Origin of the sequence: Methanospirillum stamsii (genome assembly GCF_003173335.1) — an archaeon.
Taxonomy (GTDB): domain Archaea; phylum Halobacteriota; class Methanomicrobia; order Methanomicrobiales; family Methanospirillaceae; genus Methanospirillum; species Methanospirillum stamsii.
On sequence record NZ_QGMZ01000029.1, the window covers coordinates 1 to 57,671 of the forward strand.

Consider the following 57,671-nt stretch of genomic DNA (forward strand, 5'->3'; position numbering starts at 1 on the left):
AGACTGGAGGTTACAGTTTTTCATGAGTTAAGCATGAGGCGGAGCCTCATGGGTGTTTTTATATTTTTATAAAATTACTCTTTTTTGAAAAAAATCTAAAAAATACCATACAAATCAATAGAAATTATTTTTTAATGAGATGCAGATCTTTGGAAGCATAATTTCTTAGTATTCACAATAGAGGTATGAGATGGAGAACGTTTTTCCAAAATTCCTACATTTTGGCCACGTGTTATCATGGGGGCGACAATTTTGACCTCTCCTGATGAAAAAACCGGATGTATATACGAACACACTTCCGTTGACAATCCGGTTCCTTTCGCAGGACGAGCAAAGTCATTACGACTTCAACGTGGAATTCGTCCATGGATGGCCAGCCTGATAGCAATTGGAGGAATTATTGGCTCCATCTATTACCTGGGTTCAGGATATCTCATTGCAGAAATGGGCCCGAGTGTTATCTTGCTCTATGCAATCGGAGGTCTTGTTATCTGGACTGTTATGCAGTCATTTGCCGAATTATTAGTAAATGTTCCAAGACAAGGAAATTTTATCAGTCATTCGGCGGAATTTATATCTCCTACATGGGCTGTTGGAACCGGGTGGAGTTATTGGTTTAACTGGTGTGCATATATTCCGTCTGAAGCTGTTGCGGGCGGAATCATCATGCATGTATTTGCCCCCCAGCTTTCGGTTGTTGCCTGGGCGGTCATTTTTCTCACGATGATTACCATCCTGAATATCATCCATGTTGGCGGATTTGGTTTTGTTGAAAGTAGTCTCTCCCTGATTAAAATCATTCACAATGTCGTATTTTGTATCGTTGCAGTACTGATTATATTCGGTTTTTTCGGAAATGGCGGCCCGATAGGATTCAGTGTTTTATTCCCACCAAATAGCGATCCCTTTACCGATATTTTTCCCGCTGGTGTCTTTATTCTCATCAGTAACCTGGCTTTGATCCTGGTAAATTTTCAGGGTTCAGAAATTGTCGGACTTGCTGCTTCTGAAACACAAAATCCTGACAAAGTCGTGCCAAAAGCCTGCAGGCAGGTAGTATACCGGATACTACGTGTAGACATTATTCCTATCCTTCTCCTCGTCATGATCTTACCATATTCTGAAGCAGGACTGGAAGACAGTGTTTTCTCACTCGCATTAGCCAAGTACGGTTTTACAGAAATTGCCGGAGTGCTTTCATTTATCGTCCTAACAGCAGCTTTTTCTTGTGCCAACTCCGGATTTTACGGAGCAGTCAGAGCACTCTATGGATTATCCCTGGAAGGAATGGCACCTAAAATGTTCTCAAGACTCAGCAAACAATGCACTCCGATGTATGCTACCCTTTTTACCCTGCTCATATGCTGGGCAGTCCTAAGTTTATGGTGGATTTCGAACGGTGAAGGAGAATTATATCTCTGGCTCTTATCAGTTTCAGCATTCACTGGTGCCATATGCTGGATTTCAATCTGCTATTCACAGGTAATATTTAGAAAAAGAATATACGAAAGAGGATATCAAAAAAGCGATATCAAGGCTCCTGCACCCCTGTCTCCCTATGTTCCCCTGCTCATCGGTGTAGTACTCGAGATATTTGCACTTGTTATCCTGGTGTTCAATGAAGATCTCCGGGGATCTCTATTTCTCTCCATTCCGGCTGTGACCGTTCCCATGATCCTCTATATCATCGGAAGAAAAACAGGAAGAATCAGTGGAATTACCATCAGACATGAAGATGAAAAGACATTTGATGAATTATTCCCCGATAGATCCCAATTATAATTTCTTATTTTATCTTCGAGTTACATAAAAAATTTTTATTTTTGGTGTACAGATAAAATACACCCTTTTTTAAAGTTTCAAATTTTTAGAAAAAAAGATACAAATCTTCATTCTAAATGAAAACCATTTTCAAAAATGAGATGGAGGAGTTATTAATGAAAAGAACTCCTGCTGGAATAACTACCATGAGCAATATTGCCACTCAGTCTTAACACAGGACCTGCGATAACAGCCTGATCTGCAGAACTCATCCCGGCATTTCCATAGATTGTTAATTTTAGCAGATATGATCCTGGTTTGGTGTAGGTATGTGAGGGATTTTTATCTTCCGATACTGCCCCATCCCCAAACTCCCATAAGTATCTCTTGATTGGTCCTGAAGAGTTACTGGTACATTGAATGGTTAAGGGGATATCACCGGTTGTCGGGTTTACGGCAAATCTTGCAACCAGTGGATCAGGTTTCGTGTTAACAACGATGTATCCTCTCTTTGTTACAGAATCTGAACCATCCGGCCATTCAATGTCAAGTGAAATTGTGTAGATACCTGTTGCATTGAAAAGATGAGAGGGATTTTTCTCATACGATTCAGCACCATCTCCAAACTTCCAATGTGTTTTGGAAATATTCCCTATTGACTGATCGGTAAATTGAACCAATAATGGTGCATTGCCTGTTCGCTTATCTGTTCCGAATTCTGCTTTAGGCCGAATATTTGGAGATGAGACTGTGATTAAGTCATTATACGTAATTTCTGAAGTGCCATCCGGTCCGGATACTGACAGACCAACGCAATACCCTCCGGCTTTTTCATACGTATGAGAAACAAACTCTCCAAATCCGGTTTGATTATCACCAAAGTCCCATTTCCAGTCAGTGATGTTTCCGGTTGATGTACTGATAAATGAAACGTTTAGAGGCATAACCCCGGATACAGATTCAGCAGTAAAGGATGCCACCGGAACAGGAGACGGTTTTACTACTTCAATCAGATTATTATCAATGATCTCCCGGGTTCCGTTTCCGGTTTCATAAATCAGACGAATGGTATAGATTCCTGAATCGGTGTACGTATGCTCTGTTTCATTACACTGGTCTGTTGTTCCATCACCAAATTCCCAGAGGAATGAACCGGGTTTATCTGACCATGAGGATTTGAATGCAACTGTCATCGGTGCTGTCCCAAATGTTTCAGATGGAATAATCTTTGGATAATCATAACCTGGTGATGAAAAATTATCGGCACTGTCCAGAGGAACTATGACAGTAACATCTGTTTCTGATGAGGATACCAATTCTGAATTCGTATCATTACCCTCAACAAATCCGGATTCATTTACCCATTCAATTAATTCCGGTGTGATTTCATCAGATTCAAAAATAATGTCGGGTGTAAAATTAAATGGAATAATCAAATCGTTTGAAATTTCTTCAATATTTCCAGATCTTTCAGACTGATTCTCTGATTGAACATTTTCGCTGCCTGGTTTTTCAACAGGTACCAGAGGTGATAAATAAACCATCTGTGAAGTGGTATCAGATCCTCCAGGTCCGGTTACATCAAGTCTGATTGAATAATTACCCGGTGCTGCATAGGTATATACAGGATAACGGGTATTTTGTATCACTCCGGGTTCAAATTCGAACTTCCAGTCTGAGATCTCCCCTTCAGAAAGATCTGTGCACTGAACAGTACAGGGAACAGTACCTTCAGTAACATTCAAAGAGAAATTCGCTTTCGGAGGAGATACCGGTTTTGTTACATTTACAAACTGATTCTTCGTAATTGAACGGTTAAGTCCATTACCATCCTGAATTGTAAGTCGTACATCATAAATTCCCGGATTTTGATATACATGGTCCGGGGATTTTTCCTGTGAAGTGATACCATCTCCAAAATCCCAAATAAGACTTCGAATATCATCAGGAGAATTTTCTTTAAATAATACAGATAATGGTGCTTCACCCTCTAATGGTTCAGCCTGAATTACTAATTCAGGTGAAAGTGAAGATCCCAGCACAGAAATTAAATCGTCCTTTACCGAGATATCATCACCTGTTTCTCCTTTTACCTCCAAAGATACGGAATAGATTCCCGGTTGCTTATAAACATGAGAAGGATCTTTACGATCTGATGACTCTCCATCACCAAACTGCCAAATCCGGGATGTGATATCTCCCGTTGACTTATCTGTAAAAGAGACATTCAGTGGTGCTTCACCTCCGATTGGAAGAGCACTAAAAGCTGCCTGTACCGGCACGATATTCTCTTTAACCACGATGATATTTTCATATAATTTTTCTGATTCACCCAGGTCACCGGAAATAACCAATCTCACGGAATATGTTCCCGGCTCATCATATACATGTTCAGGGTTTTGTTCAGCAGATATTTCACCATCCCCAAACCTCCAAACCCATCCGTTAATCTGACCGGCAGATGCATCATTAAATTTGACTTTTAATGGAACATTACCTTCATAATTATTACAACTAAAATCTGCATTTAATGGAACAGGAGGGGGACTCGCAATGATATCTTTTGTGATACTATTCTTTCCTCCCGGGCCTTTAACCGTCAGAGTTATTGAATATTTTCCGGAATCATAGTATGTATGTGTCGGGTTTTTTCCCCTGTTCACTTTACCATCACCAAAATCCCATTTCCAGTCAGTTATTTCACCGGACGACATATCCGTGCACACAAGTGAGAAAGGTGTGGTTCCTTCTACACTGCTCACCGAAAAATCAGCTAGTGGAACTTCTGATGGAGGATTAACCTGAATTGATTTCTCTTTTGAAACTCCATTTCCTGCATCTGGACCATATACGGTAAGATTAATCAGAAAAGTCCCAGGCTCTTCATATCTGTGTTTAGGATTTTGCTCAGCTGAAGTGGTCCCATCACCAAAATCCCACAACCAGGCAGATATATCACCCTTCGATAAATCTGTACAGGTTACATCAAGAGGAATTTTACCATTTTCAGGTGTAATTGTAAGATCACAATCTATCGGGATTGCAATTACAGATTCAGTTGGAAGAGTTTCGGAAATTATTTCCTGACTTTCCTGCTGAGCAGGTAATACTTCCGGTACTGATTCTGTATCCTGAATGTTTTCTGTGGTTTCTTCAATTTGAACTGATGGCTGATTATCAGATGAGGGTACCGGTGTGGGTAATGGTGTTGAAATTGGAATGTCAGGATTTACAATAATATAAGAAGGTCGGGTAATTGTATCTTCATTATGAGAACCGGAAACTTCAAGAGTTACTTCATACTTACCGGGGTTTTCAAAAACATGTATGGGGTTTTCTTCATTCGAATTTGTTCCGTCACCAAAATTCCATAATCGTTTGAGAATAACCCCTTTGTTTTGTTCATAAAACTGAACTTTGAGTGGAGCTTTTCCTTCAGTAACTTCTGCTGAAAATGATGCAGATACCGGCTCTATAACAGTTATCAGATCTGGTTTTTGAATGGTATCTGTTCCGTCAGTACTGCCAATAGTAAGTGATAGGGTATATATTCCCGGATTCTGGTAGATATGAATTGGTGATTGAGCAGCAGAAGTAGAGCCATCTCCAAAATCCCATCTCCAGGTATCTGGATTTCCGATTGAAGAATCATTGCACATTACTTCCAACGGTGCAAGACCAACAGGATTTGAGACAGAAAACTCTGCTTTTACTGATGTAATATTGGTAAGACCTTCAGTCTGCAAATTGTCCTGGTTTTGAACAGTCGGTAAATCATTCTCAATATTATCAGGAGTCTTTATATCGGGATCTACTACAGTATCAGGTCTGGTTATAACTTCCTGTTCCTGCTTATCAGGACTATCTACCGGCTCGGATATTTTGATATAGCCGATACGGGTTTTTTTATCAGTTCCTCCGGTTCCGGATATCAATAGAGAGATAGTATAAACACCCGGATTTGTGTAAATATGAACCGGATTTTTATCCGATGAACTTTCTCCATCTCCAAAAGACCATTCATAATGGTCAATTATTCCGGTCGATGAATCGGAAAAAGTAATGACACAAGGAGCAGAACCAGACAGTTTATCCGCAAAAAAATCTGCACTGATTGATGTATGCGCATTCTGTACACTGATCGGAGGAATATCTCCCATCACAAACCCGGATAAAAGTATTAGAAAAATACCCGATATCCAGAAAAGACCGAACCAATTACCCATCTTCATGAGCCAGACCCATCCTGATATAGCATATTGATTTTAATATATAAAAATTGTTATCTAAAAGAGAAACGCCGAAGGGGAGATTTGAACTCCCGAGGTGTTACCACCAGTGGTTTTCGAGACCACCGCCTTCCCGGACTAGACTACCTCGGCATAAGTGCTTTACCATGTTATCATTATCTTTTGATAATGGTATCGAAAATCCATAATCGCCTCCTGGTGATATTTGAAAATTATTACCCAATCGATTAACTTTTTTATCGATTACCGAAATAGATGAGTTGTGAATTGTTTGATTGATAGATTAATAATTTTATTTTCGTGAGAACATTTTTCATTCAAAAAAGGAAAACATTACTATAATCCCATTTCAATGAACAATACAAATAACATTGATTATTATGGACATATTTAGAAAAAGGGACGGAAGAAAAGAACTGGGAAAAATCTCCTGGTCGGTCCCATTTCCCCCGGACCTGCTGGCACGACTGAGAGGATTTTCACCGGTTTTAATATCAAAAGCATCGGGAATGTACCTTGAAGATGTTTTTGATATCTTAAAAGGATCTCGACAAAAAACTTCTCCGGATGTTATAGAACTACTGGAAAAGGTTCTAAAAAAACTGGAAGATGAAGATCAAAGACTTGAACGTGAAGCAGCAAAAATTAACTTTTTAATAAAAGGGTTCGACGTCCTTGAACAAAAACAGAAACGACAACTAAACAGATTGCCAAAATCCAATGACGATTTAGAGAACTAAAAAAAATTATTCCATTGGTCCCGGTGCACCACCATGTGCAGACTGGGATACCATCATATCATCAACACGAAGGAGCATTTCAACAGCTTCTTCTGAACTCTGGATTGCCTGTCTCTTGCAACGGAGAGGTTCAATAACTCCTTCCTTCTGCATGTCTACTAGTTTCCCGGTATAAACATTCAGACCAAAGAACTTCTTACCCTCTGCATGAGCCTTTTTAAGTTCTACCAGTTTGTCAATTGGATTATATCCGGAGTTCTCTGCAAGAGTGATTGGAACCGCTGCAAAAGCATCTGCGTATGCTTCAATTGCCATCTGTTCCCGACCTCCGACCTGCACTGCATAGTCACGAAGTTTGACAATTAATTCACTCTCAACTGCAGCTCCTCCTGGAACGAATTTACCATCTTCCATTCCATCCATGACTACACGAGTTGCATCTACGACAGCCCGCTCAAGTTCATCGACAAGATAATAGGTTGAACCTCTCAGAAGGATAGTAACCGTTTTCGGGTTTTTTACACCGGAGATAACAACCATTTCTGCGTCGTCTAATTCTTCTGCTTTCGCAGCAGCACCCAGGTGTTCTTTCCGGAGATCTTCTGCTTTTGTTACAATAGTTGCATTTAATGACCGGGCAGCGAATTTCAGATCGTTTTCCGGAACGTCTTCGATAGCCAGAATTCCTGCTTTTGCAAGGTAAAACTGTGCTGCATCTGCAATTCCCTTCTGACAGAGAAGAACATTTGCGCCGGATTTTGCAACTGCATCTGCCATTTCCTTCAGGGTTTCGCGTTCCTGTTCTGCAAATGCTTCAACCTGGTCAGTGCTTGAGATTTTTATTTTTGACTTGACTTCTGTCTTTTTTATTTCAAGCTCTTTCTGAACAAGGGCCACCTTCGCATTAGTAATACGCTTTGGCATCTCCTGGTTTACCCGTTTCTTATCAATGACACACCCAAGAATAAGTTCGGCATCATCCATTGATGCACCGGTGTGTTTCTTGATCTTAACGTCATCCTCATTAACCAGAATTTTTGTGCCGTTCTTTTCAGCTACTTTCATTACGGCTTCAACAGAAATCTCGCTTATCTTGTCCTTGACATCCTCGATGGATTTTCCGGTAATTGCAGTCTGGACAATTTTTTTCATGACATCCTTGTTATATGGATCGGTTTTTGATGCCATGGCATTTAAAATTTCAAGAGCCTTCTGCATTCCCATACGGTATCCACGACAGATAACTGTGGGGTGAATCTTTTTATTGAGCAGTGATTCTGCCTGCTCCATTAATGCACCAACGAGAATTACCGCAGTAGTGGTTCCGTCTCCGACCTCTTCATCCTGAGTCCGGGAAACTTCAATGACCATTTTTGCTCCCGGGTGCTGGACAGAGATTTCATCAAGAATTGTAATGCCATCATTTGTAATGGTGACATCTCCGGTCCCGTCAATAAGCATCTTATCCATTCCGCGTGGACCTAATGTAGACCGGACAGCCTCAGCAAGTGCCTTTGCTGCTGCAATATTGGAGCGCTGAGCTTCATAGCCCTGAGTTCGCTCGACATTCTGTTTCAGAATGATTATAGGTTGTTGAGCAAGCATGGAATATCCTCCGTTTCAATACAGGTGGATTTAAAGTTCTATATAATAATTGTGAGTTGAAGGTGATTAAACCAATCACTCAGTCAATTCTGGAGACCTTAAACAGACTGTATACCGGAACACCGTCTATGTCACGAATGCCGCGCTTATCAAAGAGAACACAACAAGCAACAGGGACCGCACCATGTCTTTTTATATAATTGATAACTTCCTGCAGGGTTTTTCCGGAGGTGATTACATCATCCACAATCACCACCTGCTCGCCTGGACGAATACCAAAATTACCACTCATGGACCCAACCGGTTCATCACCAATTGCCTGCTTGGCCGGATGATAAATACCAAGCCTGACTCCTTCAGAAACAGCCATCAGAGTTGCAAGAGGAATTCCGGAGATTGCAATTCCCACATATACCTGAGGAACAGGGCCATCCGGTTGTTTAATGTGAAGCCGTGACTGGAGCATCATGGCACTTTCTTCAAGTAACTGCGACTCTCCACTTACAGCAGTCCAGTCTATATGTACATCTTTTGGAGTTGCCGCTCCTTTTTCCTGGGTGAGAAGCCAGGTGACAGTCTCCATGGAAAGTGAGAGTTCATCCGCTATCTGCCCAGGACTATGTCCTTCACTTCGGAGAAGACGGGCTTTTTGGATCAATTCATCGAGAGTAGACATCAGAAAAGCTTTTCGTCAATCTATTTAATTTTTCTTTTGACTGGTGAGCCACAGATACCACAAACTGAATCATCCGGCATACTGGAATAATACTTCCCGCATCCTGAACATCGTAATTTCCATTTTTTTTCGATGGATTTTCTCTGAATTATCGGATGAATATTAACTCCCAGTTTCCGTGCGGTATTTTGAAGAGCAAAATCATCAGTATATACTTCCCCTTTTAATTCTAGTGCCAAAGCAAGGATATCAATATCAGTGGGTGATAATACAGTCCTGTCTCCGGATTTTTCTGCAGCAGCAAGAACTTCAGAAATAGAATCATCATGAGGGTCACGGATAATAAGCCCCTGCTCTATCAGTACCTCAAGTCGTGCCTTACCCCTGAGATCTTTTATCTCGTCTATGACTTTAGAAACAGTCAGAATTTTATCCTGAAAAGAGAGATGGAGAAAAAAAGCTGATGTGTCAAGTATACTGACCAGAGGTTTTTCTTCACTATCCACGGCAGGTCTCCATTTTCGTTACAGGTACCCTGCTAGTGCCTCTGCAGCAGAATACGTACTACAGGCACGCTCAATAGTATCACTACATGAAACTGAATATATCCCGGCGCTTGTAAGACGGGTATATGCCCCGGATGCAAGAACTCCATGAATTCCGACGGTGTGTATCGACCGGGCTCCTTGTTCATAGAGCATTGCTGCTGCCGTTGCCTGAGTCCCTCCGGTTGAGATAATATCATCTAAAATGATGATGTCCCGTCCCATTACAGGGATATTTTTCGGCTCTATTTTCACCAGGTCGCCGGACAATCTTGTCTTTTGAAGATAATCAGATTCCCAATTTCCTAGTGATGCAACATCCTGAGATAAATTCAGCGCCCCTTCATCAGGACTGATTATGAGTGGATTATCGAGAACTAAAGAAGAGATAAATTTGGCGACAGGAGAAGTAAGAGAGATGTCAGTAGCTTCAGTATGGAAGTAATTCAGAACAGATTTTTCATGAATATTTATAGTATATACCCTGGAGACATCTTTACCCAGTATTCCGGCAATAACCCGGGCAGAAAGAGGTTCTCCGGAATTGAACTGTTTATCCTGTCTGGCATACCCCATATAAGGAATTACAAGAGTGATATCAGAAGAAGAAAATGCATCTTTTAAGAGCAGAACCTCCACCAGATCATCACTGGTAAGAATACTACCACAAATTATGATTTTTTCTGCGGACTGCATTGCCCTGAGATATATTTCACCATCCGGAAATCTCTGCCATCTGGCGTCTATTACCGGAATATTGAGCGCAGTCGCAAGCCGTCCTGCTAGGACCTGTGACCTTTCTGTACTGACAACTTTCATGATTCCATATGGATTTGCTGAAAGTACTTAAACAATTGTCCATGAAATTATTACCACGAACGATATTGCAGGTGTCGATATTATAATGAATAAGGTGAACGACCAAACGGAGGAACAAAAAATACAAGATACTCCTGATACAGGCACAATTAAGTCTGATCAGGATATTTCAGCAGCTCTTAATGAAAATGATAAACCTGATGCGCCTGCAGAGAATGTTCAGACTGGAGAAGAAACCGAGCAGCAGGAAGATAAAAACCTGCCCGATGATGGATCATCACGATCGGTTGCGGTCCCTGAAAAACTCATAGACCAGGTTATTGGTCAGGACCATGCAGTTGAGGTCATTCGAAAAGCAGCGATTCAGCGCAGACATGTGATGATGATCGGAACTCCCGGTACCGGCAAATCCATGCTTGCAAAAGCAATGGCTGAACTTCTTCCAAAAGAAGAGATGCAGGATATCCTTGCATATCCAAATTCCGACGATCAGAATGAGCCAATTATCCGAACCGTAAAATCAGGACGAGGAAAGGAGATCGTGACGGCTCATAAAAATGAGGCGAAAAAGAAGATCCAATTCAGAAACACCCTCATTATGATCCTGATGATCGGTATCATCGGTTACGCATTCATCACCTATCAATGGCTTATGGGGATTATTGCAGCCGCTTTCATCTTCATGGCACTCAGATATGCAACTCCCCGCGAAGAACAGATGGTTCCTAAATTACTCGTCACAAATGATAAAACCGCAACTGCACCTTTTGTCGATGCAACCGGTACACATGCCGGAGCACTCCTTGGTGATGTGCGGCATGATCCATTCCAGTCAGGAGGACTTGAAACACCGTCACATGACCGGGTTGAAGCAGGTGCCATTCACCGGGCTCACAAGGGCGTCCTCTTCATTGATGAGATAAATACCCTGGGTCTTCCATCCCAGCAAAGTTTGCTGACTGCTATGCAGGAAGGAGAGTTCTCAATAACCGGTCAAAGTGAACGATCTTCCGGTGCCATGGTACGGACTGAACCGGTCCCCTGTGATTTTGTTATGGTAGCAGCAGGAAACCTTGATGCTGTTGAGGGTATGCACCCGGCTCTCCGGTCACGTATCAGGGGGAACGGATATGAAATCTACATGGAAGATACCATGCCGGATACCGCTGAAAACCGTGAGAAATTTATCCGGTTCATTGCTCAGGAGATAAAAAACGACGGTATGATTCCACACTTTGACAAGAGTGCAATAGATGAGGTCATACACGAGGCAAAACGCAGATCCAACCGGAAGGGATACCTCACGTTAAAACTCCGTGACATAGGCGGTCTTATCAGGGTTGCCGGAGATCTGGCACGACAGGAAAGCGCTGAACTCACTACCCGTCGTCATGTCATCGATGCAAAAAAGACTGCACGATCTATTGAAGACCAGATATCTGCACAGATGATCAAACGGACCAGGGAATACGAACTTGCAGTAATAGATGGAACCGAAATCGGGCGGGTAAATGGTCTTGCAGTTATGGGAAGTGATGCCGGATCAGTCCTTCCAATCATGGCGGCAATCACTCCGGCTCAGGGCGACGGCGGAGAAATTATCGCCACCGGTCTTTTGAAAGAAATTGCACAGGAATCCATTAAAAATGTGGGTGCAATCCTGAAACGTTTCACCGGAAAAGATATTCGCAATATCGATATTCATATCCAGTTCATTGGAACATACCAGGGGGTTGAAGGAGACTCAGCTTCAGTAACTGTTGCAACTGCTGCAATCAGTGCACTTGAATCAATCCCTGTTAGGCAGGATATCGCTATGACCGGCTCTCTTTCAGTCAGAGGAGATGTTCTTCCTGTCGGTGGAGTTACATACAAGATAGAGGCAGCAGCCCGTGCAGGAATCCGGACTGTACTCATACCAAAAGCAAATCTTGGTGATGTATTAATTGAAGATGAATTTCTCTCATCCATTGAAATTATCCCGGTAGAGAAAATTGATGAAGTATTAAAAATTGCCCTGGTTCCGGATAACCGTGAAGTCTTCTTAGACAAATTAAAATCCATTGCTTGGTCAACAACACAAAAAATCCTCAATACTGAATTACCTGCAGCACGGACGGTTGTCTGATGACAGTCCCTTACCGGTATTATGACATCCGCAGGGTTACCGGAGAGGTTACCCAGATTGATGTCGACAATGGCAAAGTGGAACAGGCAGGCTCTTCATTTTTTGATAAAGCAGTCATTCGAGTTCTTGGAGACAAGGGCTGGGGAGTTTTCTCTGTTTCCGGTGAAGAAGCAGATTACGAGAAACTTCCTGAAAAACTCATCAAAGAAGCATTAGACGCATCCAGCATTACGACGGTTAATATTTCCCTTCAGGACAGCCCTTCATCCATTCACAAGGTTCCATCCATGAAAGAAAATCCTGCTGATGTCAGCCTTGATGAAAAAGTATCAGTCCTTCTTGACCTGTATAAACACACAGAGGGACAGGATATCGTTAGCAGGCGTATAAATTACATCGAAAAAGACGAGGAAGTCTCTTTCTCCGACAGTCTCGGACATCAGTATGACTATCATCTTTGCAGATGTGGATTTTCGGTTATGGCTGTTGCATCAAGAGCAGGCATTGTCCAGATGGGTTATGAACGGGACCATACAATCTCCGGTCTGAATATCAGACACAGACAGGAGCTGGCCAGCGAAGCTGCTCACCGGGCCGTGAGACTTCTTGATGCAAAACCATCAAAAGGTGGTATTATGAAGGCAGTCCTGGATCCTGAACTTGCTGGAGTATTTGCACACGAAGCAGTTGGTCATGCCTCTGAAGGAGATCTCATCAAAGAAGGAAGTTCTATTTTAAAAGGGAAAATAAATGAGTTAATTGGATCTCCTTTATTAACCATTGTGGATAACCCCTCTCTTCCGGAATTCGGATTTTGTCCGGTTGATGATGAAGGATCTGAAACAAAAAGAACCGAGATCATTAAAAACGGAGTCCTGATGTCATACCTTCATTCAAAAGAAACACTTGCTTCAATCGGACACGGGGATACCGGTCATTGTCGCGGTATGCCGGGTGTTGAACCAATTGTCCGGATGAGCAACACCTTCATTGAAAATGGTGATGCCAGTTATGATGAGATAATAGAAGAATGTAAAACCGGTATTCTGCTTAAAGGCTCCCGGGGTGGGCAGGTTGATCCAGGCCGTGGAATGTTCCAGTTCAATGCCGAATATGGATACATAATTGAAAACGGTGAACTCTCTACGATGGTCAGGGATGTTTCCTTATCCGGAGAAATATTACAGACTCTGCATACTATCTCCCTTATTGGTAATGACATGGCACTTCATCCGGGATATTGTGGCAAAGGCGGACAGACAGTTCCGGTAACTGACGGTTCACCACATCTTCTTTTACATAACGCAGTAGTAGGAGGATGTGAAATTGATTGATGAAATCTTTCGTGCTGCACAAAAAATTACTGATGAAGCAGAAGTATTACTGGCCCATTCAGAATCTATCAGTGCAGATCTAAAACAGGACAATATCGCCATAGGAAGCCGGACAAGGGGATCTGGACTTATCATCAGGGTTATTAAAGACGGAAAGATTGGTGTTTCATGCACTGATAACCCGCAGTCATGGAAAAAATGCCTTGATGCAGCGGTTGCAAGTGCGAAATTTGCAGATCCGGTAAACTGGAAAGGACTTCCAGACCCACAACAACTTGATAAGAAACCTCTTGCTTTTGATAACCGAATAACTCCAGACCCAGCTCTTGTAATGAACCTGATATCCAGGCTGAAAAGTGGTGCAGAAACCTATAACGCAGATATCACATCAGGATCTGCTTCACTTGCCTGGTCAGAACATACGCTTGCGAACAGTCATGGTCTTTTTTACTCGGAAAAAGGAACACAGGCTCAGGTCGGGCTTGAGATGATCGCCGGCCAGTCAACAGGTTATGAATCGGATTCTTCATGGAACCTTGACAACATAAATCCCGAGAAGACCGGAGAAGAAGCTTCATTTTTTGCAGCAAAAGGACAGAACGGGGAAGAGATCAAAACAGGGACCTATGATGTAATACTCTCCCCGCAGACAATCTCCCAACTCCTTGACGCCGCAATAATTCCTGCTTTATCAGGAAGAAATGTGCATACCGGACGGTCATTCTTTGCGGATAAAATGGGACAGCAGGTTGCCGGAGATAACATTTCGCTTATTGATGATCCCTTTGACAGCAGAGGGCTTGCAAACAGTGCATGGGATGGTGAGGGAATGCCAGTCAGAAAGATCCCCTTTATTGAAAATGGTATCCTCAAATCCTTTGCCTATGATCTTCGAACTGCATACCGGTATGATCAGGAACCTACAGCCAGTGCAGTAAGAACCGGACAATCCGGAGCACCCGCAATAGGAAACCACAATCTCCTGATAACCGGCAAGGAAATGAATGTATATGAAGAACCAGGCATCTATGTTCATGACCTGATTGGTGCCCACACAGCAAACCCAATGTCCGGAGATTTTTCTGTTGAACTCTCTTCTCCATTCAAAGTTCATGATGGGGAAATGAGTGAGCCAATACGAACCGGTATGATATCAGGTAACATTTTTGAAATCCTGCATAAGATTGATGGATGTAGTAAAGAGACAAAGACTCTTGGTTCATTAATCGTCCCGACGGTCAGGATTTCTGGTCTCTCCGTTATAGGGAGAGCATAATATGTTACATGAAGCATTGAAATCAGATTCAAACCGGATTATCCGGATCATTGCTTCACTATCAAGTCCCCTTGAATTTAGATCACCCCTGATTAAAGAAGCCGATGCTCTTGAAGTAAGGCTTGACATGATAACAGAACCTATCAATGATGCCTTACACCAACTCAGGAATTCTTTTGATGGTCCGATTATCCTGACAATGAGAAGTAGTGATGAAGGTGGAGCATATGCAGGGGGTACAGGCAGATTATGGGAGAGAATTTCGCCCTATCTTTCTGATATTGACATGGTTGACCTGGAAATCAGGTTTCAGGACCATGCAGAGAGAATAAAAAGTCATAATAAATCTGTCATTGCTTCATGTCACCGGAATGATATGCCCGGTGAGCAGGAATTACAAAACCTCATGGATACCCTTCATGGATTTGGAGACATCATAAAAATCGCAGTGCAACCACAGAACCAGCAGGATATTCTAACCCTTTTAAAAAGCACATCCACCTGTCCATATCCGGTAATTATGAGCGTAACCGGAACGGTATACCGGTATGCACGCCCGCTTCTCTGCCTGTTTGGATCGCTTTATACCTATTGTTATATTGAAAGTGCCACATCTCCAGGACAATATAGTATCCGGGAGATGCAGCTTTTATCACATCTGCTCACTCCGGGTTTTGTGGACCCGTGGTTTGAGGGAAGACCAGTCAGATCAGGAGATGTATCTGGATTTTTAGAACGATCCCAGGAATATCGGAAAAAACTTGAATATCAGTAACAGATATTTCAGGTATGCGAACCACACACCGGATGCTGCTACGGATTTGGCATGATCCGGACTGTGATTTTTCTTTGGTAAAAATTGGATACCTTAATCGTGGAGCTGTAGATAACTGTTCAATCATCCAGGGCACAGAAGTAACCAGGCTTGAAAACAGGTTCATGATTATTAAAAAGGACGAAACTCTCCTTGATGAAGAGACATATATCCCCTATCACCGGATCAGATGGATTGAATATGACCGGAAGAAGATCTGGGTTAATCCGACCACCAATACTGAGTCTCTGCAGGAAAACCAAACTAAATAGCACTGAAAATTTTTTATGAATAATCTCACTTCGTTCTCTTCATCATCTGAAAAAAGAGGCAGGATACGACTTAATCGTGCAATACGATATTCATTACTTGCTGCAGCAATAATGAATAAAAAAAGGCCCCGATACTTTTCTTTCTATCTCACCCTTTTCCTTTATTATGAATTTTCTGTATTAAAACGAAAGTGGAATGGCCTTAAAGGACTCCTGGTTCCGGCAGCACTCATGATTAGCATTACAAGGCAATGCAATCTTAACTGCATGGGATGTTATATGCATGCTAAAAAACCGGAAATCGAACAGGAACTAACCTTTGAGGAACTTTTAAACCTCACTACTGAAGCAAAAAACCTTGGCATCTTTATCCTGGTTTTTGCCGGAGGAGAACCACTTATCCGGTTTTCTAATATCCGGAGCCTGGCAGTTGCATTTCCAAAAATTCTCATGCCCATATTCACGAATGGAACCATTTATGACAATGAGTTTGTTTCGGACTGTATAAGTCATCCGAATATTCTCCCGATAATAAGTCTTGAAGGAGAAAAAGCACAAACGGATGAAAGAAGGGGTATGGGAGTTTATCAAAAGGCCAAAACCCTTTGCAGCATCCTTCATGATGCTGGTGTGCTCTTTGGCTGTTCTTTTACGACCACCAGTGAAAATGTTTATGAAATTACATCCCTGAATTTTATAAAAGATCTATACTCTAAAGGTTGCAGACTTTTCATCTTCGTAGAATTTGTTCCCATGTATGAAAATGAAACCCTGTGTCTCTCACCAGAAAAACAAACCTATCTGAGTGAAATGATTGAAGAGATAAATTCCACTATTCCGGTAATTGCACTGAAATTTCCCGGTGACCAAGAATGGTTCTCCGGATGTCTTGCAGCAGGGAGAGGGTTTGCCCATATTAGTCCGTCCGGGTCACTTGAAGCATGTCCTGCTTCGGAACAATCTGACAGAAATGTCAGAAACGGTCTTGCCAATGCATTACGATCACCACTATTTCAATCTATCAGACAATCGGGGACTCTTACATCGGAAAAAAAGGGAGGTTGTTCTCTTGTTTATCAGGAAAAACATGGAAAATTAAGATAGAAAAGAACCGGTTTTTCTTCCAATCTCAAATACTTCTTTATCGTTTTTGATCATCATTAAAAATACTAGATATTAAAAATCCTCCTCAAACCTGATAAACACAAAAGATAATATTGTACATATAAGGGATCGTAACGGGACTGATATGTTAAAAAATTTTTCTTTTATTATCCTGATATTAACCGGATTATTCTGTATGCCAATAATCAGTGCATCTAATCAGGATGACTATGATGAAACATTACTAGATATGGTGACACTTTCCGGATTAGATGATGAAGTGATTATCGGAGATAAAATCTCCCTGAATGGAAAGATTGATCCTTCACTATTTGGAACACAACCATCAGATGTTGTGATTCTTATATCGGCCCCGACCGGGTCACATGCTTCATCATTTATGCTTGCGAAACCTGCACTAAACGGAACATTTGGGTATAAGCAGGTTGCGGATGTCGGTGGGGACTGGACTTTTGAAGCGTTATATTCAGGAATATATAGCAATAAAATTGCAATTTCGGCTATTCCAGGTAATGAACCGAAAAAAACTGCCCTTACTCTCAGTGGATGGCCAACTTATCCCAGGGTAGGGGATAGAGTTTCATTTAAAGGCAGGCTCACCGACAGTGAAGGAAAAGGTATCCCATTTAAAGCAGTAAACTATCGGCTGGCATCTAGTCCGGTTGGATGCATAGGTGGATGCGCATTTGGCGGGTATATGGAATGGAGAGATGCAGGAACGGTTAATACAGATTTAAGTGGAGAATACTCGTTCAGTCTTCCGGTTGTGGAAACCGGAGGAGTACAGATTGAAACCGTATTTCCTGGTGATGAAACATATAGTATGACATCCTCACGGACACTAAAAATAGTAGTAAATGAATAAAACCCGATTTATTTTTCTATAAAAGAATCCGGATTCGCATCAAACGCTTCCTTGCATCCCTTATTACAGAAATAATATCTCTTCTCCCCAATATCTGACCAGTATTGTGCAGTCGTTGTATCCACCATCATACCACAAACCAAGTCTTTTTCTTTTTTAACAGACTCATTATTCCGGAGATGTAAAAGAGCAGGAGGAGTATAACTTTTTAGAAGCAGGGAAAGGCTGACAACGGTCACTGACGAGAAGGCCATCGCAAAGGCTCCATATTCAGGCCTGAATACCAAAACCGGATATAAAACACCAGCAGCCAGAGGAATCAGGATGCTGTTGTAAAAAAATGCCCAGAATAAATTCAGTTTAATGCGTCCCATCACCTTTTTAGCCAGTTGAATTGCTGCAACGATGTGAACCAGAGAGTCTCTGACTAGCACAATGTCTGCACTTTCAATGGCTACATCAGTTCCAGAACCAATGGCAATACCCGTATCTGCCCGGGCAAGAGCTGGTGCATCATTGATACCATCACCAATAAAAGCAACTATCTCACCGGATCTTTGAACCTCATCAACCTTTTTCTCTTTTCCTTCGGGCAAAATCCTTGAATAAACCTTGTGAATATCGACCATTGCAGCAACAGATTCAGCAGTTACCTGATTGTCACCAGTTACCATTCCACACTCAATACCCATTTCCCTGAGTAACCGGACACAAAGACCTGCATCTGATTTGATTTCATCAGAGATAGAAATAAGACCAAGAAGAAACCCATCCCGAGATATCAGAACGATAGTTTTACCTTCCTTCTCACGCCGGGTAATAATCGATTCCTGTTCCGGAGTATATGAAACACCCGTTAAACTGACAAAATCCCGGGTCCCAAGATGAACCCTGCTTCCTGCAATAACCCCGGTTAGCCCGCTCCCGGATATATTCTCAAATCCGGTAACTTCAGCCGGTTCAATACCCTTTTCATCAGCGGCCCGAAGCACTGCTCCACTAATCGGGTGTTCTGACAGAAATTCGAGTGATGCAGCCATGGAGAGGAGAAGGTCTGGATTTCCAGTAAAGGAATCAATATTGGTTACTACTGGTTTTCCATTGGTGATAGTGCCGGTTTTATCAAATAATGCCAGGGATATTTTGTTAGCTATCTCAAGGACTGAACCGTTTCGAATAAGAATTCCATGTTCTGCACCTCGCCCGATACCAACAGTTACTGCTGTCGGGGTTGCAAGTCCAAGAGCACACGGACAGGCAACAACCAGAACGGCAATAAATGTCTGTAGGGAAAACCGCAGATCCATCCCTCTGATGCCGTACCAATAAAGAGAGGATATAATCGCTATCGTAAGCACAACAGGAATAAACCAGCTGACAGCCTTGTCTGCAAGACGCTGAACCGGCGGTCGCGACCCCTGTGCCTCTTCCACTAACCGGATAATTCTGGCAAGCATAGTATCGGCACCGACACGGGTTGCTCGATACACAAATGATCCGGTGGTAACAAGAGTTCCTCCAATAACCTCCTGTTCAGGAACCCGGTGAACAGCAAGGGGCTCTCCGGTCACCATAGATTCATCGACATAGCTGGAACCAGATACAACTATCCCGTCTACCGGGATTCTGGAACCCGGCCGTACCCGGATTATATCCCCCACCTTTACTTCCTGAACCGGAATGGTAAATTCATTATCATCCCGGATAATCGTTGCAGTATCAGCTTCAAGACTCATCAGCGCCTTAATAGCCGATGAAGTCTTTCCCTTCGCCTTTGCTTCAAGGAACCGCCCGAGCATTAAAAAAGACGCAAGCATCAGAGTGGTTTCATAAAATAATGCATCATTTTCCAGTATAATAGAAAATGTTCCGAGAACACTTGCAAGATATGCAACTCCGATGCCCATTGCATACATTACATCCATGGTAAGAGACAACGTCCGAAGTGCTCCGATTGCTGCCTTAAATATCGGATAGGCAAGCATAATGAGAACAGGAGTCGTAATGATAAGTTGCAGATAAGCAATCATCTGCATGTCAAATGATGTGAAATACATCATTGCCATGAGTATCAAAGATAAGGCAAATCCGAAAATTACTTTATACAATTGATGATTCAGTTGTCTGCTTTTCTCATCTTCCTGCTTCTTACTAATAGAAGAATCAGTTCCAAGAAATTTGAATCCGGCACGGGTAATTATCTCACTAATTTGGTGAATATTCACCAATGATGGATTATAGGTAATATTGGCACGTTCAAGACTGAGGTTTACATCAACCGAGATGATTCCTTCCTGACGGAGGAGAAATTTTGTTAATGACTGAACACAAGAAGCGCAGGCCATACCTCCTACCCTGACAGAAATCTTTTCATGTGCTACAGAAAATCCGGATTTCTCAACCGCTGTTGTCAGGTCAGAAAGAGTGACCAGGGAAGGATCATATTCAATCGTTGCCTTTCCAGTTGAGAGGTTGACTTTAGATTCTGTTACTCCAGGAGTTGAAGAAAGACCTTTTTCAACAGTCAGAGCACAGGTTGCACAATGCATTCCATCAACCTGTAATTCAATTTTTTTTACTCTCTCTTCCAATGTAACTACCTCTCCAATTGTGAAGTGTTTTTTGGTAGGTAAATAATCTCTCCAAAAAATCATATCACAAAGAAAGACTAAAAGTTGGTAATGATACTCTCTCTGGCCCAGATAACTCCATGCTGGAATGATCCTACTAAAACTCTGAAAAAAATGGAGAAATATGCTGCAGAAGCAGTAGAAGGTGATGCAACTTTTCTTGTCTTTCCAGAACAAATCCTGACCGGATGGGATCCAAAAAATAATTCAGAAGTTACCACAGAAGATGGCGAAGAAATATCAGCCCTAAAGGATATCGCACAGGATTATAGTATTGGAATCCTGGGATCATTCCGGGAGAAGAATACCGATCATCCCTTCAACACCAGTATTGCTATCGGACCAGATGGAAAAACTCTTGCATCATACCAAAAAATACATCTTTTTTCACCAGCAGGAGAAGACAGGTATTTTTCACCGGGAAATTCTCTGGGAATTTTTTCTTTTAACTCCTGCACAATTGGAATAGCCATCTGCTATGATCTTCGGTTTGCCCCCCTCTTTCATGCGTACCGGGATGCAGGAGTAAACCTCATGTTGGTTCCTTCTGCCTGGCCGGCATCCAGATTGAAACATTTTCATCTCTTTACCACAAGCAGGGCTGCTGAGTTTCAGATGTTTGTAGCCTCAGTCAACACCGTTGGACAGACCCCGGTTGATTTTTACAATGGCGGTTCTTGTATTGCCGGACCGGATGGAAGTATCAGGGCACAGGGAACTGATCTGGAAGAACTAATTTTTTATGATATGCCAATTGAAGAGGCAGAAACCCTTCGAATCTCATTCCCCTTCCATAAGGATGTGAGAAATGATTTTTTGTAAAAAAAAGAGTTTTTTATAATCCTAAAGGAGAACTTTTTTCTTACAATACTACAATCAGGTCGCTATAAGATTCTTCATAAGAACCATCGCCGGTGAAATGAACCTGAATGTATGTAGTTGTAGATCCTCCGCCAACTCCGAATTTAAAAAACCCATTTTCATCAGTTACTGATGCTGCAAGGATTTCATAATCGCTACGGTTTCCAAGGCGGTCAGATGCTTCACAAAGAATTTCCTTTCCGGAAAGCGGGGTTCCATTTTCACCAATCAGCTGGCCGGTGACAACAACTGTCTGGCCCGGAGATGGATTGGAGGGTGATGCTTTTGCAGTAATCTTTGTATCAGATTTGACTACAGAAGATGCAGGCCCTTGAGTCTGGACTGGACCGGATGGCTTATGTCCCTGTACAATCTCACTGACTGTTCCTTCAAACTGGTCATTGCCATTGAATTTCACCCGGAGATATTCAGCAGGAGCACCTTCAGGCCTCCTGAATGAATAATTACCTGCAACATCAGTAGTAGTTACCGCAAGAAATGAATATTCACTCTCCTGATCATCGCTCTCCATCTGCTCAAGGGTGACTTTCTTATTACCGAGCAGGTTACCCTCTGCATCAGTCAGAACACCAGTCACTAAAAATTCAAGGTCATTACCCGGATCTACCGGATCGGTGGCGATAGAAAGAGTAGTCGCTGCTTTATCAGCCAGTACCGAGCACCCGCCGGTCATCAGAACCAGGGAGATGAGACATACCATGAAAATTAATGTGAAACGGGGCACTAAGAGGAACCCCTCAAACATCTTCATGCCCTAAGATATGTCTACAAGTATTAACAGGATTCTCTCAACCGAAAAAAGTTATATAAGTTTTATCACATCATGCTTGGGTTCCATCGCTTCACCGGACCTGAGCATTGCAGTAAGCTGCCTTTCAACCTCGTCCCGGTCAAAACCCTGCTGCCTGACCAGTTCAACTACATCAGGTTTATGAGCTCTGCCATTTTCATCTGCAACATCCCTGATAACCTGTTTGATGGTCCGGATAAGGTCTCGTTTACTCTTGGATACTCCGGTTGCAAGCATGTCAATATCAAAACTTCCGCTGGAAGGATCGTAAGCAACCTGCCGTAAACAGGTATCAATGATAGTAATAACCCGTTCTGCATCACTCTTCACAATAACCGATGAAAGCCTGATACGGGCTGATGCTTCTGCCAGACGAACGATAGCTTCGAGTTGTCTTGCGGTTACCGGAACCGGTTTGTTGGCATCGGCAAGATCCCTCAGTTTCATGTAATAGGCAATGAGGGCCTCCCTGGCTTCATCCTCAAGTCGTGGGAAACAGTTTCTTTTCGCATAAGCCACATATTTGCGGAACATGACCGGATCAATCTCCGGCGTGACCGGTTTTAACTGCTCAGAGATATACTCGTCATCAACTCCAGGAATGGGATCCCGGGCATGCTGGGCAATTAATTCACCAACACTGTGGGCTTTTAAAATGTGTTCTGCAATTGCAAGATCCCGTTCATGCTCCGGCTTATCTGTCAGGACAAATATGAGATCAAATCGTGAGAGCAGTGACGGAGGCATATTAATCTGATCTCCAATCGGTACAAAATCATCAAATCGGCCATACTTCGGATTGGCAGCACCAAGCAGGGCACACCGTGATTTTAAGGTTGCGGTAATTCCGGCTTTCGCAATTGAGATAGACTGCTGTTCCATTGCCTCGTGAAGAGCACTCCGGTCATGCTTATCCATCTTATCCATTTCATCAACACAGGCCACACCCATATCTGCGAGAACCAGAGCACCTGCTTCAAGGGTCCATCTGCCATCTCCAAACTCGTCTTTCACCGCAGTTGCAGTCAGACCTGCAGAAGTTGTTGACTGACCGGAAGTATAGATAGCCCGGGGAGATAGCCGGACAACATACCGAAGCATCTGGGATTTCGCAATACCCGGATCTCCAATCAGAAGAACATGGATATCACCACGAAGTCTGCTTCCATCCGGCATCTCTTTAGCTATGCCTCCAAAAAGCTGCAAAGAAATCGCATCCTTGACATCATCCACTCCATAAATTGTCGGAGCGATTGAGTGTGCAATTTTCCGGTAGATGTTAGGATCCTGGGAAAGACTAATAATCTCTCTTTCATCCTCTTCGCTGATATTAACCTCTTCAAATTCCTTTTCAGCTACCTCTATCGAGTTACATTCAACATAGATGTCAAAGATGGTGGATTTCGTTCCATAGGAATTTCTTTGCATCGACCGGAGAATACCATTAACAACAATCCGGTCTCCCGGAGCGACAATACCGCAGATATCATCCGTTACATCAAGGTCAATAGTCTGTGGCTGTTCCCCTCCACGAAGACCCTCCGGGGACTCCTGAATTCTCAGTTTTTGTGAGTCCACAAACCGTGAAAAACGGGGTATGAGCTCAAGTTTTTTCTGGGTACATCCATCAGTCTGACAACCGTCAGGTTCCACGAAAGGACCATATGATTGTGCTTTTACTGTCCGGTGACCGGCAGGACATCGGAATACGGCAAGTGTTATACGTGGTCTGACTTCGGTAGTTTTCCGAAGAATTCCTTCAACACTAATAAATTTCCCGATATGATCAGAACGGATTTCACGAATAGCTATCTTTCTTGGAAGATTAATAAAACGAATATTAATATCCGGTTGTTCTTCTTTTTTCCTGGTTTTAACAAGCCGGTGTGTACGTATTGAATCCCTGATATCTCCTATTACCTTACCAGGGTTTTCAAGCAGTTCATCCGCAAGTTCAGTTCCGGTTTTACCAAAACTCTCAATATCCCGGTAATTGATGTAGAGCGATCTTTTATATGGATATTCGCGTGAAAGTTCATCAAGTTCTTTTTTATATCGCGTCTTAAAAAACCGGTGCCAGTCAGCATCCCGGTCAGTTATCTCAACAGTTTCTGCATTACTTCCTGATGCCATAAATATCCATAAATTCTAATGAAAGAGGAAAGATATCCACAAAGGGGTAATTAGATTATCTTCATAGAGCATGAGATTTTCTATAATGAACTGAGGGGACTTTTAAAACAAAAAGTGCTCCTTTTCCCGGAATACCACATTCGGTGATTAAAATATTGGTAATTGATAAAATCTCACGGACAAGGAATAACCCAAGACCGGTATTTTTTCCATAACCGCGGCTGAAGATCATCTCTTTATCCTCATCCGGGACTCCGATACCATCATCAGATATACTAATTTCCAGGTTTTCATTCATCTCTTTTGCTGAAATCAAAATTGTTGTTACTTTCTCCCCATGACGAATTGCATTATCTAATAAATTGTAAAATACTTTTTCAACAAGCGGATCTACAAAAATTTCGTACAGGCGAATATCTGATTCAAGTGAGATGGTTACCGATGAGAAAGAAAGAATAACCTTATTTAGAAGATCAAAAAGATCTATCCAGATAGCACCCTTAACACCCAATTCTTCATAGAGCCTGGTAAACTCAATCTGGGCAGATAACCGGGATAAAATTTCAGATTCTTTTGTCAGATAATCCTGGAATTCTTTCGCAGGATTATCCATTCTGGCCAGTTCATTATAAGAAAGCAGAGCCATCATGGTATTTTTCATATCATGCCGGGTTATTGATGATAATAACGATAATTTTTTATTAGACTGAAAAAGAGCCTGTTCAATTCGATTTCTTTCAAGAATCTCATTTTTCAGATTTGAATTACTCTTTAAAAGTTCAACATTCGCTTCACTCAATTGATAATTAATAACCGCGACTTTTTCTTTTGCCTCAAGAAGTTCGTTATTTTTATAAATTGCAATTTCATAGGTAGAAAGTAGGACATTGAGAATTTTTCTGCTGTTAGATGTAATAATGTGATTTTTCCCGTTAAAAAATACCGGAATGCCGGTTTCATCACCCACACCTACACAAACATCAGAATCCAGGGTATTATTTGAAAGTATTACAGCGACCCTGTCAAGGAGATAATCAGGTTCATACGGCTTAATTATGAAATTATCTGCACCACAGGCCAGGCCTTCAATTACATCGGTTGGATCAAATAACTGGGTCACTAAAATGACCGGAATATCACGGGTGGTTGGATCGTCTTTAATTGTCCGACACAGTTCATATCCATTCATCTCCGGCATCATAACATCGGTAAGAACTATTGTTGGAGGATTTTTCTGGATAAGTTCAAAAGCCTCCCTGCCATTAGATGCAACGGTGACTAAATATCCTGCCGATTCAAGTAGGTGCCTAAGTATAGCAGCCTGGGTTTTACTATCCTCTGCAATAAGAATCGATACGGCATCTTTGGGACTACATATCTCCATTATTGCCTCCTTTTTTCTTATTTACATCAGATGAAACCTGAAAGTCCTGATATGGAATCCATACTTCAAATGTTGATCCATGACCGAGCCCTTCACTTACAACCTTTACAAATCCCCCATACAATATTATTATCCGCCGGACAATGGCAAGACCGAGACCGTGCGAGGAGTGGTCATGACGGGATTCATCGGCTTTATAAAAGTCATCAAATACATGATCTACCTGCTTTTCTGTCAACCCGATTCCGGTGTCCTGAATTAACAGGATATGGTATTTACCTTCCTTTCCATAACAAATATCAATAAATCCTTCATTTTTATTATAGGTAATCGCATTTGAGATGAGATTTTCCAATATCGTCGTGGCATGGAATGGAGAGATATGAATTATTGTTCCATTTTTTATCGAATTTCTGACTCTCAGGTTCTTCTCCTTTATCTGATATGAATAACTGTTAAGGAGTTCCTGGATTATCGGATAGATATCAACGCTGGATATCTCTTTGGTAAATGAATCTATAGTGATGTGAGATAATTTTATAATTCTCTCAACCAGCAACTTTAATATCGTAATCTCTTTTACCAGCAGGGATAGAATTTCTTTCTTTTCAGGATCATCCTCTTTCTTTTCCAGGAATGGAATAAATGCATACAAGGGGGTCAGAGGGGTCTTCAGATCATGTCCAATACGGGTTATCAGTTCAGTTCGTTGCACCAGCAGGTGTTCAACTATCTCATTGGTTACTTGTAATGCCTGGGTTCTTTCATTGACGGTCTCTTCCAGATGGGTAGTAAATTCATTCAGTTCTTCAGTCGTTTTCTCAAGTTCGTAATTTTTCAAAATAGCGGTCTGATAGATGGAAAATAAAATTCGAAGTAAATCTTCTTTAGATGAACGAACTGAATAATCATGACCATTGTATGAATAAAGAGTATCTTCGGCATTTGATAATTTCCCAAATGGATTTTTCTTACAATCATCCAGAACCTGCGCAACTTCCCGGAGAATGGATTCCCGTTTTACCGGTTTTATGATAAAATCATTAGCTCCGCAACAAAGACCCTTGATAATATCAACCGGGTCTGATAACTGGGATACAAGAATAATTGGGATGTGACAAAATTCCGGACTGTCTCTTACCGTTTTACATAACCTATATCCATCCATACCAGGCATCAGAATATCTGAAAGGAGTAGATCAGGAACAGACTTTTTCATCTCCTCGAGTGCTATCTCAGCATTTTCTGACCATTTGACCTTATATCCTGCACTCTTCAGATAATGACAAAGGATCTCAGCCTGTGTCTTGCTATCTTCAATTACCAGAATACAAGGAGATTTTTCAGGTGTCATGAGCCCTCGGACAGAGATGTTAGAATTGAAGAAATCCTTTTAGGAGAGAGAGAATACATGGCTGCGGATAATGATTCTGCAGCACCAGGCATGCCATACACAAATGAGGATTCCCGGTCCTGGATAATCGTCAGACCACCTTTTTGTCTGATGAGTAGCAACTCATCCGCTCCATCCCGCCCCATGCCGGTAAGAAGAACACCTGCAACGCGATTTCCAATATTAAGGGCAGCTGTTCGAAACAGATATGAGACCGAGGGACGGAGATTATGTTCCGGGTTGTCATTAGAAAAAATAATCCGGAGGTCCTCCGTAATCCCGGTATGTTTTCCGTCAGGGGCAATATAGAGGACTCCTGGCATCAGATGATCACCTTCAGAAGGAATGCAGGTTTTAAAACCGGTTGATTCAAAAAGCCATAATCCAAGCCCTTCAATAAACCCCGGTGACATATGCTGGACCAGTACCATCGGGAGAGAGAAATCTGATGGAAGATTCATCAGGATTTCCTGGACAACCTGGGGCCCTCCGGTTGAGGCACCAAGAACAATAACCCGGATATCTTTTGAGATCTTTTCCGGCGGTAAAACAGGTTCAGTGGATGGGATTTTGGGTGGGAGATGCCTGCTTCTTCTTTTTATTACTTTTACTTCTGAATACGTCCTTATCGCCAGAATCAGTTCAGCAGCAGCATCCTCAAATGCCGGGTCATCAATTGCCGGAGGTTTTCGGTACACCGCCAGTGCTCCGGCTTCAACAGCATGAAAAGATGCCCGAATCTCATCTAAATCATCAATACCACTGACAATAATTATCGGGACCGGAGTATTTTCCATGATCTTCCGGGTCGTAACAAACCCGTCAAGTCCTGGCATGTTGATATCCATCGTGATGATGTCAGGAGTCAGACGGGAAGTCAGATTAATTGCTTCATTTCCATTCTTCGCCCGCCCTATTACCATGATATCAGGTTCTTTTTCAAAAATTCTCTGTAGTACCTGGAGTGTTACCTCAGAATCATCTACCAAAAGGACACGGATCATTATCTGCCTGTTACTATGAGTCTTTTTATTACTTCAAGAAGATTTCCCTGATCAAAAGTCGATTTTATGATATACGCATTTGCTCCGACCTGAATTCCGTGTTCACGATCTTCCCGGGAATCAAGCGATGTTACAAGAATTATTGGAAGATCAGAGAGATTTTTTTCTCCACGGATTTTTTCTGTCAGGATAAAACCATTCATCCTTGGCATATCAACATCCGATACTACAAGGTCGAATGAACTCGCCTTTAACTTGGTAAATGCATCCAGACCATCAACGGCAGTCTCAACGTCATATCCGGAACCTTCCAGAATATTTTTGATAAGCATCCGGGAAGTGATGGAATCTTCAGCAACCAGTATTTTCCTCTTACCCGGTAATGAAAGGGTTGTTTCTCTTGCCTGATAATCTGATTGCATCTGCCCCTGCATCGCATTTGCAACATCTTCCATATGTAAGACCGGAACTACCATAGTAGAATTGAGAATAGCTACTCCGCTGATAAATCTAACTTCTTTCAGTTGAGGTCCCAGAGAACGGATGACAATCTCCTCTGCTCCTGCTATCCTTTGAACAAAAACTCCAATCTTCCCATTAAAGCACTTAACGATAACCAGAGAGTGCCCCTCATTATCATCCGAGGTACCATTTGAAATTCCAAGAATAGAACCAAGAAATCCAACCGGAATCATCTCTTCTTCGTAGGAAATAAACATCCGTCCTTCTATGGTAGAGAGATCTGATGATTCCGGATTTAAAACACGAATTATCTGTTTGAGAGGGATGAAAAATGGCCGGTTTTCAGTATAAACCATGACCCCCCGGAACGTTGCCAGAGATACCGGAATTTTCAGAGTGAACACTGTTCCCTGCTGCACATTGCTGGTTACATGAACAGATCCACCTACCTGATTTATTTTCTCCTGCACAATTGCGAGACCCAGCCCTCTTCCGGACATCTCAGTAACTATCTGTGCTGTTGATAATCCGGATTTAAAAATCAGACGGGTTTTTTCTTTATCATCAAGTTCAGAGAGTTCATCTTTAGAGAGAAACCCTTTCGAAACTGCGGACGCACTAATCTTTTCTGGATCAATTCCCTGACCATCGTCAGAGATCCTGATACGTATCTGGTTGGCACGATGATGTTCAATCTGAACAGATAATTTCCCTTTGAGATTTTTCCCCTGCGCTGTTCTTTTTTCAGGAGACTCAATACCATGATCAATTGCATTTCTGATAAGGTGAAGAAGCGGATCCCTGATAATATCCAGAACTCTTCTATCAATTTCCACTTCATCACCAGAAACTGAAAAATTGATCTCTTTATTCTGTTCTTTCGCAATATCCCGGATCATCCGGGGATAGGTATCAGTGAGTGATGAAACAGGTATAAGAACTACTTCCCTGATACTCTCAATAAGACCTGTAATGACAGTATCCATCTCATTCTGATCCTGGTTCATGGTTCGGATGCCAGCTGAAAGCTCAGTTTCACACCCGGATATCATATCCCTCGTATTATCGATAAATGCCAAAACCCGGTTTACCGATTCCGGATTCTGAAGATCCATTCTTCTGATAAGTGCAATGTCACCTTCGATGCGATTCAGGCTCCACCTCCATGCCTGAAGTCTCTGCGAGAGCATCTTGAGGTCAGAGAGGCGTGATCCTGAGGATAACCGGTATGAGAGAAGATCATCAGCGGTCGAATAAAGATTTTTCAGCCTTTCTTCTGATATCCGGATGGAAGATGCAGGTACCTTTGTAATGCCCTGAAAAGACACGGAATCAGATTCCTCTATGGGTTTTGCAATATCCTTTTCCGATGGGAGGGAAGGAGGTTTTTCGAGTACTTCAGGTTCCTGAGATACAGGAACCGATCTAAATTGAACAACAGGACCTCCGGAGGCAGCAACTTTTTCCTTAATTTGCTTTATCAGTGTAACGGAAGAAACAGAGCGATTACCTCCCAGCATCTGTTCAAGTACTCCGATTACCTGGTGGATGAGATCAAAATCCTCGTTTTGAAGGATTAATTCTTTTTTTCTGACAACCGAAAAAAGTGTTTCCAGATTCTGACACAAGGTTTCTATTTCCCTCAGGCCAACAGCTCTTGCCGCCCCTTTCAGACTATGACAGGCCCGGTATACTGGTTCTATCTCTTCTGACTGGTTTTTTTCCGGATTTTGTTCAAGTACCAGTATTCCGGAGACAATCGTCTGAATATGGTCTGTTGCTTCCTCACTGAATGTCTGCAACAGTCGTGCAAGAAACTCATCGTCCTGCAAAGCCATGATAGTTTTCAGACCCTGAATCGTTCGGTAATTTCTTTCAGACTATTTCCAAGGTCATGCAGATCGCGAGCTGTCTTCTCTACATGCCTTGTTACTTCCAGGTTATTTTGTGCTGCAGTCCGGATATTCTCCATGGCAATGGAGATCTGATCCATTCCAACAACCTGTTCCTGACTCGAAGCAGTTATCTGAACCGATGCCCGTGCAGCATCAATGATACTCTGTGAAAGAACCGATATTGCCTCCTGCGCTTCAGTTGTCAGTTTCATCCCGGTTGCTACCGTTTTGGTTCCCTGCTCTGTGGATATCACCGTAGAACTGATACCACGCTGTATGTCAGTCAGTATATTCCGGATATTAGTGGTTGCCTGCTTTGATTGCTCTGCAAGAGTTTTAATCTCCTGTGCCACAACACCGAACCCTTTTCCAAATTCTCCGGCTTTTGCTGCCTCAATAGAGGCATTCACCGCTAAAAGATTGGATTGTTCAGCAATATCAGTAACACTCACAATAATCTCACCAATTGCCTGACTTTGTTCAGACAACCTGATAACATTGGATGCGATTGATTCCATCTGCTGATTAATATGCGTCATCCCGGTACTGATCTCCTCAACTGAAGACTGACCGGTTTTTACCACCTGGTTTACTGCCTGGGCTTTTTCAGATACCGCTTTTGCCTTCTGATTTGTAACTTCCGTGGTTTTTCTGACTTCCTCAACCGTTGCAGATGTCTCGTTTACTGCAGATGCAGTTTCAGCAGTGCTTGATGATAACTGGGCCGTAACTGAAAGTATTTCCGAAGAAGCAGATGAAAGTACATTTACTCCCTGGTATAATTCATCATTGATGATGGTCATCATTCTGGAGAGTTCAATGCCGGTCCTGTTCAGGGCCTCCTTAAAGGAGAGATACTCCCCCTGCATCTTCAGGTTTTCATCAACCCGGGAAGTAAAATTCCCTTTTGAATACTCTTCTGAAACACGCATTGCTTCGTGAATCGGTTCAATCACCGCATCTAGAGTATAATTTACTCCTTCAATGATTCGTCTGAAATCGCCCTGATGCCTGGATGCATCAGCACGAATATTCAGTTTTCCTTCAATCGCCGCTTCTGAAAGGGCATTTGCATCAGATATCATCAGATTGATGGCATCGATACAATGATTCAGATTATTTTTTATAAGAGAGAAGTCGCCCCGGTATTCTTCTGTTATTAAATCGGGAATATCACCGTTGGAGATACGTTCTACATATTCTGCAGCCATATTAAGAGGACCAATTATTGAATCCAGCATCTCATTGATCCCATTGAACATATCCCTGCTGTACCCAGAATATTTTGAAGTTTCTATTCGAAAATCCAGTTTCCCTGCAATACCATTGGAGATTAAAAGTTCTATGTCCTTATTTCTCTGGTTTAATATGACAACCAGTTCATTCAGATTTTCACGTATTTCTTCAAAAGAACCAGTAAAAGGAGTTTCTATTGGGGATGGGATGGTGCCATGTGTGATTTCATTGATATAACCTGCAGTTATACGTAAAGGATTTGCATATGCTGCAAGTGAATCATTCATCCCGACGATAATTTTCCGGAAATCGCCCTCATGTTTATCTGGATCAACGCGGTAAGACATTTCTCCACGGACTGAGGCATCTGACAAACTGATTGCATCATTCACCAGTTCCGAGATAGTATTTCCCATTTTATCAACTGCTAATCCCATTACACCGATTTCATCACTCCGGGAAAAAGAACATCTCGCATTACTATCACCCTGACCAATCCGGTTAGCAACGTCCATAACTTCTTCAAGAGGCCGGGTAATAGAATGGGTGAGAAGGTATGCAATTATTAAAGATATGAGTATTATTAAAGAGCCAAATATTACAATAATAAGATATAAATGGGCCATTTCTTCTTCAGATACCTGAAGTGTTTCCTTAGCCTCAGTAAGGAGGAGTGTATGAAGGTCAGCAAATGTGGACTCAGTGGCACGTCTGATTGTAGCATGTTCTCCTCCGTCCATCACCGATACCCGGGCTTCTTTTTCTTTTCCCAGTTTTTCAAGTTCGTATACCTTTAATGAGGCAGCTTTATACTGGGCCCACTGCGTTTCAAATGTTGAAAAAATATCCTTTTGATTTTCACCCTCATATCCTCTCGTTAATTCACTCAGGATCAGATCAATATCAGCAATTTCTGAAAGCATGCGCTCATAATCGGTATCCCGTTCTTCTGGAATGGCAATAGAACGGAAAACCAGCGAACGGATAGAATTGAGCTTTGCTTCCACATTCCCAGTCTCAAATATAGGCAAAGCCTCGTTGTAATAAATGTTATTTACATCATTAGAGAGAGAATTTATACTAAGTAGACATGCCACAATAACCAGCGACATAAGAAAGATAACAATTATAAATCCTCCAAGTAATTTTTTCCCGATTGTAATATTATTTAATATTGAACTCACACTCATGATTTCACCTCATATCTTTAGATTTTTTTCCAAGGGTCCATATTTATTCTATATGTATCTTTCAAATAAAATTCATCCCCAAAAAATTTTCTTTTTTTTGAAGGATTCATATCCGGATAGCTGAACTTTGAACTATTAATCGTTTATCCGTGAGTAACAATTCAGCATTGATGAGAATAACCGGGCCAGGAAATACCCCGGAAAGAAAATCCTTTTCCGTGCCTCGAAGGATATCAGGCGGATGGGACAAAAGGTTCAGGTCCATGGATTTTACTCCTGCGACCTGATCTGCTAGGACCGCATATTCCATCCCTTTTCCGGATAGGATGATAATTTTATTATAATCTGAAAGACCTTTACGAGGGAGATGAAAAAAGACCCTCAGATCCGTTACTGAAATGATTTTTCCTCTGACGTTGATTATGCCAAGAATAAAATCAGGTGTTCCGGGAAGAGGAGAGAGATGCCTCAAAAGAGTCACTTCCCTGACATACTGCATCGGGAGAGCATATCGCTCTCCACTTAGAAAAAACTCCAGAATGTCAATTGGGTTTTGCTGCAGTGAATCGGTAATAAAGGGAACTGCCAGGGATTTCGCCCGCTCCTTTAATAAACCGGACTCATAATCAGTGAGTGCACTGGTATCCACATTGCTTTCTTTTTCTTCCCAATTCATACAATCATTCCTTTAAGAGAATCCGGATCATATCTTTCATTTTATCCGCAGGGATTCCTTCGGTTTCTTCCAGCACCTGTATCTCAGGCATTGTTTCAAGAATCTGAATTGCAATGCTATAATGATGACGTGCAAGGTCTGATTTCCCAAGATTCATATAAATACCAGCTATGGAAAGATGTGCAGGGAGATAATCAGGGTCCGCATATAAAGACTGGCGCAGTAATTGAATTGCATGGTCTCTGAATCCGTTTTCATCCAGAACTGCTGCTTTTATGAGATATGGTTTTGGATTTAATGGATCCTGAGATATCAACCGATCACTCCATCCAAGGGCTTTCTCGTAATCTCCAAGTCCTGCATATGCTTTAATCAGAATTCCCATCTCCCGGGTTACATCTCCATATCCGGATAAAAAACCCTTTTGATTGACAATTTCTCCCGCATCATCCAGTCTGTTTTCAGTAATAAGTGCATCAAATAAATTTTTTTCCAGTTCAGGATTAGCCGGAAGTTTTGAAGGTTTGACAAAACCTAATTCCGGATATTTCTTTTCTGACGTCAATTCATAAAAAGAATCTTCATGTTCGTTGTGAAGAAATTCAATTTGGTGAAAATCAGAAACGCTTTCTGGCTTTGGACTATTAATATGAATTTCAGCTTCTTTTAATTGTTTTTTACCTTTTACATGGAGGAAAACCTGCCCGTGGTGAAACAGATTAAGATATGGATTATTAATAATGCCAATTTCCTGGGGAGAAACAATGAGAAAACCATCATTTCGTAAAGTTTCAGCAAGATGTAAAACAACTCCCTGTGCCTGGGAAGGAGAGAAATACATGAGGACATTCCGACAGAGAATAATGTCCAGGGAGGAGGGACCGAGTGAATGATACATAAAAGAATCCTGGATTAAATTCCTACATTCAAACCGGACCATAGATTTAATGCATTCATCAATCTTTAATCTGTTATCAGGCGTCGGGGTAAAATACTGCCCGATAGAGACCAATGGTTCATCGCGAAAAGACCAACGTGAGTATTCACCTGTTAATGCCCGATCAATCATTCCCTGGTTTATATCAGTTGCAAGTAAGTAAATATCCCAGTCAGCGATATCCAAAAGCAGATACCGGAGAAGGATTGCCAGGGAATACGGCTCTTCTCCGCTGCTACAAGCAGCACTCCATATCCGTAAATAGAGTTTGTTAGTTTTTCGTCGCTCACGAATCAAATCTGGCAGAAGGATATCTTTAAGATATAAGAACAGGTTTTTATCCCGAAAAAAGTAAGTTTCCCCAATCGTTATACGTTTAATAATTTTTTCTAAAAAATGCTGGGTGAACGTTTTGTCTGATAATTTGTGTATGCATGAATCTACCGGAACATCAATCTCTTCACATGTCCGGATAATATGACGGACCAGATCCTGTTCGTGACGTTCATTAAACAAAATCCCGGTATGTGAAATGATAAGATCTTTTATTGTCTGTATGATTGTACTATCCACAAACTCATTCATATCGCCACCAGGGATTCATACAATTTTTGAAGACTCTCTTCGTCTTCACTGGTTAAAAAGTCTTCAGGACAGGTAATAACCAAAAGTCCATCATTACATTGATAAACTCCGGATAATCCGGATATACCTGGGATAATAGAACCAGGAGATACAATATCCTTTATAGGGCTGAATACTTCTCCGATAAATTCCGCAATAATTGCAATATTTCGGGTTTTCCGGGTAATAAGTAAAAAATCAGAGGGTTTTATTACTTTATCAGGGAAGTGAAGAAAAGTCCGGAGGGAAAAAACCGGTAAAATCTGACCATGATAATTAATAATTCCGACAACACCAGGAGGAGCATGTAGCAGAGGAGTTATCTCCACCATCCTGATAACATGGTCTATAATTCCTGCAGGAATCGCAAACCTGATATCATTGACAGTAAACAGCAGAAGATTCTCCGGTTTCTGCTCACAAATATCGGTTATGTCTTCTTTATTATTATCGTGTGTTTTTTCCACCGTACATCACAAATTTTGCGATAAGAGACTGCATCTGAATGTCACTACCAGCTCCCTCGGAAAGACGGAAATCAGTTTCTCCAAGAGAATCAATAAGTCGTACCTTGATATTTTCAGGTAAATCCCGTTTCATTATTGCCCGATAGAGCTGACCTATCAATTCCTGTGGAGCAATCCCCCGGTCATGAAGAAGGGATGCAAGGGTCCCTCCTGCTCCGGGAAAATTACCGGCAAGACAAAGTTCAATCAGGTCATCTATCTCTTCCGGTCTAGCTGTAGCCGTTATTGCATATATCATATCAGGACTTATCTCTCTGCCAAGAATTGCTGCACCCTGTAATGCATTTATGGCTTTTCGCATATCTCCCTGGGCAATGTAAAAGATTGCATTAATGACCTCTTCAGAAACAGTCAGGTTCTGATCTTTTTCAATACGATGAACCATTTCTGCCACAGCCTGTTTTCCAAGGGGTCTGAACCGATAGATTGCACAACGACTCTGGATAGGATCTATGATTTTTGCCGAATAATTACAGGAAAGAATAAACCTGCAGGTCTGTGCATAGGTTTCCATGGTACGCCTGAGAGCCGACTGGGCATCTGAAGTCAGTGCATCAGCCTCGTCCAAAAAGAGTATTTTAAATGTTGAACCACCAAACGGCGAAGTTCTGGCAAATTGTTTGATCTGGTTCCTGACAACATCAATCCCACGTTCATCTGATGCATTTAATTCACGAAAATTCATCTGCCAGTCATCACCAAAAAATTCTCTGGCTAGAGCAACAGCAGCGGTTGTTTTTCCTGTCCCTGCGTTCCCTGTAAAAAGCAGATGCGGCATTTCATGTTTTGCCACATATGATGTTAATCGCTCAATTATCTCAGGCTGGCCAATAATATCAGACAAGTGGTGTGGCCGGTATTTTTCAATCCATATCGCATGTGTTTCGTCCATTTATTACAAAACCTCAAATTTTATTGTTATAAATTATAAGAATCCATTATACCTGATTGCTCTATCAAATCTGACGGATACGTTATTCTCATACTTATTTCAAATTTTCATTCAATATAGATTCTTCTTTAGTCACCCTGTCCAATACTAATTTTTCCAGACAGGCCCTATACCGGACAACAAATCGTGTATCTTCAGGATCAAGTGCGAGGGCCCGTTCATAACAGATTTTTGCGGCGGGTTTTTCTCCCGATAAATACAAAGCATCACCCAGATAACCCCAGGCTTCCGGATTTTTCCGGTCCAGTGTCGTAGCGCAGGTCAGACTTTTTCGTGCATTAGCATAGTCTTCAGTGTGTATTTCAGCCATACCCTTGAGAAGAAATGCATCATACCAGTCCGGCCTGATATCTGCAGCCTGTGCAGCACTGAATGCAGCATCCTGATAAAATCCAAGGTCCATCAATACCCGTGCTCTCGACAACCAGATCTCCGGATTTTCAGGCATTTTCGTAATTGCATCAGTATATAAAACAAGGGCCCTATCAGGATCTCCGGATTGTTCACATGCCTGACCGGCAAGATAAACAAGATTTGAGTCATGTGGCTGCTGCTCAATAAGTTTGTCAAAATACCGGATAGATTGTTCAAATTCTTTCATCTGTGCAAGTAAAGACGAAAGACGGGACAGTACCTGGCAATCCTGTGGATGTTCTGATTCAAGTGATAATAAAAGTTCTCGTGCTTCTTTTGTGCGTCCGGAAAAAACCAGAAGATCCGACAGAACGATTGGAATCTGAAGACCGGGAATCTGATTCATTCCCTCCTGTAAGGCAACTATTGCCTTGTCAGTTTCACCAAGATGCCACCCATGCACCCGTGCATAGGTAGTTACCCAGAAAGGGTTTTCCGGATCTAATTCCATTTGAAGCAAACAAAACGAAGCAACCTCGTCATACCGACGGAGCAGGTATAATGACCGGGCATATCCTTCTGCCGCTGCACGGTTTTCCGGATGAGAACGAATAATATCTGAAAAAACCTGCAATGCTTTTTCATATTGTTCACAAGCACCAAGGGCTCTTCCATACTGCAGCATTACTTCAGGCCCGTCAGATAATGAAACCGCAGTTTCAAGTGATTTAACCGCTTCCTCATTTTTATCCAGAATTGAATAAACAAGACCGGAGAGAAGATATGGGAGATGGCTGTCAGAGTCAAGATGGGTTGCCATCCGGAAACATGCAATGGATTTTGTCAGCTCATCAGATATGAGATAGCAGAGTCCTTTTTTCAGCCAGGGCACCAATTGTTCAGGGTCCAGTGCAATTAGTTTGTCATAACAGGCAATTTCATCACTTTTCCGCCCTTGTTCCTCATACAAACGTGCCAGATTATACCAGGTTTCAGTATCTGATGAATCATGCTCTGAACTCTCATAAAACCAGCGTTCAGCCTCTTCGAATTTCCCTAATTTTTGAGCAATCAGACCAAGATGGAGCATTACCGAAATGTTTCCGGGATCAAAAACAAGAGCATCGGCAAAATATTTCTTCGCTTTCTCAAAGTTTTGGTTTTTATAAAAGAGGGAACCTAATTCAACCCGGGGTTCAGATGATAAAGGTTCTAAATGGATACATTTTAAAAAAAAATCTTCGGCTTCATTCAGATTCTCAGACACTTTTGCAAGTAATCCAAGTTCAAAACAGATATCCGCTCTATCAGGATGTTCTTCATGCAAATTTTTCAATAACTCATCGGCTTCTTCTATTCTTCCGGCAAGTCTGAGTGTGTGACCCTTGTTAAACCAGGCAGTACTGTCATTTGGTTCATCATTGATAATTAACTGAATACAGGCAATCGCTTTATCATACTCTCCTTGCTGTGCATGATGAATTGCACGAAGCATAATGAGTTCTTTTTCCCGTGTTTGCATATGAACCATGAATCAGGCAGCGTCCCCGCTCCTGTAGTATTGTACCTATCAGCATGGCAATTAATTGAACTTTGGGGAAAAAAAGAATTAGTTGGAATTGACCAAAGATTCCTCTTCGGTCATATTATTCTCTTCAAGGGTTGGTTCTTCGGATTCTGACTCATCACCCGGTGAGAGGGCAGTTTCATTCCCTGCTTCAGGGTTTTCAATTAACGCCTTCAGCTCAATAGCATACTGCCAGGTCTCATCCAGAGAGAGAGCCTTATCAACTGCGGCAAGTGCCTCGTCCATTTTACCCTGTTTATAGAGTACAAATGCTTTTTGTGCCCAGAGATCTGCCTTTGTATCATCAAGGTCAATACCAGCTTCAAAGGTTTTTTGAGCTTCTTCAAACTCTCCAAGACTTAATTGGGCGATACCTTTTGCAAGATACGCACGCTGACCTGGTTCAATCTCAATTGCCTTGTCAAAGGATGCGATTGCTTCTTCAGTCTTATCAAGGTTTTTCAGTGCTGTCCCCTGATTATAGTAATATTCTGCTGAATCTCCCTTTAGAGTAATCGCCTCTTCAAAGGCCTTTAATGCTTCTTCGTAACTCTCCAGTTCATTCAGAACAACTCCGTAGTCATTCCATGCAACCGGATTGGTTTCATTAATTGAAACAGATTCTGCAAAGGCTTCAGAAGCCCCCTGCTTGTCGTCATTTTGTACACGGGATAATCCGAGGGTGTAAAATGCCTTAGACAGGTCATCTTCAGTCATCTGGGTTGAATTCAGAACTGTTGCCTGTTCAAGAGAGTCTGTTGCGTTCTGGTAATTTCCAAGCTGATACTCATTCAGACCTCTCAGGTAATACGGGTCAGCAAGATCAGGCCGTAATTCAATCATTTTTTCAAGAGCTACCGAAGCTTCCTCATAGGATCCTTCATCACTCAGTAATCCTCCGAGGTAATACCATGCATCAGCAAGACCCGGATTTAACTCAGTGGCAGTTCTGAATTCTGATATTGCACCGGACCGGTCACTTTGATCAATGTATACCTGTCCTTTCCAGTAATGTGCAATACCCATGGTTGGATCTGCTGCAATTGCTGCATCTAAAGCAGACATTGCTCCGGAAAGGTCATCCTGATCATAAAGTACTCTTCCCTTGTAATACAGTGCATTGGCATTTTCCGGGTTGAGTTCAACAGCCTTGTTAAATGCAACCAATGCTTCATCCGGATTGTTCCGGACTTCAAAGAAGATACGACCCTTTCGGTCCCATACGTCTGAATCGCTGCCAACGGTCAGGAATGGTTCAGAGTAATCTCCCTCGATGGTAAGAACTTCATTAAAGGTTGCTTCAGCTTCATCGAATTTACCAAGTGCACTCTCTGCAATACCTTTTGCATACAGAGCATCCTTGAACTGTGGATTAATTTCGATGGCTTTATCATAGGATTCAAGTGCTTCTTCAGGCACCCCCAGGTCTGACTGAGTAATTCCCTTCCAATAATATGCACGAGCTCCTTCAGGATTCAGTTCAATTGCCTTGTTAAATGATTCAAGAGCCAGTTCAGATTCGGTGTTCAGGAGATGAGCAATACCCTTATTTACATAGATTCCGGGATCATCAGTTGTATATTCAACTGCCTTTGTCAGTGCATCAAGGGCAGATACCGGGTCAGGGATTTCTTTCCCGATGAGATAGATGTACCCCATGTTACCCCATGCAGGCCCGTTTTCCGGGTTGAGGTTAGTTGAATTCTGATATGCATAGAGAGCAGATTCCAAATCTCCGGTCATGACATAAGCATTACCTAATTTGAAAAATATCTCACCATTTTCAGGTTCTTCTTCTGATGCCTTTATAAAAGCAGTGACAGCCTCTTCGTAATTTTCATTATCAAAAGCGGTTTGTCCCTGATCGTACCATCCCGTTTCGGTACTGTTTTCTTCTTCTGCCATTACTCCAGCCGTAAGAGCAGATAAGAATAATAACGTAAGAACCGGGATTATTATTCCGATCTTCATGCCATATATATCACTTAATCGTGAGAGAAATAGTTTCTTATTACAAGGTTTATAAATGAAATTTTTTTTTGCCAGGCATTATTTATTTCAATAAGAAAATAAATCCCGGGTCCCCGATTTTTTGTTTAAACTAAATTGAATCCCGATATTTATTTAATTGTCTATATTTTTTAGAATAATATTCAAAAGTGATTTTTTCCGGAAAATGGGATATTATTTTATAGATATCATACGTATATTAAGGGCACGCCGTTGTGGCTTAGCGGTATAGCGGCTGATTCGTAATCAGCAGGTCGAGGGTTCAAGTCCCTCCAGCGGCTTACTAACAAAAGTTCAAGTCTCCAAGCATAATAAGGGCACGAATTGAACGTCTTTTTTAACAGTGCATATGTCATATTTTCATGCCGTGAATATCTGATATTGTCGATACTATCAATACCTATAGGTGCTAATATATATCTATGGCCGAAGCATCCACCATCTATATTGAGAAGGTTGTAAAGGATCAGCTCAAGTCACTTAAACAGTATCCTAAGGAATCTTACAATGATATTATAAAACGCTTAATCACCTGTGCCATTGATCCTAATCCCCTTTCGCCCGAAGAGATAGCAGGAATTGAAGAAGCACTGGAAGATATTAAAGCCGGAAGGGTTCACACCGAAGAAGAAATAATGAAAGAATTTGGGGTTGAATGACTGATTTTCAAATAAATTATTCTAATAAAGCGAAAAGAAATCTTAAAAAAATCCCGTTACCTATCGCTCAAGAAATAATCCGGACTATTAGTGAATTAAAAATTAATCCCGGGTCAAAGGTTCAAAAGTTAGAAGGGTCAGACAAATCACCATTTCATTCTCTTCATGTTGGTGGATATCGGGTTATCCTTTCTATTCAAAATAAACAACTCATTATCTACGTGGTTGAAGCAGGTCTGCATAAACCAATATATCGAAAAAATTAACCGTATCTTTTTCCATGAAAAACCTGATTCGATTTGAAGGTTTTACCCTCTTAATAGATCCGGTTTTTTATGGAAAAAAGGATAATCAATATTCAGAGTAAATCTCTTTTCCTGCCTTCATTTTTTCCCGGATAACCTGATTAATACGCAGCATAACATTTTTTTCATCTGTTATCCCTTCATCAAGATATTGCCGGAGGACTGAAATTATCCCTGAACCTGCAGTTCGTCCGGCCAGATAACGACTTACTTTTACCATATTTTCAGAGCAGATTACAGATTCAGATTGAAGATAACTCATTGATTTATCTTCCATCTTCTGGTAATAGTGAAAAATATCAGAGATCTCATTGGTATCAATACAGGTTCCTGAAGATAGCCTTTCAAGATACCGGATGGTTGCATTTGCTGCTATGGCAGTTGCAATGGCGATAAATATCCGGCGTATTTCTCTTCTTTTCCGGATATTTACTGATATCCGGTTATCCGGAAAAGAATACAGAAAGGTATCAATTAATTTTTTATATAACCGTGAACCGGAAGGGTAAACCAAGTCATCGTCCGGGTATTTCCCAGACTGAATTGATTCTTCCCGGACAGTACAGATATCCTGTAATTCGCTATAAACGAGGGGAAGAATAAGCCTGTCATCATATAAACGCCGATAAAGTTTTTGTTCGTAACGAAGTGCTTCAGACCAGAATAGCCTGATAACAGTAATATGATGAGGACCCTGGTGAATCTCCTCCCAAAATTTCATGAGAGATTCTTCAAGTTTTCTAATATTTCCTGAGTATTCTCTCTTACATTCATCAAGAATTGTCTGATTTATGACTCCATTCAAAGCCGAACTCTCAATAGCTGAACCAGCTGCCCTTGCGGTAAAAAGATCTGCAAAAAGATTATGAAACCTGTTTACTTCTTTACTTTGTCCAAGTCCAAGAATCCTGATAAGAGGTCCGATAGTTATTCCCTGGACAAAAATTGTAAACAGAACAATGGTAACGGTGAACGCCATAATGAGTCCTCTGAATGGAAGAGAAGGTGGAATAGAAAGGACAAGAGCAATGGCGACCGCACCCCGGAGACCTCCCCAGAAACAGAGCGTCTGATATGAGAGAGAAACACGGTTTTTAGTAAAAACATTATAAATCCCGAAGATACTAAAGACCGGGATAAACCGTGCAACAAGTACAACTATAACAAGGAATAAAACCCCCAATATTCCTCCTTTTAGGAGAACTGACAAATCCTTGATAGATGCTATTGTTATACCGACCAGCAGGAAGATTAGACTATTTGCAAGGTACCCAATGTATTCCCAGAACATGGTAAGTTCTTCTCTCTGGTCCGGTCCCATCCAGTCAGAGGAAGCACGTGCGGCAAGAATCCCACAGGCCACAACCGCAATGACGCCGGAAAACCCGGACTCATCTCCAATCAGGTAAACAAGATACGCTGCAACAAGGGTTATCGTATGATGAACATGAGAATAGAGCGGAGTTCTCTTCATTATCATCCGGAGAATGAGTCCACCGATGATACCGATACTCATTCCTCCGATAAACGAAATTGAAAGATTGTTGATGAAAAGAAATGATGTATCAAGCATACTCATTTCATTTTTGATAATTGGTTCAGCGATAAGAAAGAGAACAAGCTGGAACATGATGATTGATGCAGCATCATTCAGAAGGCTTTCTCCTTCAACAAAACTTTGCAGACGTTTTGGAACGCCTATCTCTTTAAATATTGAAATGACTGCCACCGGATCGGTTGAGGAGATTAAGGCCCCAAACAGGAGTGCAAATAGAAGAGGAATTGCAAAATACCATGATACCATGTACCCGATGATACATCCGGAGATGACAACTCCGAAGATTGCAAGACTTAAAATCGGAATTATATTTCTTGAAAAAAGACGGGTATTAAGAGATATTGCCGATTCAAAAATCAGGGGCGGGAGAAATATATAGAGAATAATTTCATCTGCCGGAAGGTATGGGCCGATTGTTTTTAAAGCCGTAATATGTGGAACGATAAATTCAGCGAAGATAAATCCGATAATAACTAGACCAATCGTATATGGCAACTTCAGATGCCGCAATATCAAAGAAGCGGAAATTGCTACAAGAAGGAGTGAAATGATTATTATCTCATTTGCTATAATCAGATTTTCATACATTATTTCCGGGCCTGTCCAGATATATAGGAAATTATTCGATAAGATACATCGGGTAAGACACCAGTCCAATAAATTTGGTTATACTGCTCTTGTTCAAGACGTATATCCGACAAAAATGGTATAAATTAAAAAATCCCCTGTTCAACCCGGTCCCATCTCCGAAAACCCATCCTGATGAACACATATGCCGGAATAAATAGGAACACCGACACAATCCCGAACCAGGGTTCAAACGAGGTTAAAGACCCAAATATTGCCATAGCGACCCCGATTAACAGGAAATATTGCACCATCACCCTGGCACTATATACCAGGACGCTCGGAGACAGACCGGTAAGCCAGATTGTAACCCCCAGGACATAATAGGAAACCGAAAGAGTCAGAACCAGAACCGGCAGAAGATAAAAAATTTCTCCGGAAAGGACACATATGCACGAGATAAAAATTGCCGGAATTATCTGGAGCAGGGAAAAAGAAGTAATTTTACTGGTGATAACATCTGGAACATCTACAGGTAATAATGCATAGACACTAAAGGAGTCAAACATCGTAAGCCAGGTATACATCGTCGAGGCGATAATTCCGGTAATCATTGCAAAAGTAAAGAGTAACGGTAGAATTGAGACATATTCATCAAGAAGAGATAGAAAAAACCAGATAATCACAAGAGGAAGCAGGAAAGAGAAAATTGACTGCCCTATTACACTACCGCTCCGCCATAAATCAATCATGTCCTTTGCTGCAAGTGCGGGATTGGGAAACCATTTCAGACTTCTGATGAGTGGCTTCATCCTGCTGTGATATACTTTTTCTGTAGCCTTGATATCCGGAGAATAGAGAAGCAACGCAGCGATAAATGGGAAAATAATCACGAAAAAGGATCCAATGAATGATAGAATGGAAAAATGGTGAAAAAGGAGAAGAGGCGGAAAGAATGATGCAGGATTTTGCCCGGTTAGAAATATCAGAACAATACAACAAAGACCTGTAACAATCAGCAGGACACCAAGTACCCGGGCAGATCGTTCATATATTGTCGACAAAAGGAATACAAAGGACATACCTGTCAGAAATGAGAATGTAAGTGACACCAGTAATCTGATTGGTATAATCACAGGAATGCCGGTAAGAAATGACCCTATAAGAAATCCTGCTCCGAGCGGTAGTATCCAGAGAATGAAATAATACAAGGTATCCTTGAGCACAAAAATGGTGAAGATATACCGGGGAGTTAATGGAAGCGTCCGGGCAGAATATGCAAGAAGACTTGCCTGTCCAAACCGCCTATTCATTACCTCATTTCCAAGAAGACCGAATGCTCCTACCATGATTCCGAGCATCAGGTAATTTGCATGAATAATAATTACGAGGTCAGAAAGGGGCATGGTATTCCCAATAAGGGGAATAAGAAATGTCCCCATAAATCCCATAGCAAGGATTAGTACCGGAAATAATGCAAAGTTCAGACTTCCGAACATGGTGGAATGAATTCTCCACTCCTCTTTCATCATATTTAAAAAAAGTCCGGACATTAGTTACTCCTGACCAGGGAGAGGAAAAATTCTGGAAGATGCCCGCTCTTTTCTAATACCTCATGTATTGTTCCGCAAAATAGCAGGTTTGCTTTATGCAGGATTGCAATATCAGTGCATATTTCTTCGGCGGTCTCAAGCAGGTGAGTCGATAAAAAAAGCGTATTGCCCTGATGTACATACGAAACAAAGAATTCTTTTACCTTTGTCTGCATTATCGGATCAAAATTGATGAGTGGTTCGTCAATCAGTGCCAGTTTTGGTTCATGAATAAATGCCTGGGTCAGCATCAGTTTTTGTCTTGTTCCCCGGGATAGATCTTTGCAGAGAACATCTCTTTTATCGCCAAAGTCCAGAAATTCAAGCCACCATAAAATTTTTTTCTCTAGATCTGGGATCTTTCTTATCTCTCCCACAAATTCCAGGTACTCCATAACGGTCAGAAAACTCGGAGGAGTCTCCTGTTCCGGAACTATTCCGACCGATCTTCTAACCTCTACCGGATCTGATGTGACATCAATATCAAGTACATATCCTTTCCCGGAGGAAGGGAGGATTTGTCCGGTCAGCATCTTAATCATGGTTGTCTTTCCTGAACCGTTTGGACCTAAAAGACCGAATAATGAACCTTCACGAACAGAAAAATTTACCCTGTTAACTGCATCCAGATCTCCATATTTTTTTCCAAGGTTATCTGTGATAATTACCGGTGCCACTTATTTCCTCCAACTCGTAATAATCAAGGCCATCTGTTTAATTGTTATATCAATTATCAATAATCCGATAGTTTCAATTGACTCAAAGGACTTCTTTTGCTCGGGATATGATTAATTTTTTTCTTGGGTAATAGTAATAAAATCAGGGAGATTTTTCTTCTAGCAAGGATTTATATCTCGCAACTCCCCGTCTTACCTCTTCTTCACGGATCATTCCTTTCCCGGAAGAAAGTTCAAATATCCGGGATGGAATCTGAACCTTGTCTGGTTCTAGTGAGAAACCTTCTCTCAGCTTGAAAAGGTATTTTTCATAAAGAATATCCCGTCCAAGAATATCCAGTTCTTCAATGGTCATATCAATTCCACTGATAGAAAGCACCTCCCGGATTACTTCCCTGGAATAAAGACCACGGGCAAAAAAACATACAACCAGACTTGATAAGATCTGGCGGTATGCCTCTTCATGGTAGAGTTCTTCAGCAATTTCTTCAGGTGTTCCGGGAGATTTTTCTACAGGTTTTTGGTCAATACTGTACCCGGCATTATCAAGATGACTGTGCCGTGCACCACAAATGTACCCGATATAAGTCGCCGGCCCCGTATGATATCCGGGCATTTCGTTCTTTCCAAAAGAGAGAGCATATTGTGTCCCACCATATTGTGATGCTGCATACTCTGCACCTTTTCCAATATCCCGGTAAAATTGATTTGATTGTCCTGCCAGAAGTTCAAAAAACTGGAGGTATTGAGGAGTATCTCCAAACTTCAGGTTTACTCCGGTCTCCTGCGGGCCGATAATACCATTTTGCATGGCTTCTGTAGCCCAGGCTGCACATACACCGGCAGACATTGCATCAAGACCGGTCTGTTCAATACTGTCGATTAACATGAGAACATCCTGCGGATCAGAAACTCCGAGCATAAATCCAAGGCTGTAAATGAGTTCATAATCATAACTCACCGGTATTGTCTTGAAAAAATAAGGATCGTTCGGGTATGGAATCCTAATCTGACCGATATGAATGCAACTTACCGGACAATGTGAGCAGGCAACTCTTCTGGATAAAAAAAGCCTGGCAAACTCTTCTCCTGACAGGTTATCCGAATTATCCAGTCTTTGCTCAGTGAGGTTTTTTACCGGAAGTGATCCCATGGCAGAAAGTGATTTTACATTCACCGGAGTGCCAATTTCATGGTATTTTTGCATGAGAGACGATTTAGTAACCTGCTCATAAAGTGTATCATAAACCTCCCGGTATTTTTTCTGGTCAGATACCGAAATGAGTTCATCTCCGGATACCAAAACAGCTTTTAGTTTTTTCGATCCAAACACTGCTCCAAGACCCATCCTGCCAAAATGACGATAAGTCTCTGAAGTAACATTTGCAAATCTTACAAGATTTTCCCCGGCTCTTCCTATCCGGAGAATAGTCCTGGCTCCCGGAGTTCCGTCTTTTGATCTGATTATCCTGGCAACCGTATCACTCCTGGCAGTTCCCCAAAGAGCACGGGCATCACGGAATGCCACCCCGTCTTTTGTTATTGAAAGATATACCGGATGAGATGCTGCCCCGGTTATCACTATTGCACCATACCCTGCTGACCTGATGGCAAACGGAGTTCTTCCACCTCCATGACTTTCCCCTAAATTTCCGGTCAGTGGTGATTTAAACATTGCAACACACTTCGAAGCAAGGGGAAAAAGGGAGGTTACTGCCCCGACAGAAAGAATTATCGGATTTTCCGGGCCAAGAGGATCTGCCCCTTCCGGACAAAACTCATCCAAAAGTCGTATGGCAACTCCTGCCCCGCCAAGACGTTCCCTGAATAGTTCAGGCCGTTCCAGAGTATGATATTCCCATTTTGAAAGGTTGATTACCAGAATTTTTGAAAGAAGGGCATCATTAATCATCAGGATTCACCTCCTGTAGTTCAATTACCCCATAAGGACAATAATTGGCGCAATAACCACAATAAATACAAATGACCGGATGATTTTCTTCCTTATCCCAGGAAATGGCGCCAATAATACACCCATCAAGACAAGAACCACAACCGGTACACCTATCCTTATGAAGAATTACTCCCCCTCCCGGACGAAGAACCAGGGCATCTTCAGGACAGAGACGGATACAAGGGGGATCCGGACATGCTCTGCATACCCGGACAGAAAAACCCCGTTCTATTCCGCCAACTGAACTGACATGAATGGCTGATTTGCCAACTCCACCAAAGCCCAGTCTCCGGGTGCAGGCAAACATACAGGACTGGCACCCGACACAACGGTCGGCGTCAATGACGGCGAGCCGCTTTTTTGCCATGTGAGGAAATGGAAGTTTGAAGTAATCAATATTTTGGAGAAAAAAAGTTAAATATATCTTGGGTTTAACGAGAGCATACGGGGAGTATACATCGGCCTGTAGGGCATTTCTGCAGTCTCTTCATGTATCATTTCAACCAGTTTGTCAGAGCTGCAGGAGATCTTATGTGGTTTATTCGGTTCTGACTGTGCCCGGACAGTGACAGTCAGGTTGCCGGACGAAACTTCGTTATCTCCAACAACGATGACATAAGAAACCCAGTCCATTCCGGCTGCACGAATCTTCTTATTTAAAGAGTCGTCCCGGTCATCAACATCCACCCGGACATGTGCCTTGGTAAGTTTATCTGCAAGGTCATTTGCATATGCCAGGTGATTGTCCGTGACCGGAATTACCCGCACCTGGGTCGGGGTGAGCCAGGTTGGAAGGTGGGCAACCTTCTGATTTACGGTATTTTCCAGAATTGCACAGAACACCCGTTCAACAGACCCGGTTGGTGAACAATGCAGAATTGGTGGGAACACTTCAGTCCCGTCGGCAAGGTGATATTTAATCCCGAACCGCTTTGAACTCTCAACATCAATCTGAACGGTCGGGTTTTCAATCGGACGGTTCTGCCCGTCAATTGCTGCAAGGTCAACTTTTGCAATCCAGTAATGAACACGGTCAGAGAGGGTTTCAATAAGCATGGGAACATCGGATTCCTTGACAATCTTCTTAATCCAAGCCTCGTGCTCTTTGTAAAACTCCTCTGTACACCGGAACACGGCTACGAGCTGGGTTCCAAAGTCACGACCGGTTTTCCATCCGATGGCAAGTTGTTCTTCAAAACAACTCAGGGCATTCTCAAGATCCTTGCACAGGGAATGCATATCCGGCATGGTAAATGCACGAAGCCTTTTCAGCCCGATAACTTCTCCTTTCTGTTCATGCCGGAATGAATAGGTGGAGAGTTCGTACATCTTCATTGGCAGGTGGTTTGGTGAGATATGCATACTCCGCATCGTGGTAAACATACCAAAACATGCTGCAAACCGGAGCATCATATTCCGGTTTCCGGACTTGAACCTGTACTGCCGTTCACCGAACTTATCTGCATGCTCATAGATTGCCTTGTCAGCAAGGTCATACATGACCGGAGTCTCGACCGGACTTGCCCCGTAATCAAGAACCAGTGAGAGTGCATAATCTGCAAGAAGATCGCGGACCAGTTTTCCACGCGGAAGCCACCTGAGATGACCGACGTCAGAGACCGGCTCATAGTCCACGAACTCCTTTGACCGCATGAGGTCGACGTGGACCGGTTCTCCACCCACCGGAACGGCGGTTCCTATCTCCTTTTTGATAAGTGACGCAAAAGGAGAATCATCAAGAAACTCTTTTACTTCATGGACATTTCCGTCCGGAGTCATAACAAAGAATTTATGTTCAATGTGCTTTTTTTCCGGTTTTACGGCATCTTCAGAGGGAGTAATAGACCGGGAAAGTTCACTGAGCGGATGTCCTTTGCAGGAAAGTGAAAATGACTTGTACCAACCAAAGGGAGCTCGCTTCACCTCATGTCCGGCCTTATCCAAAGCCTCTTCTATTGATTTCAGCGCAGCAACGGCAAGGTCAGGAGCTGCAAGATCTGATGAAAGGTGTGCATATGGATACACCATCACCCGGTTACATTCAACTTTACCTGCCATTTCACTAATTGCTGCAACTGTCTGATTGACAACATCATCGATACCATCGGCATCAGGTGACTCAACCGCACAAAAAGCCACCAGGGCTTCTTCAAGCCTCCCGGATGGACTACAGGGGTCTTCAGCAATTTTCGTCTTTTTCTTTGCTTCGTATTCAATGAAATCTGAATGAATTAAAAGAAGGCGCATGAATCAGGTCTCCAAGTACAATATCCATATATGTTGACGTTTATGAGGTATAAAACCCCGTAGGTTTTCAGAGAAATCAGAAATGAAAACAGGGTATTATCAGACCCTCTTTTTATTCTCATAATACCGGGAAAGAGTGGCTTGACGCTGATGCAGGTATTTTGCATCCTTTTTAGAATTATACGGACAAAGAGCACGTTCAGTCGTATAAAAAACAAGCTGACCGATGGGCATTCCTGCATGCATTCTCACCGGGCGGTGGTTCACATTACACATCTCAAGAGTGATACTACCTGCAAAACCAGCGTCAATCCATCCTCCGGTCTGGTGAAGCTCAACACCAAGCCGTGCAATACTGCTTTTTCCTTCAATGCTTGCCACAATATTATCAGGAAGACGTATTGCCTCTAATGTCTCTGCAAGCACAAATTGCCCGGGATGAAGAACAATACTATCAGCGGTCATCTCCTCTGTATCGCCTGTTACAGACTCGCGGACGTAAGGATCGATTACATCATCACTTGGAGTATACCACACAAAATGGTTTCCAAGCCGGATATCTATTGAATTTGGTTGGACTAATTCCGGATTATATGGCTCAATACCGATATATCCCCGTTCGATCCGATCGGTGATCTGCCAGTCAACAAGGATCATGTACCGATTCTATTGTGCCGGATTACAGTTTATCATTCCCATCTGCATTGAGAGGATCATCAGAGGGGTCCTGGAACTTTTCACCATTCGGCGGAGAAAAATGCCATTCAGAGCGCCGGAGAAGTCCATGTATTGTAGTGCATTCCCTCCAGGTCAGGTTACATCTCCCTAGCACCCGCCTGATAAGCGTCATGGTTGATTCACGCTTAAATCCGGGATGATCAACAAGGTCAAGGTACTGGTCAATATGTTCGTAGAGATGATCCATCTCCTCAACCGTTGCAAGAGGAATCATGGCTTTTGGAAGATCTGCCAGTTCATAACAGATGACACCGACCGCATGAGAGAGATTAATTATCGGATATATCGAAGATGTAGGAATTGTGCAGATAATGTCTGCCCTTCTCACCTCTTCGTTTGATAATCCCCAGTTTTCTCTTCCAAACAGTATTGAGATGGTCCCATCCAGTTCACCAACCAGGTCCCGGAGTTCTTTGGGAGAATAAAAAGGCATCCTGGTCGGATGACAGGCAGAATAAGAGAGTGATCCGGTAGTTGCAACAATCCGGTGAGAGGATGCAAAAACCTCTTCAAGGGTCATGACCTTTGCACCGGACAGGACATCATCAGCATGTGATGCCCTGATTTTTGCTTCATTTCCAATGGTACAGGGGTTTACCAGGATGAGATCAGTGAACCCGAAATTTTTCATCACCCTGGCAGCAAATCCCACATTTCCTTCATAAAGTGGTTCTACAAGGACAATCCGGACGTGTGGCATAAAAAATTTTTACGAAACAGCCTGAACAGTTTCGAGAAGGGTCTTTACTCCCTTATCATAAACAGCATTCCCGACAACGATAGTATCCGCATATTTTGTCATTTCTGCCGCTTTTTCACCGGAATCAATACCCCCGCCATAATAAAGCACGGCATTATCGATTGCTTTTGAAACTTCACGGACAATTTCCGGATTTCCATACATCCCGCTATATTCAACATAAACTATCGGGAATTTAAAGTAATGATCCGCAACTGATGCATATGCGGCAGCTTCCTGTCCGGATATCGAGCAGTCTGCACCGGTGACTCTTCCAACGGCTGAGTTTGGGTTGAGGACAATGTATGCTTCCGGAATAACCTTATCCCAGACAATAGACGGGTTCATCGCCCATTCACGGTGTTTTCCAACAATCCACCTGGCATCTTGAGTATTCATCACACTTGCAACATACAGAAGGTCAATTCCTTCAAATACAACGGACTCAGGACCTGCAGGTTCCACAACCAGTGGCAGACCATATTCTTTCACCTGGTCACGCAGCTCCGACATATTTTCCTGGGTGATATTGAGTGTTCCGGAAAGAATAAGAGCATCTGTCCCGCTTGTTGCAATCTCTGCGATCTCGTCTTCAGTCAGATGTTTGTCCGGGTCAAGCTTGGTAACATGTGCCCAGGTCTTCCATTTCGTATGCATAGGTACCTGTCCTCTAAAGTGCTGTATACCTTCTTAGGTCATTACTGAAATACGTTCGGGAAGACCAGTATTATCCCTGGGCAGCTTCCCGAATCTTGTATACCATATCTTTCGATAATCCGGAATTTTTTATAACCCCAACCGGATTTGCAGTCCGGAGAGATTTTTTATCAATGATTCCTGCCTGATAAAGTTTTAAAAGAGCAGTTTCACTGATATCCGGAATTGAAAGGAGTTCCTCCCGTCCGGATTCAAACTGTTTTTTTGATATCTTTTCCGGAGCAGGTTTATTCAAAGCACTGGCGATAAGGGTCAGATGTTTATTTACCGTATCAATTGAAATACCACATTTATGTGATAAAATCGCCGGATGACTGGCAAATATCTGTTCAGGAGTAATAAATCCAGCCTCATGATATTTTTTGAGTGAAATTGCAGGAATTCCCATATCTTTTAGTTGCTGTTTTGCGATGAGAAGGCCGGCCTCATTCTTGAGAGTCTTTGCCTCTTCATCAGAAAGACCACTTTTTTTCAGGAGATCATGAGAACTCGTAACAATATCTCCGATACTGTTTATTCCGCACTCTGCAAAACCGTTCATGACTTTGCTGTGACTCCGGCCTCGTTTCGGAGGGACAAACTGTTTCATAAACTTTTTACATTCAGAACGTTTGCGGATGAAGTCAAGCACATCATTTGCTTCCCTGATGAGAGTATCTGCCTGCTTTCCGGTAACACCAGTTCTTTTGACCAATACAGCAGGGTCAGTCCGGGTGAGATCATACAGGGAAAATATCTTCCCATCCAGGAATTTCTTCTGCAATGCTTCGGTCATGGAAGGCATTTTGGCATAGTGTTCTTTCTGCTGCTCGATGAGCTGGCAGAGGGGACATCCCATCTCCCATGGCCGGGCTCCTTTTGCAATCAGACTGACATGATAGAGGTTATGGATGTCACATACCTTTTTTGTCCGGATAGCAGAACCCCACATCGTTCCGGGAAGAGAGATATTAAACGTGCAATCCGGATAGCCATTACACCCGATGAATTGTGAACCGCCTTTTCTCCGGATACGAAGATCTTTGCCACACACAGGACAGGGCCCAAGAGTCAGTTCCTCATCGGTCTGACCCATTATCTCCTGCCCGATAACTGCCTGGTTTGGTTCAAGTTCATTAAAAACCTGGTGCAGCATCTTGCGTGAGTCGTCCACCACCACATCCCTGGACTGATGTCTAACCTTAATGGCCTCCATCGACTGTTCCAGTTTCTGGGTCATGTCCGGCCGGGTTATGGTGGAGGCATGAGCTTCCAGTGAATCGGTTACGGCTTTACCAACCAGAGTAGGACGAAGAGGATTTCCTTCGATATATTTACGGGAGATTAATTTCTGAATGACCTCATGCCTTGTTGATTTGGTTCCAAGACCGAGTTCCTCCATAACCTGAATAAGTTTACTCTGGGAATACCGCGGCGGCGGCTGAGTCTGCTTTTCTTCAAGGTTGAGATCCTGTATCTTTAATCTCTCTCCTTTTTTCACAACCGGAAGAAACGTGTCCTTGGCTTCGGAGTACGGGTAAACAGTACGCCATCCGGCATCGATAAGACGAGAACCGGTTGCGATATACCCCTGACCGGAAGCGTCCATGTTGATACGCATGGTAGCCCATTCAGCGTCCGGAGAGAGAGTGGCAAGGAATCGCCGGACCACGAGTTCATAGAGTTTCCAGTTTTCACCCAGTTGTTCAGGTGTTGCAACCCCGGTCGGATGAATTGGCGGGTGGTCAGTGGACGATTTTTTTCCTTCGGTAGGTTTCTTCCGCCGGTTCTTCTTGACCCATTCAACATCAGGGGCAAACCGGGTCTTTTCAAGGGTGGAAAGGATATTGTCCAGATTTAAAGAAGGTGGATAGATAGTGTTGTCTGTACGCGGATATGAGATAAATCCGTTCATGTACAGTTCTTCTGCAACTCTCATCGCATTTGCTGCAGAATATCCGATTCGTGCCGCAGCAACGATGAATCCGGTTGTATCAAATGGTGTAGGAGCACGGTCAACCCGCTTTCCTTCTTTTACTTCGGTGACTAATAGAGGATCTTTTGTCCCTGCATACGCAGCATCTGCAAGGGTTTTATCGGTAAACCGCCCTTCAGCATGACGTGCCTCAATAATCTCTCCGTCTTTTTCTGAAGTAAGAGATATCTCCCAGTATGGTTCAGGAATAAAAGATTCAATCTCCCGTTCCCGGTCAACAATCATTGCAAGAGTAGGAGACTGAACCCGGCCAACGGAGAGAATATTTCCTCCACCGCGTTTTGCTGCAAGAGAAATAAACCGGGTAAGGGAAGCTCCCCAGATAAGATCTACCACCTGTCTTGCTTCCCCAGCGGCAGCAAGGTCAAAATCTATCTCTGCAGGCTCTGAAAAAGCCCGGTTTATCTCTTCCCTGGTGATTGCCGAAAAACGTGCCCTGTCTACCGGAACCTTGGGATTTACGGCTCTTACCAGTTCATATGCCTCTTTCCCGATAAGTTCTCCTTCGGTATCAAAATCAGTGGCAATCGTAATACGGTTTGCTTTCTTTGCAATCTTTTGAATAAGTTTTACGATTGCCGGTTCTGTGGGACGCTTGATGGTCCCGGCATCGATTAAGGAGCGGGGAGGGCGTTCTTCTGAACGCCAGTTGGTATACCCTTCAACAAAATCGACCTCGACAACATGACCGCGAAGTCCGACAGATGTCTTTTCTCCAAAGGTGTATACATTCACTCCACTCTCCTTCTTTGCCGAAACCTTGTCTTTTCCGGATAGTATCTGGGCAATCCGGTTTGCTGCAATATTTTTTTCGGCAATTATCAGGTGCATGGTATCAGACCTTCTTGTCTAGTTTTTCTTTAAGAAGGATATTCAGATGACCAGGATCTGCACGACCCCGACACTTTTTCATGACTTGTCCGACAAGGAAATTGAGAGCCTGCATCTTTCCGGCATAATAGTCGGCGACCGCTGCAGGTTGTTCTACAATAACCTCGTCAATCATCTGTGTTACCTGGTCACCGCTTGACTTGGCAAGACCCAGACGGTCAACAATTGCCTGTGGACGCTCGGGCTCTTTTCCTTCTTTTACAGCATCAAGAATGATTCGAAGGATTTCAACTGCTGACTTATCAGTAATTGCATCCCCCTTGACCAGAGTTATCAGTTCTTTAAAGAGTTCCCGTGGCATTGCCTCAATGGTAAAGTCACGGTAATTGAGTTCACCAAGCAGATAATCTGCAGTCCATGTCGCCGCAAGGGCCGGATCTGCCGGTGCAACCGCTTCATAAAACTCTGCAAGTTTAAGCCCCCCGGTCAGGGTCTTTGCATGCTCCGAAGATATCCCATACTGGGAGACAAACCTCTCCCGGCGTGCATCAGGAAGTTCAGGAAGATCTATTGCATCAACCCAGGAAGCGACCCGGAGTGGAAGAAGATCAGGTTCCGGGAAATACCGGTAATCATTCTCTTCTTCTTTTGAACGGGAAGAAGTAGTAACGCCCCGTGCCTCTACAAAATGCCTTGTCTCTCTTGCAATCCGCTGTCCACGACGGATGAGATTTCTCTGCCTGGTCACTTCAAAAGTCAGGGCCTTCTCAACACCCTTATAGGAGGAGATATTCTTGACCTCAACACGCTCTGAACCCTTGAGCGAGATGTTTGCATCCACACGAAGAGAACCCTCTTTTTCCGAATCAAACACGTTCAGGTACTCGAGAGTTGCCCGGAGTTTATTCAGAAATTTTCTGGCTTCTTTAGGTGACCGCAGATCCGGCTCAGTAACAATCTCGATAAGCGGGATACCTGCACGGTTATAATCTATAAGAGTATACTTTCCCCGGTCTGTTGTTCCCATATGAACCGAACGACCTGGATCTTCCTCAAGATGAATACGGGTAATCCGGATCTCCCTCTCACCATTATCCCCATCGATAAGGAGTTTTCCCCATTCGGCCAGGGGTTTATCGTACTGGGTTATCTGGTATGCTTTATCCAGGTCCGGATAAAAGTAATTCTTCCGGGAAAACTCTGACTCCTCGTTAATTGCACAGTTTAATGCCTTGGCCACTTTCAGGGCAAACTCAATGGCCCGCTTATTGACCATCGGCATACTGCCCGGAAGACCAAGACAGACCGGACATGTGTGAGTATTCGGTTCATCATCGCGAAAATCGGTCGAACAACCACAAAACATCTTTGACCGGGTATCAAGCTGACAATGGATTTCAAGACCGATTATCGTCTCTCTCTCTTCCATTATACTCCCTCCTGTTCAAAGGCATATGCAGTGTCAATCACCCGTTCATCATCAAAGTACTTCCCGATAATCTGCAGACCAACAGGCATTCCATCAACCCTGCCACAGGGGACAGAAATTGCAGGAACTCCGGCCAGGTTTGCCGGAACGGTCAGAATATCAGAGAGGTACATCTGGAGCGGATCGCTTTTCTCACCAAGTCTGAATGCGATATCCGGCATGGTAGGCCCAGCAATGACATCGACATCCTTGAGTATCCTCTCAAAGTCATCCCTGACCATCTGCCTTGCAGTCTGGGCCTTCTGATAATATCTCCCAAAATAACCGGCAGCAAGAGAGAATGTTCCAAGAATAATACGGCGACGGACTTCTTTACCAAATCCTTCCTTTCTTTGTTCGGAATATGCCTCGTGCCAGCTCTTCGGACTGTCCAGTCCCGGACCATATCTTACCCCGTCAAACCTGGCAAGATTACTGGAAGCCTCACTGGTACAGGTAACATAATAGGCTGAAAGGGCATATTTCATCGAAGGCATCGTGCAGGGTTTTGTTTCAGCCCCAAGCGATTCAAGAGTTGAAATAGCCTCCCTGACCACTTCAGCAACCTGTGGGTTTACTCCTTCTCCAAAGAACTCTTCCGGAACACCAATCTTAAGACCGTCAATCTTTTTTAATGGTTCATGAGAATAGGGTCTGTCAACCGAGGTCGCATCACGGGGGTCAGGTCCGGCAATGACAGAGAAAAGTTTGGAAAGACTGCTGACATCCCGGGCCATCGGGCCTATCTGTTCAAGCGAATTGGCATAGGCAATAAGTCCGAATCGTGA

43 protein-coding genes and 2 tRNA genes (1 of these 45 running past the window's edge) are annotated in these 57,671 nt (G+C 42.6%); 13 read left to right on the forward strand and 32 right to left on the reverse strand.

What is annotated here, in order from left to right; all coding sequences use genetic code 11:
* The first annotated feature begins 252 nt into the window (after positions 1 to 252).
* Complete coding sequence (locus DLD82_RS12965; RefSeq protein WP_181391434.1) at positions 253 to 1,782, forward strand: amino acid permease; 1,530 nt, start codon at positions 253 to 255, stop codon at positions 1,780 to 1,782.
* A gap of 152 nt (positions 1,783 to 1,934) precedes the next feature.
* Here the strand turns inward: DLD82_RS12965 and DLD82_RS12970 are convergent, their stop codons facing one another.
* Both DLD82_RS12970 and DLD82_RS12975 read right to left on the reverse strand, forming a co-directional pair.
* Entirely contained in the window at positions 1,935 to 5,921 is a 3,987-nt protein-coding gene (locus tag DLD82_RS12970) for a PKD domain-containing protein (protein ID WP_181391435.1), read from the reverse strand.
* A 138-nt stretch (positions 5,922 to 6,059) separates the two neighbouring features.
* Positions 6,060 to 6,143, reverse strand: a tRNA-Ser gene (locus tag DLD82_RS12975).
* A gap of 248 nt (positions 6,144 to 6,391) precedes the next feature.
* On the opposite strand from DLD82_RS12975, the gene DLD82_RS12980 reads away from it, so the two are divergent.
* Complete coding sequence (locus DLD82_RS12980) at positions 6,392 to 6,751, forward strand: hypothetical protein (protein ID WP_109941557.1); 360 nt, start codon at positions 6,392 to 6,394, stop codon at positions 6,749 to 6,751.
* 6 nt (positions 6,752 to 6,757) lie between these two features.
* Here DLD82_RS12980 and thsA read toward each other — a convergent pair whose 3' ends face one another.
* The 4 genes from thsA to DLD82_RS13000 all read right to left on the reverse strand — a co-directional run bounded on the left by thsA (position 6,758) and on the right by DLD82_RS13000 (position 10,396).
* Entirely contained in the window at positions 6,758 to 8,356 is a 1,599-nt protein-coding gene (gene thsA, locus DLD82_RS12985; protein ID WP_109941558.1) for a thermosome subunit alpha, read from the reverse strand.
* Positions 8,357 to 8,435: 79 nt separating this feature from the next.
* Positions 8,436 to 9,032, reverse strand: coding sequence for an orotate phosphoribosyltransferase-like protein (locus DLD82_RS12990; RefSeq protein WP_109941559.1), 597 nt, complete (start codon positions 9,030 to 9,032; stop codon positions 8,436 to 8,438).
* 20 nt (positions 9,033 to 9,052) lie between these two features.
* Positions 9,053 to 9,538: an NOB1 family endonuclease gene (locus DLD82_RS12995; protein WP_109941560.1), complete on the reverse strand. Its 486-nt coding sequence runs from the start codon at positions 9,536 to 9,538 to the stop codon at positions 9,053 to 9,055.
* Positions 9,539 to 9,556: 18 nt separating this feature from the next.
* Positions 9,557 to 10,396: a ribose-phosphate diphosphokinase gene (locus DLD82_RS13000; RefSeq protein ID WP_109941561.1), complete on the reverse strand. Its 840-nt coding sequence runs from the start codon at positions 10,394 to 10,396 to the stop codon at positions 9,557 to 9,559.
* Between the two features lie 85 nt (positions 10,397 to 10,481).
* On the opposite strand from DLD82_RS13000, the gene lonB reads away from it, so the two are divergent.
* From lonB to DLD82_RS13035, 7 genes are all read left to right on the forward strand, one after another.
* Positions 10,482 to 12,524 carry an ATP-dependent protease LonB gene (gene lonB, locus DLD82_RS13005; RefSeq protein WP_109941562.1) on the forward strand — a complete coding sequence of 681 codons (2,043 nt, stop codon included), beginning with the start codon at positions 10,482 to 10,484 and terminating at the stop codon, positions 12,522 to 12,524.
* Positions 12,524 to 13,858 carry a TldD/PmbA family protein gene (locus DLD82_RS13010; protein ID WP_109941563.1) on the forward strand — a complete coding sequence of 445 codons (1,335 nt, stop codon included), beginning with the start codon at positions 12,524 to 12,526 and terminating at the stop codon, positions 13,856 to 13,858. Before lonB ends, DLD82_RS13010 begins: the two co-directional genes overlap by 1 nt.
* A complete protein-coding gene (locus DLD82_RS13015) occupies positions 13,845 to 15,134 on the forward strand; it encodes a TldD/PmbA family protein (protein ID WP_109941564.1) in 1,290 nt (429 codons plus the stop codon). The genes DLD82_RS13010 and DLD82_RS13015 overlap by 14 nt, the downstream gene beginning before the upstream one ends.
* Before the next feature lies 1 nt (position 15,135).
* Complete coding sequence (locus tag DLD82_RS13020; protein WP_109941565.1) at positions 15,136 to 15,909, forward strand: type I 3-dehydroquinate dehydratase; 774 nt, start codon at positions 15,136 to 15,138, stop codon at positions 15,907 to 15,909.
* A 14-nt stretch (positions 15,910 to 15,923) separates the two neighbouring features.
* A complete protein-coding gene (locus DLD82_RS13025; protein WP_109941566.1) occupies positions 15,924 to 16,220 on the forward strand; it encodes a DUF504 domain-containing protein in 297 nt (98 codons plus the stop codon).
* 15 nt (positions 16,221 to 16,235) lie between these two features.
* Positions 16,236 to 17,324 (forward strand): radical SAM/SPASM domain-containing protein, encoded by a 1,089-nt coding sequence (locus DLD82_RS13030; protein WP_109941567.1) that lies wholly within the window; start codon positions 16,236 to 16,238, stop codon positions 17,322 to 17,324.
* A gap of 196 nt (positions 17,325 to 17,520) precedes the next feature.
* Positions 17,521 to 18,210, forward strand: a complete 690-nt coding sequence (locus tag DLD82_RS13035; RefSeq protein ID WP_146199799.1) for a hypothetical protein — start codon at positions 17,521 to 17,523, stop codon at positions 18,208 to 18,210.
* An 8-nt stretch (positions 18,211 to 18,218) separates the two neighbouring features.
* Here DLD82_RS13035 and DLD82_RS13040 read toward each other — a convergent pair whose 3' ends face one another.
* Positions 18,219 to 20,864 (reverse strand): heavy metal translocating P-type ATPase, encoded by a 2,646-nt coding sequence (locus DLD82_RS13040; protein WP_109941569.1) that lies wholly within the window; start codon positions 20,862 to 20,864, stop codon positions 18,219 to 18,221.
* A 27-nt stretch (positions 20,865 to 20,891) separates the two neighbouring features.
* Here DLD82_RS13040 and DLD82_RS13045 point away from each other — a divergent pair, with 27 nt between their 5' ends.
* A complete protein-coding gene (locus tag DLD82_RS13045) occupies positions 20,892 to 21,662 on the forward strand; it encodes a carbon-nitrogen hydrolase family protein (protein ID WP_109941570.1) in 771 nt (256 codons plus the stop codon).
* A gap of 40 nt (positions 21,663 to 21,702) precedes the next feature.
* Here DLD82_RS13045 and DLD82_RS13050 read toward each other — a convergent pair whose 3' ends face one another.
* The 13 genes from DLD82_RS13050 to DLD82_RS13110 all read right to left on the reverse strand — a co-directional run bounded on the left by DLD82_RS13050 (position 21,703) and on the right by DLD82_RS13110 (position 40,817).
* Complete coding sequence (locus DLD82_RS13050) at positions 21,703 to 22,422, reverse strand: hypothetical protein (protein WP_146199801.1); 720 nt, start codon at positions 22,420 to 22,422, stop codon at positions 21,703 to 21,705.
* A gap of 102 nt (positions 22,423 to 22,524) precedes the next feature.
* Entirely contained in the window at positions 22,525 to 24,645 is a 2,121-nt protein-coding gene (locus tag DLD82_RS13055; RefSeq protein WP_109941572.1) for a minichromosome maintenance protein MCM, read from the reverse strand.
* A gap of 61 nt (positions 24,646 to 24,706) precedes the next feature.
* On the reverse strand, positions 24,707 to 26,029 hold the full coding sequence (locus DLD82_RS13060) for a hybrid sensor histidine kinase/response regulator (RefSeq protein WP_109941573.1): 1,323 nt from the start codon (positions 26,027 to 26,029) through the stop codon (positions 24,707 to 24,709).
* Positions 26,016 to 27,383, reverse strand: coding sequence for a hybrid sensor histidine kinase/response regulator (locus DLD82_RS13065; RefSeq protein WP_109941574.1), 1,368 nt, complete (start codon positions 27,381 to 27,383; stop codon positions 26,016 to 26,018). Before DLD82_RS13065 ends, DLD82_RS13060 begins: the two co-directional genes overlap by 14 nt.
* Positions 27,380 to 28,426, reverse strand: a complete 1,047-nt coding sequence (locus tag DLD82_RS13070; protein WP_109941575.1) for a chemotaxis protein CheB — start codon at positions 28,424 to 28,426, stop codon at positions 27,380 to 27,382. The genes DLD82_RS13065 and DLD82_RS13070 overlap by 4 nt, the downstream gene beginning before the upstream one ends.
* A complete protein-coding gene (locus DLD82_RS13075; RefSeq protein WP_109941576.1) occupies positions 28,426 to 30,726 on the reverse strand; it encodes a hybrid sensor histidine kinase/response regulator in 2,301 nt (766 codons plus the stop codon). The genes DLD82_RS13070 and DLD82_RS13075 overlap by 1 nt, the downstream gene beginning before the upstream one ends.
* A gap of 8 nt (positions 30,727 to 30,734) precedes the next feature.
* Positions 30,735 to 33,209 carry a methyl-accepting chemotaxis protein gene (locus DLD82_RS13080; protein WP_109941577.1) on the reverse strand — a complete coding sequence of 825 codons (2,475 nt, stop codon included), beginning with the start codon at positions 33,207 to 33,209 and terminating at the stop codon, positions 30,735 to 30,737.
* Positions 33,210 to 33,315: 106 nt separating this feature from the next.
* The gene (locus tag DLD82_RS13085; RefSeq protein ID WP_109941578.1) at positions 33,316 to 33,885 is read right to left on the reverse strand and encodes a chemotaxis protein CheW; all 570 of its coding nucleotides are present in this window, start codon (positions 33,883 to 33,885) and stop codon (positions 33,316 to 33,318) included.
* Positions 33,886 to 33,889: 4 nt separating this feature from the next.
* Positions 33,890 to 35,407 carry a CheR family methyltransferase gene (locus DLD82_RS13090; RefSeq protein ID WP_109941579.1) on the reverse strand — a complete coding sequence of 506 codons (1,518 nt, stop codon included), beginning with the start codon at positions 35,405 to 35,407 and terminating at the stop codon, positions 33,890 to 33,892.
* Positions 35,404 to 35,913, reverse strand: coding sequence for a chemotaxis protein CheW (locus tag DLD82_RS13095; RefSeq protein WP_109941580.1), 510 nt, complete (start codon positions 35,911 to 35,913; stop codon positions 35,404 to 35,406). Before DLD82_RS13095 ends, DLD82_RS13090 begins: the two co-directional genes overlap by 4 nt.
* Entirely contained in the window at positions 35,894 to 36,865 is a 972-nt protein-coding gene (locus tag DLD82_RS13100; protein WP_109941581.1) for a replication factor C small subunit, read from the reverse strand. Before DLD82_RS13100 ends, DLD82_RS13095 begins: the two co-directional genes overlap by 20 nt.
* Positions 36,866 to 36,959: 94 nt before the next feature.
* Positions 36,960 to 38,810: a tetratricopeptide repeat protein gene (locus tag DLD82_RS13105; protein ID WP_109941582.1), complete on the reverse strand. Its 1,851-nt coding sequence runs from the start codon at positions 38,808 to 38,810 to the stop codon at positions 36,960 to 36,962.
* Positions 38,811 to 38,888: 78 nt separating this feature from the next.
* Positions 38,889 to 40,817 carry a tetratricopeptide repeat protein gene (locus DLD82_RS13110; RefSeq protein ID WP_109941583.1) on the reverse strand — a complete coding sequence of 643 codons (1,929 nt, stop codon included), beginning with the start codon at positions 40,815 to 40,817 and terminating at the stop codon, positions 38,889 to 38,891.
* A 248-nt stretch (positions 40,818 to 41,065) separates the two neighbouring features.
* Between DLD82_RS13110 and DLD82_RS13115 the strand changes: the two genes are divergently transcribed.
* The 3 genes from DLD82_RS13115 (at position 41,066) to DLD82_RS13125 (ending at position 41,781) form a co-directional block, all read left to right on the forward strand.
* Positions 41,066 to 41,137: transfer RNA gene (locus DLD82_RS13115), tRNA-Thr, on the forward strand.
* Positions 41,138 to 41,278: 141 nt separating this feature from the next.
* On the forward strand, positions 41,279 to 41,515 hold the full coding sequence (locus DLD82_RS13120) for a DUF7557 family protein (protein WP_109941584.1): 237 nt from the start codon (positions 41,279 to 41,281) through the stop codon (positions 41,513 to 41,515).
* Positions 41,512 to 41,781: a type II toxin-antitoxin system RelE family toxin gene (locus tag DLD82_RS13125; protein ID WP_109941585.1), complete on the forward strand. Its 270-nt coding sequence runs from the start codon at positions 41,512 to 41,514 to the stop codon at positions 41,779 to 41,781. The genes DLD82_RS13120 and DLD82_RS13125 overlap by 4 nt, the downstream gene beginning before the upstream one ends.
* A gap of 85 nt (positions 41,782 to 41,866) precedes the next feature.
* On the opposite strand, the gene DLD82_RS13130 is transcribed toward DLD82_RS13125, so the two are convergent.
* From DLD82_RS13130 to gatA, 12 genes are all read right to left on the reverse strand, one after another.
* Entirely contained in the window at positions 41,867 to 43,966 is a 2,100-nt protein-coding gene (locus DLD82_RS13130; RefSeq protein WP_109941586.1) for a cation:proton antiporter, read from the reverse strand.
* Positions 43,967 to 44,091: 125 nt separating this feature from the next.
* Positions 44,092 to 45,498, reverse strand: a complete 1,407-nt coding sequence (locus DLD82_RS13135) for a hypothetical protein (RefSeq protein ID WP_181391438.1) — start codon at positions 45,496 to 45,498, stop codon at positions 44,092 to 44,094.
* A complete protein-coding gene (locus DLD82_RS13140; protein ID WP_109941587.1) occupies positions 45,498 to 46,214 on the reverse strand; it encodes an ABC transporter ATP-binding protein in 717 nt (238 codons plus the stop codon). Before DLD82_RS13140 ends, DLD82_RS13135 begins: the two co-directional genes overlap by 1 nt.
* A 142-nt stretch (positions 46,215 to 46,356) precedes the next feature.
* Positions 46,357 to 48,126, reverse strand: coding sequence for an aldehyde ferredoxin oxidoreductase N-terminal domain-containing protein (locus tag DLD82_RS13145; protein WP_109941588.1), 1,770 nt, complete (start codon positions 48,124 to 48,126; stop codon positions 46,357 to 46,359).
* Positions 48,119 to 48,535, reverse strand: coding sequence for a 4Fe-4S binding protein (locus DLD82_RS13150; protein WP_245920448.1), 417 nt, complete (start codon positions 48,533 to 48,535; stop codon positions 48,119 to 48,121). Before DLD82_RS13150 ends, DLD82_RS13145 begins: the two co-directional genes overlap by 8 nt.
* Positions 48,536 to 48,582: 47 nt before the next feature.
* Entirely contained in the window at positions 48,583 to 50,415 is a 1,833-nt protein-coding gene (locus DLD82_RS13155) for a threonine--tRNA ligase (protein WP_109941590.1), read from the reverse strand.
* A gap of 99 nt (positions 50,416 to 50,514) precedes the next feature.
* Positions 50,515 to 51,072 carry a dCTP deaminase gene (dcd, locus tag DLD82_RS13160; RefSeq protein ID WP_109941591.1) on the reverse strand — a complete coding sequence of 186 codons (558 nt, stop codon included), beginning with the start codon at positions 51,070 to 51,072 and terminating at the stop codon, positions 50,515 to 50,517.
* A 22-nt stretch (positions 51,073 to 51,094) separates the two neighbouring features.
* A complete protein-coding gene (locus tag DLD82_RS13165) occupies positions 51,095 to 51,853 on the reverse strand; it encodes an RNA methyltransferase (protein WP_109941592.1) in 759 nt (252 codons plus the stop codon).
* A gap of 9 nt (positions 51,854 to 51,862) precedes the next feature.
* Positions 51,863 to 52,549 carry a phosphoglycerol geranylgeranyltransferase gene (locus DLD82_RS13170; RefSeq protein WP_109941593.1) on the reverse strand — a complete coding sequence of 229 codons (687 nt, stop codon included), beginning with the start codon at positions 52,547 to 52,549 and terminating at the stop codon, positions 51,863 to 51,865.
* A 70-nt stretch (positions 52,550 to 52,619) separates the two neighbouring features.
* Entirely contained in the window at positions 52,620 to 55,415 is a 2,796-nt protein-coding gene (locus tag DLD82_RS13175; RefSeq protein ID WP_109941594.1) for a DNA topoisomerase I, read from the reverse strand.
* 4 nt (positions 55,416 to 55,419) lie between these two features.
* Positions 55,420 to 56,844 carry an Asp-tRNA(Asn)/Glu-tRNA(Gln) amidotransferase subunit GatB gene (gene gatB / locus DLD82_RS13180; protein WP_109941595.1) on the reverse strand — a complete coding sequence of 475 codons (1,425 nt, stop codon included), beginning with the start codon at positions 56,842 to 56,844 and terminating at the stop codon, positions 55,420 to 55,422.
* Positions 56,844 to 57,671: the 3' portion of an Asp-tRNA(Asn)/Glu-tRNA(Gln) amidotransferase subunit GatA gene (gene gatA, locus DLD82_RS13185; protein WP_109941596.1), read on the reverse strand. Its footprint extends 471 nt past the window's final position; 828 of the gene's 1,299 nt are visible here — the last part of the coding sequence; the start codon falls outside the window, past its right edge; it ends in the stop codon at positions 56,844 to 56,846. The genes gatB and gatA overlap by 1 nt, the downstream gene beginning before the upstream one ends.

Bases quoted from the DNA above. Each gene is read 5' to 3' on its own strand.
- DLD82_RS13075 (WP_109941576.1), bottom strand. From the start codon at position 30,726: ATGGCTTTGCAGGACGATGAGTTTCTTGCACGACTGTTGCAGACATTC.
- DLD82_RS13025 (WP_109941566.1), top strand. From the start codon at position 15,924: ATGCGAACCACACACCGGATGCTGCTACGGATTTGGCATGATCCGGAC.
- DLD82_RS12990 (WP_109941559.1), bottom strand. From the start codon at position 9,032: ATGTCTACTCTCGATGAATTGATCCAAAAAGCCCGTCTTCTCCGAAGT.
- DLD82_RS13045 (WP_109941570.1), top strand. From the start codon at position 20,892: ATGATACTCTCTCTGGCCCAGATAACTCCATGCTGGAATGATCCTACT.
- DLD82_RS13155 (WP_109941590.1), bottom strand. From the start codon at position 50,415: ATGCGCCTTCTTTTAATTCATTCAGATTTCATTGAATACGAAGCAAAG.
- DLD82_RS13070 (WP_109941575.1), bottom strand. From the start codon at position 28,426: ATGATCCGTGTCCTTTTGGTAGATGATTCTGAGGTAACACTCCAGGTA.
- DLD82_RS13030 (WP_109941567.1), top strand. From the start codon at position 16,236: ATGAATAATCTCACTTCGTTCTCTTCATCATCTGAAAAAAGAGGCAGG.
- DLD82_RS13065 (WP_109941574.1), bottom strand. From the start codon at position 27,383: ATGACACCTGAAAAATCTCCTTGTATTCTGGTAATTGAAGATAGCAAG.
- DLD82_RS13130 (WP_109941586.1), bottom strand. From the start codon at position 43,966: ATGTATGAAAATCTGATTATAGCAAATGAGATAATAATCATTTCACTC.
- DLD82_RS13000 (WP_109941561.1), bottom strand. From the start codon at position 10,396: ATGAAAGTTGTCAGTACAGAAAGGTCACAGGTCCTAGCAGGACGGCTT.
- DLD82_RS13035 (WP_146199799.1), top strand. From the start codon at position 17,521: ATGCCAATAATCAGTGCATCTAATCAGGATGACTATGATGAAACATTA.
- DLD82_RS13170 (WP_109941593.1), bottom strand. From the start codon at position 52,549: ATGCATACGAAATGGAAGACCTGGGCACATGTTACCAAGCTTGACCCG.
- DLD82_RS13165 (WP_109941592.1), bottom strand. From the start codon at position 51,853: ATGCCACACGTCCGGATTGTCCTTGTAGAACCACTTTATGAAGGAAAT.
- DLD82_RS13125 (WP_109941585.1), top strand. From the start codon at position 41,512: ATGACTGATTTTCAAATAAATTATTCTAATAAAGCGAAAAGAAATCTT.
- DLD82_RS12970 (WP_181391435.1), bottom strand. From the start codon at position 5,921: ATGGGAGATATTCCTCCGATCAGTGTACAGAATGCGCATACATCAATC.
- DLD82_RS13105 (WP_109941582.1), bottom strand. From the start codon at position 38,810: ATGGTTCATATGCAAACACGGGAAAAAGAACTCATTATGCTTCGTGCA.
- DLD82_RS13150 (WP_245920448.1), bottom strand. From the start codon at position 48,535: ATGGCAAAAAAGCGGCTCGCCGTCATTGACGCCGACCGTTGTGTCGGG.
- DLD82_RS13020 (WP_109941565.1), top strand. From the start codon at position 15,136: ATGTTACATGAAGCATTGAAATCAGATTCAAACCGGATTATCCGGATC.
- DLD82_RS13110 (WP_109941583.1), bottom strand. From the start codon at position 40,817: ATGAAGATCGGAATAATAATCCCGGTTCTTACGTTATTATTCTTATCT.
- DLD82_RS13050 (WP_146199801.1), bottom strand. From the start codon at position 22,422: ATGGTATGTCTCATCTCCCTGGTTCTGATGACCGGCGGGTGCTCGGTA.
- DLD82_RS13100 (WP_109941581.1), bottom strand. From the start codon at position 36,865: ATGGACGAAACACATGCGATATGGATTGAAAAATACCGGCCACACCAC.
- gatB (WP_109941595.1), bottom strand. From the start codon at position 56,844: ATGGAAGAGAGAGAGACGATAATCGGTCTTGAAATCCATTGTCAGCTT.
- dcd (WP_109941591.1), bottom strand. From the start codon at position 51,072: ATGATCCTTGTTGACTGGCAGATCACCGATCGGATCGAACGGGGATAT.
- DLD82_RS13040 (WP_109941569.1), bottom strand. From the start codon at position 20,864: ATGATTTTTTGGAGAGATTATTTACCTACCAAAAAACACTTCACAATT.
- DLD82_RS13010 (WP_109941563.1), top strand. From the start codon at position 12,524: ATGACAGTCCCTTACCGGTATTATGACATCCGCAGGGTTACCGGAGAG.
- DLD82_RS13055 (WP_109941572.1), bottom strand. From the start codon at position 24,645: ATGGCATCAGGAAGTAATGCAGAAACTGTTGAGATAACTGACCGGGAT.
- DLD82_RS13145 (WP_109941588.1), bottom strand. From the start codon at position 48,126: ATGATTAATGATGCCCTTCTTTCAAAAATTCTGGTAATCAACCTTTCA.
- DLD82_RS13135 (WP_181391438.1), bottom strand. From the start codon at position 45,498: ATGTCCGGACTTTTTTTAAATATGATGAAAGAGGAGTGGAGAATTCAT.
- DLD82_RS13120 (WP_109941584.1), top strand. From the start codon at position 41,279: ATGGCCGAAGCATCCACCATCTATATTGAGAAGGTTGTAAAGGATCAG.
- DLD82_RS12980 (WP_109941557.1), top strand. From the start codon at position 6,392: ATGGACATATTTAGAAAAAGGGACGGAAGAAAAGAACTGGGAAAAATC.
- DLD82_RS13090 (WP_109941579.1), bottom strand. From the start codon at position 35,407: ATGAATGAGTTTGTGGATAGTACAATCATACAGACAATAAAAGATCTT.
- DLD82_RS13085 (WP_109941578.1), bottom strand. From the start codon at position 33,885: ATGAATTGGGAAGAAAAAGAAAGCAATGTGGATACCAGTGCACTCACT.
- DLD82_RS13080 (WP_109941577.1), bottom strand. From the start codon at position 33,209: ATGAGTGTGAGTTCAATATTAAATAATATTACAATCGGGAAAAAATTA.
- DLD82_RS13060 (WP_109941573.1), bottom strand. From the start codon at position 26,029: ATGGAGATATGTAGTCCCAAAGATGCCGTATCGATTCTTATTGCAGAG.
- lonB (WP_109941562.1), top strand. From the start codon at position 10,482: ATGAATAAGGTGAACGACCAAACGGAGGAACAAAAAATACAAGATACT.
- DLD82_RS13175 (WP_109941594.1), bottom strand. From the start codon at position 55,415: ATGCACCTGATAATTGCCGAAAAAAATATTGCAGCAAACCGGATTGCC.
- thsA (WP_109941558.1), bottom strand. From the start codon at position 8,356: ATGCTTGCTCAACAACCTATAATCATTCTGAAACAGAATGTCGAGCGA.